Raw genomic sequence first — 56,084 nt, 5'->3', positions numbered from 1 at the left:
CCCAACCCCCCCCCCCGCCCCCCCCGGGGGCCCCACCCCGGTGGGGGGCCCGCCCCACGGTGTGGAACGACTCAGACGCCGATCAGGTCGACGACGAAGATCAGGGTCGAGCCCGCCGGGATGAGCGGGGTCGGCGACTGGTTGCCGTAGGCCAGGTGCGACGGGATGGTCAGCTCGCGGCGGCCGCCGACCTTCATGCCGGCGACACCGCGGTCCCAGCCCTTGATGACGCGGCCGGCGCCCAGCGGGAACGAGAACGGGGCGGTGCCCCGGTTCCAGCTGGAGTCGAACTCCTCACCGGTCTCGAAGGTCACGCCGACGTAGCGGACCTTGACGACCTGGCCCGACTTGGCCTCATCGCCGTCACCGACGACGATGTCGCGGATCTGCAGGTCCGCCGGGGCGTCGCCGATCGGGAAGTCGATCTCGGGCTTCTCGTTGAGGTTGACGCTCACAGTCCCTCTTCTCACGTTTCGCATTGCAGTCACGACCAAGCGGCGGGCGCCCGCACCCCCGGTCCGTTCCCGGACCACGGTACGGGCGCCCACCGCCCGGGGTGGTCCGGCCACGCGGCCGGACCTGAAGGTCACACGCACACCATTGTCACCCGAAAGTGGATCAGCCCTGACCGGCGTCCAGGATGTCCACCACGAAGACCAGCGGCGCGCCCGGCGGGATGTCGCCCTGGCCCTTGTCGCCGTACGCCAGCGCGGCCGGGATCACCAGCTCCACCCGGCTGCCGACGGTCTGGCCCACCAGGCCCTGGTCCCAGCCCTGGATGACCTGGCCACCGCCTACCGGGAACGAGAACGCCTGGCCCTTGCTGAGCGAGGAGTCGAACATCTTGCCGTCCTTGAACAGCGCGCCGGTGTACTGGACGACGACCTTCTCGCCCTTCTCCACCGCCGGCCCGGTGCCCTTGATCAGGACGTGCGACTTCAGCTCGGTCGGGTCCTTCGCGCCGGCCACCGGGGTGATCTCGGCCGGCTTCTTGCCGTTGTCCTTGACCTGCGGGAAGTCCGCGGGCGGCGGCGTGACGGTGCCGCTCACCACGGAGTCGGGCGCGTTGGCGTTGCGGATGTCGATCACGAAGACCAGGTCGTCCTTCGCCCCGATCGACATGTCGGCCTTGCCCTGGGAGCCGAACGCGGCGGCCGGCGGGGCCACCACGAGGACCCGGCTGCCGGCCTTCTTCCCGACCACGGCCTGGTCCAGCGCCGGGATCAGCGCGTCGGTGCCGGCCTGGAAGATCTGCGGCTTGCCGTTGTTGTCGTACGAGCTCGGGATGTCCTTGCCGGTGGTCCAGTCCTTGGCGGTGTAGTCCACCGAGGTCCAGGAGTTCTTGTCCACCTTGGGGCCGGTGCCCTCGGTCAGCACCTTCACCACGAAGGAGCCGTCGGAGGCCTCGCCCGGCACCTGGATCTCGGCCTTCTTGCCGAAGTCACCGGTGACGGTGGGCAGCACCTTGGCGCTGTCCTTGATCGGCGGCACCGGGTCGGCGGTCGGCGTGGGCGGCGCGCTCTTGGCGGCGTCCGGCTTGGCGGCGGTGTCCGACTTGCCGTCCTTGTTCACCAGGTACAGCGTCACGGCGCTGCCGGCCAGCAGCACGGCCAGCACCGTGCCGAGGATCACGCCCAGCCGGCCCACCCCGGGCGGGTTCTCGTCGTACCCGGCCTCCGAGGTGTCGCCCCGACGCACGGTGGAGGCGAAGATCTGCGGGGTGTCGTCCGTCTTGGTCCCGCCCGAGGCCCGCGGCTGCTCGCCGGGCTGCGCCCAGCCGGCCTGCTGCTTCAGGATCGACGGCGGGACGACGATCGACTCACCGTCCCCCGGGAGCGGGCCGCCGGGACGCGAGGCGGCCGGGTCACCCGCGGAGCTGTCGTTCGCCGCGGTGTCGGCCCCGCCCGGGCTCGGCGTCTTCTCAGTCATGACTCCCCATCCATCTCGCCACGAGGTCTTCCAGGTCTGCGACCGGCGTGCTGACTGCCGGTCTGCCGTCGCACCGTCCGCCCCGGACCTCGACGCCGGGCGGCGCCTGCCACAGTGCGAGGGCAGTATGACAGCTCAGGATGAGGGCGGACGCTTCGTTGTACGAGCGTCCGCCCAAGCGTACGGAATCCCCGGGGGGACTTCCTAGAGCGTGTCCGCCCTAAACCGCTTCCCTGGCTTCCCTAAACAGCTTCCAGGATGTCGATCACGAAGACCAGCGTCGAGTTGGGCGGCACCGAGCCCTGCGCCTGGTCCTTGTAACCGAGCGCGGGCGGCACCACGAGCAGGATCCGGCTGCCGACGGTCTGGCCGACCAGCGCCTTGTCCCAGCCCTCGATCACGCTGCCGGTGCCGATCTGCACCGCCTGCGCGCCCCCGTGCGTCCAGGAGGAGTCGAACTGCTGGCCGTTGTTCCAGAGCACCCCGGTGTACTGCACCACCAGGGTCTGCCCGCTCTTGACCTGCTTGCCCTCGCCCTTGATCAGCACCGCCTGCTCCAGGTCGGTGGGCGCGGCCTGCCCGGCCGGCACGGTGATCGTCACCGGGGCCTTGCCGTTGTCCTTGACCTGCGGCATCGTCGCCGGCGGCGGGGTCATGGCGCCGGTCAGCGTGGAGTCCTGCGGCAGGCTCTCCATGATGTCCAGGACGAACACCACGGTGTCGCCCTTGTTGACGCCGAGCTGGGTGCTGCCCTGCTCGCCGAAGGCCGCCGCCGGCGGGGCAACCACCAGCAGCCGGCTGCCGATCTTCTTGCCGATCACGCTCTGGTCCAGCGCCGGCACGAGCTGTCCGCTGCCGGCCTGGTAGAGCTGCGGCTTCCCGCTCGGGTCGTACGAGCTGGGCAGGTCCTTGCCGGTGGTCCAGTCCTTCGCCGTGTAGTTGACCGTCACCCAGTCGCCCTTGTTGACCGTCGACCGCTCGCCCTCGCTGACGGTGTTCACCACGAACTGGCCGCCGGGCTGGCCCTCCGGGAGGGTGATGGTGGCCTTGCTGCCGAAACCGCCCTCCGAGAGCGTGGGCATCGGCGACGCCTCGCCGACCGGCGCGGGCACCGTCGGAGGCGCGCTCGCCGCGGACGGAGTCGCCGGGCCGGCCGCCTTGGGCGAACTGCTGCAGGCGACCGCCAGCAGCAGGGGCAGGGTGAGTAGCAAACCGGCGGTGCGGCGCACGGTGGTCCTAACTGTCGATCGAGGTCGGCTCTCCTGACTTCGACGGACAGCGTATGCCCGGACGGTGTCCGGCCCCGGTAGACACCACCGGGGCCGGACACCGCCTTGATCACAAACCTGGGATCCCCTTCGGGGGTCACATCCCGGCGATCAGCTTCTCCACCCGCTCGTCCACCGAGCGGAACGGGTCCTTGCAGAGCACCGTGCGCTGTGCCTGGTCGTTCAGCTTCAGGTGCACCCAGTCCACCGTGAAGTCCCGGCGCTGCTCCTGCGCCCGGCGGATGAAGTCCCCGCGCAGCCGGGCCCGGGTGGTCTGCGGCGGGATGGACTTGGCCTCGAAGGTCTTGAGGTCGGTGGTCACCCGCTTCGCCTGGCCCTTGCCCTGGAGCAGGTAGAACAGGCCGCGCCGGCGGTGGATGTCGTGGTACGCCAGGTCGATCTGGGCCACCCGCGGGTTGGACATGCTCATCTGGTGCTTCTCGCGGTAGCGCTCGATGAGCTTGTACTTCATGATCCAGTCGATCTCGGTGGCCACCTGGTCCAGGTTCTCGGTGCGGACGGCCTCCAGGGTCCGGCCCCACAGTTCGAGCACCTGGCCGATGGTGCCGGTGTTGATGCCCTTGCGGTCGGCGAACTCCAGCGCCTTGGTGTAGTACTCCTCCTGGATGTCCAGCGCGCTGGCCTCGCGCCCGTTGGCGAGCCGCACCTGGTGGGTGCCGGTGAGGTCGTGGCTGACCTCGCGGATCGCCCGGATCGGGTTCTCCAGGGTGAGGTCGCGCATCACCACGCCGGCCTCGATCAGCCGCAGCACCAGGTCGGTGGCGCCGACCTTGAGCAGCGTCGTGGTCTCCGACATGTTGGAGTCGCCGACGATCACGTGCAGCCGGCGGTAGCGCTCGGCGTCCGCGTGCGGCTCGTCGCGGGTGTTGATGATCGGGCGGGAGCGGGTGGTGGCGGAGCTGACGCCCTCCCAGATGTGCTCGGCGCGCTGGCTGACGCAGTAGACCGCGCCGCGCGGGGTCTGCAGCACCTTGCCGGCGCCGCAGATCAGCTGGCGGGTCACCAGGAAGGGGATCAGCACGTCGGCCAGCCGGGAGAACTCGCCGTGCCGGGCCACCAGGTAGTTCTCGTGGCAGCCGTAGGAGTTGCCGGCCGAGTCGGTGTTGTTCTTGAACAGGTAGACGTCCCCCGCGATGCCCTCCTCGTGCAGCCGCCGCTCGGCGTCGACCAGGAGCCCTTCGAGGATCCGCTCACCCGCCTTGTCGTGCGTCACCAGCTCGGTCACGTCGTCGCACTCGGGGGTGGCGTACTCGGGGTGGGAGCCGACGTCGAGGTACAGCCGGGCGCCGTTGCGCAGGAAGACGTTGCTGCTGCGGCCCCAGGAGACGACCCGGCGGAACAGGTACCGCGCCACCTCGTCCGGCGACAGCCTGCGCTGCCCGCGGAACGTGCAGGTCACGCCGTACTCGTTCTCCAGCCCGAAAATCCGGCGGTCCATGAGCACTCCATTCTGTGTCGGAGCTGTCCGAAACCGCCTCCACGACGACTGGGCCGCCGCAGGGGCACCGGAGTCCCGTACGGCCTCCTTCCGGCCGCCGTACGGGACTCCGCAGGCACTGCTACTCCGGCGCGGTGTCCGCCGGGTTGTCCTCGTCGTCCGACTCGGCGGACTGGTCGCCGTCGAGCAGCCGGGCGAGCTGGTTGCCCAGGATGCGCTTGAACTTGCGCTGCTGGAACCGCTGGCGGTCGAGGACGGCCACCTCCAGCTGCTCCGGGGTGAGGGCGCGCGGGCTGCCGCCGTTGGGGTCGCGGGCGAGCGAGTCCACGGCGGCCCGGACCACCTCGGTGAGGCCCATCCCTGCCCGGTGGCGCTGGCCCAGGTAGTTGCCGATCGAGTCGGCGTTGCCGCCGACCACGACGTAGTTCTTCTCGTCGACGATCGAGCCGTCCGGGGTGAGGCGGTAGATCTGGTCCTCGTCCGCGGTGCGGCCGACCTCGGCCACGATCAGCTCGACCTCGTAGGGCTTCTCGCCGACCGAGGAGAAGATGGTGCCGAGCGTCTGGGCGTAGACGTTGGCCAGGCCCCGGGCGGTGACGTCGGCCCGGTCGTAGGAGTAGCCGCGCAGGTCGGCGTAGCGGACGCCGCCGATGCGCAGGTTCTCGAACTCGTTGTAGCGGCCGACCGCCGCGAAGGCGATCTTGTCGTAGATCTCGGAGACCTTGTGAAGCGCTCTGGAGGTGTTCTCCGCGACGAAGACGATGCCGTCGGCGTAGGTGAGCACGACCACGCTGCGGCCGCGCGCGATGCCCTTGCGGGCGTACTCCGCGCGGTCCGCCATGGCCTGCTGGGGCGAGACGTAGAACGGTGTCGACACCGGCGGTCGTCCCTTTCCTGAGAGGTGATGGCTAGAGCAGCGGGGCCTGCGGGCCGTTGGGGTGCGAGCGGCGCTCGTCGGTGATCGCGACCGCGATCTCGGTGACCTCCGCGTCGGTGAGCCGGCGGAAGCCTTCTTCGGTGATCAGCGAGACGATCGGGAAGATCTTGCGGGCGAGGTCGGGGCCGCCGGTGGCGGAGTCGTCGTCGGCCGCGTCGTACAGCGCCTGGACGACCAGCGTGGCGGCCTGGTCGGCCGTCAGGCCGTCGCGGTAGAGCTTCTTCATCGAGCCGCGGGCGAAGACCGAGCCCGAGCCGGTGGCGGCGAAGCCGCGCTCCTCGGAACGCCCGCCGGTGACGTCGTAGTTGAAGATCCGGCCGCGGCCGAGGTCCAGGTCGTAGCCGGCGAACAGCGGGACGACCGCCAGGCCCTGCATCGCCATGCCCAGGTTGCCCCGGATCATGGCGGTGAGCCGGTTGGCCTTGCCCTCCAGCGAGAGCACCGCGCCCTCGATCTTCTCGTAGTGCTCCAGCTCCAGTTGGAACAGCCGGACCATCTCGATGGCGAGGCCGGCGGTGCCGGCGATGCCGACCGCGCTGTACTCGTCGGCCGGGAACACCTTCTCCATGTCGCGCTGGGCGATCACGTTGCCCATCGTCGCCCGGCGGTCACCGGCGATCACCACGCCGCCGTCGAACACCGCGGCCACGATGGTGGTCCCGTGCGGGGCCTCGATCACGGCCCCCGCGGGGAGCCCGCGGTGGCCGGGGATCAGCTCCGGCCGGTGCTCGGCGAGGAAGTCCACGAAGGAGGAGGACCCCGGGGTCAGGAAGGCAGCCGGTAGACGCCCGGTGCCACGAGTGTTGGCTTCCACACGATTCCTTCCAGGTAGCTTGAAGCTCGCGTTGCCCGCACCCTACCCGCCCGGAGATCACTGTCCACGCGCGCAGGGGGCCGGTGCCGGACGGCCGGGCGGCCCTCGCCGCCCGACCGCCCTCGACGGTCACGACCGTGAATTCCCGAATGCCGGGGACGAGCTATTGCCCGCCCTTCTGCACGAATCCGCGGACGAAATCCTCCGCATTCGACTCGAGGACCTCGTCGATTTCGTCCAGCACCGCGTCGACGTCGTCGCTCAGCTTTTCCTGGCGCTCCTTGAGGTCGTCGGAATTCTGGGTTTCCGCGGCCTGCTCCTCGACCTCCTCGGAGGAGCGGTTCGCCCGCTGCTGGCCGCCGCCGGTGTCCTTGCTCGCCATTTCCCTCACCCCGCTCGATTCTTCTGGCACGGTTTGGTCGTTGCTTGCTGCACCGACCCTATACACAAGGTGCGACTGCTGCTCCCGGTTTGCCGGTGGCGCTTCCTGTCCAACACCCGCTGCCACCCCGGATGATTCCCATTCGGCGGACGTTCACCCATGGTGATCGAAAAGTTACCCGCCGGAGAGGACCCGCAGCAGGTCCTCCGCGGTGCGACAGCGGTCCAGCAGCTCCTTGACGTGGTTGCGGGTGCCCCGCAGCGGCTCCAGCGTGGGCACCCGCTGCAACGAGTCCCGGCCCGGCAGGTCGAAGATCACCGAGTCCCAGGAGGCCGCGGCGACGTGGTCGGCGTACTGCTCGAGGCAGCGCCCGCGGAAGTACGCCCGGGTGTCCTCCGGGGGCTTGGAGACGGCCCGCTCGACCTCCGCCTCGGTCACCAGCCGCTCGAACCGGCCACGGGCCACCAGCCGGTTGTAGAGGCCCTTGTCGGGCCGTACGTCGCTGTACTGGAGGTCGACCAGGTGCAGCCGCGGGTTCTCCCACCCCAGGGCGTCCCGGCTGCGGTAGCCCTCCAGGATCTCCCGCTTGGCGATCCAGTCCAGTTGCCGGGAGAGCGACATCGGATCGCGCTCCAGCCGGCCGAGGACGTCCTCCCAGCGGGCCAGCACGTCCAGTGTCTGCTCGTCCGCGTCGGTGCCGAAGCGGTCCTCGACGTACTTACGGGCCAGCTCGAAGTACTCCAGCTGGAGCTGGACGGCGGTGAGTTTGCGCCCGTTGCGCAGGGTGATCAGGTGCTTGAGCGTGGGGTCGTGGGAGACCCGGTGCAGGGTGCGCACCGGCTGGTCGACGGCGAGGTCGGAGGCGATGAAGGAGTCCTCGATCATCGACAGGACCAGTGAGGTGGTGCCCAGTTTGAGGTAGGTGGAGATCTCGGAGAGGTTGGCGTCCCCGATGATCACGTGCAGCCGGCGGTACTTCTCCGCGTCGGCGTGCGGTTCGTCCCGGGTGTTGATGATCGGGCGTTTGAGCGTGGTCTCCAGGCCGACCTCGACCTCGAAGTAGTCGGCCCGCTGGCTGATCTGGAAGCCGTGCGTCGAACCGTCCTGGCCGATGCCGACCCGGCCGGCGCCGGTGACCACCTGGCGGGAGACGAAGAACGGGGTGAGGTGGCGGACGATGTCGGCGAACGGCGTCGCCCGCTTCATCAGGTAGTTCTCGTGGGTGCCGTAGGAGGCGCCCTTGTTGTCGGTGTTGTTCTTGTACAGGTGGATGTTCTGCCCGTTGGGCAGTTCCAGCGCGCGCTGCGCGGCGGCCGCCATGATCCGCTCGCCGGCCTTGTCCCAGAGCACGGCGTCGCGCGGGTTGGTGACCTCTGGCGAGCTGTACTCGGGGTGCGCGTGGTCCACGTAGAACCGGGCCCCGTTGGTGAGGATGACGTTGGCCAGGCCGATGTCCTCGTCGGTCAGCTGGCTGGCGTCCGCCACCTCGCGCGCCAGGTCGAAGCCCCGGGCGTCACGCAGCGGGTTCTCCTCCTCGAAGTCCCAGCGGGCCCGCCGCGCCCGGTGCATCGCCGCCGCGTACGCGTTGACGATCTGGGACGAGGTGAGCATGGCGTTGGCGTTGGGGTGCCCGGGCACGGAGATCCCGTACTCGGTCTCGATGCCCATCACGCGCCGTACGGTCATGCGGCCCTCCTTGCCCGGTGCGCCGCCCCCCACGGGCGGAGCACGCCGACGTACCGCTGAACAACACCGGCGCCGGCGTTCTGCCCGCGATCGGTGGGTCGAGCCTAGAACCCGGTACCGACGGGCGGACCCCGAGACGCGCCGTCCGGCTGCGGGGCCGCGAGGCGCCACAGCCGGACGGGGTGCGTGCTGTTCCGGGGACCGCCGGGCGGCCCGGTCTCACCGTGTGCTTACAGGTACTGCCCCGTGTTGGCGACAGTGTCGATCGAGCGGCCGGACTCGGCGCCCTGCTTGCCGGTGACCAGCGTGCGGATGAAGACGATCCGCTCGCCCTTCTTGCCGGAGATGCGGGCCCAGTCGTCCGGGTTGGTGGTGTTCGGGAGGTCCTCGTTCTCCTTGAACTCGTCCACGCAGGCGGCGAGCAGGTGGGAGACGCGCAGACCGCGCTGACCGTGGTCGAGGAAGTCCTTGATGGCCATCTTCTTCGCGCGGTCGACGATGTTCTGGATCATCGCGCCGGAGTTGAAGTCCTTGAAGTACAGGACCTCCTTGTCACCGTTGGCGTAGGTGACCTCCAGGAAGCGGTTCTCCTCGGTCTCGGAGTACATCCGCTCCACGACCGACTGGATCATCGCGGCCACCGTGGTGCCCAGGGAGCCGTCGTGCTCCTTGAGGTCGTCCGGGTGGAACGGCAGCGACTCCTTGAGGTACTTGGAGAAGATGTCCCTCGCGGCCTCGGCGTCCGGGCGCTCGATCTTGATCTTGACGTCCAGGCGGCCGGGCCGCAGGATCGCCGGGTCGATCATGTCCTCGCGGTTCGAGGCGCCGATGACGATGACGTTCTCCAGGCCCTCCACACCGTCGATCTCGGCGAGCAGCTGCGGGACGATGGTGTTCTCCACGTCCGAGCTGACGCCGGAACCGCGGGTGCGGAACAGCGACTCCATCTCGTCGAAGAAGACGATGACGGGCGTGCCCTCGCTCGCCTTCTCCCGGGCCCGCTGGAAGACCAGGCGGATCTGCCGCTCGGTCTCGCCCACGTACTTGTTGAGCAGTTCGGGGCCCTTGATGTTGAGGAAGTAGCTCTTCCCCTGGGGGCGTCCGGTGACCTCGGCGACCTTCTTGGCCAGCGAGTTGGCGACCGCCTTGGCGATCAGCGTCTTGCCGCAGCCGGGCGGGCCGTAGAGCAGCACGCCCTTGGGCGGGCGCAGCTCGTACTCCTTGAAGAGGTCGGCGTGCAGGTAGGGCAGCTCGACCGCGTCCCGGATCAGCTCGATCTGGTTGCTCAGTCCGCCGATCTGGCGGTAGTCGATGTCCGGGACCTCTTCGAGGACCAGCTCCTCGACCTCGGACTTCGGCACGACCTCGTACACGTAGCCGGAGCGGGGCTCCAGCAGCAGGGCGTCCCCCGCCCGGATGGTGAGCTCGCGCAGCGGTTCGGCGAGGCGCACCACCCGCTCCTCGTCGGTGTGGCCGACGACCAGGGCGCGTTCGCCGTCCTCGAGGATCTCCTTGAGGGTGACGATCTCGCCGATGCGCTCGAAGGCCATCGCGTCCACGATGTTGAGGGCCTCGTTGAGCATCACCTCCTGGCCGCGCCGCAGTTCGTCGAGGGCGACGTTGGGGCTGACGTTCACGCGGAGCTTGCGCCCCCCGGTGAAGATGTCGGCGGTGCCGTCCTCGTTGGCCTCGAGGAAGGTGCCGAACCCGGCCGGGGGCTGTGCCAGCCGGTCCACTTCCTCCTTGAGGGCCACGATCTGGTCGCGGGCCTCTCGCAGGGTGGAGGCGAGCCGTTCGTTCTGGGCGGACACTCCGGCCAGGTTGGTCTGGAGCTCGACGATCCGCTCTTCGAGGATCCTCGAATTGCGCGGCGAGTCGGCGAGCTTGCGGCGCAGCACAGCGATTTCCTGCTCAAGGAACGAGACCTGAGCGGCCTCGTCGGAACCACGAGCGGGCCTGCCGGTGCTGCGGTTGTAGTCGTCATCGTGGGCTGCCACGGTCCTCACCTCCTCCGGGGAGCTGGACGCTTCCAGACCCTACCTGGGACCAGGGGTCCGTAAACCCCTAGATCAAGAAAGATGGAACGGGCGTGTCCGATCTTCGCCCCAGCGTGCTTCCCCTCTGCTAAGGGGATACCCACCGCTCACCACCCAAAGCGGGCCAGATGTATCGTCGAGCGAAGTGATATCCGATCGCGACCGGGCACCTGGGTCCGATCGTTGTACGAATGGCGGGATTGCCCCCGGAAAAGGGGCGACCCGGGACAGAAACGGCAGGGGACCATGTCGGTAACCGAGCAGACGGCCACGGCGGCCGAACAGCTGGAGGTGTGGATCGACCAGGATCTGTGCACCGGCGACGGCATCTGCGTGCAGTACGCACCCGAGGTCTTCGAGCTGGACATCGACGGCCTCGCCTACGTGAAGGGGCCGGACGACGAGCTGCGCCAGCAGCCCGGGCAGACCGCCCCGGTGCCGCTGACGATCCTTCAGGACGTGGTGGACTCGGCGAAGGAGTGCCCCGGCGACTGCATCCACGTGCGCCGGGTCACCGACCGGGTCGAGGTGTACGGGCCGGACGCGGACTGACGCGTCCTCCCCCTCAGGTCTGGCTGACCGGGGCGGCGGTCTGGGAGCGTTCCCAGCCGCCGCCCTTGCGCATCCAGGTGAGGTCGAGTGAGATGTCAGGGCGGAAGCGCGGCACCTCGTCGCTCGAATACCCCTGCGCGTGACCGGTGATGGCGCCGTCGGAGCGCAGCGCGAGCCGGCCGAGGGTGAGGTTCTCGCGCTCGGAGAGGAGCGTGGCCAGCACCACCGGGCGCTCGCCCGGGCCGAAGCCGAGCAGGTAGACGGCGTCCGGCGGCGTGCCGTTCTCGGCCGCGCAGTGCGCGGCGACGACCGTGCCGGGCCGCCCGTCGCCCAGGTCGGCCGGCATGCTGATGGCCGTCGCGACCGGGAACGGGCCGCAGTCGAGCGGAAGTTGGGCCTTGGCCGGGTCGGGGGCGGCGCTCGCCCCGAGGGCCTTGGGAGTGCCGTGCAGGGGCACCGGGGTGCCGGTGGCGGGGCCGGCGGCGAGGGCCGAGACCACCACCGCGCCGCAGCCGGCCAGGGCCAGGGCCCAGTGCCAGGGGGCGGTGCGCGCGTGCCCGGGCCCGGTGCGGCCCCGCGGTGTCTGCTGTCCAGCCGTCGTCCCGACCGCGGTCTCCACCAGGCGTCCCCTCCAGTGCTCCCAGGAGCTGGTCTGCGTGCGCGAGCATCGTCCCACACGCCGGCGGCCGAAGTGCCGAGGGGTGGCACGAGCAGGCTCGTACCACCCCTGGGAAGCGATCCCGGTCAGCCCAGGTCGGGCTGCTCGGTCTCGACGGCGCGGGCGGCGGCACGGGCCGCGGCGCGCTCCCGCAGAGTCGACTCCGAGCCCCCGTTGTCGTAGTCCTCGCCGTACGCGCCCTTGGCCGGGCGGCGGCGGCGCAGCGGCGGCTCGACGCCGTCGGCGAGGCGGCGGGCGGTGAGCAGGAAGCCGGTGTGGCCGATCATCCGGTGGTCCGGGCGGACGGCCAGGCCCTCCAGGTGCCAGGTGCGGACCATGGTCTCCCAGGCCTGCGGCTCGGTGAAGGTGCCGTGGTCGCGCAGTGCCTCGACGGTCTTGGACATCTGCGTGGTGGTGGCCACGTAGCAGCAGATCAGGCCGCCGGGGACGAGCGCCTTGGAGGCGACGTCCAGGCACTCCCAGGGGGCGAGCATGTCGAGGATGACGCGGTCGACGTCGGCCTCGACCAGGTTGTCCTGGAGGTCGCCGACGGTGAGCTTCCACGCCGGGTGCGGCCCGCCGAAGTAGCGCTCGACGTTGCCCTTGGCGATGTCGGCGAAGTCCTGCCGGCGCTCGTACGAGGCCAGCATGCCGGTGTCGCCGACGGCGCGCAGCAGGTAGGTGGAGAGCGCGCCCGAGCCGACACCGGCCTCGACGACGCGGGCGCCGGCGAAGATGTCGGCCATGGCCAGGATCTGCCCCGCGTCCTTGGGGTAGATCACGGCGGCGCCGCGCGGCATGGACAGGACGTAGTCGGGGAGCAGGGGGCGCAGCGCGAGGTACGGGACGTTCCCCGTGGTGCGCACGACCGTGCCCTCGGGGGCGCCGATCAGCTCGTCGTGCGGGAACGCACCCTTGTGGGTGTGGAACTGGTTCCCGGCCTGGAGCGTGAACGTGTAGTGGCGGCCCTTGGGGTCGGTCAGCTGGACCTGGTCCCCGACCTGGAAGGGCCCGCGTCGGCGGGTGGCACCGGTCGGTTCGGACATGCGGTCAATCCTAAGGGAAGCGGACGGTCCGCCCGACCAGAGTGATCACCGGCCGGCGACGGCGGCGGTGAGGCGCTGCTCGATGTCGGTGAGCGCGGCGACGCCGAACACCCGGCCGTCCGCCTCGACCACCAGGTACTCCCCGGCCGGGGTGGCCTGGACGGCGCGCAGCAGGTCCTCGCCGCCGAGGTCGGCGTCCAGCCGCAGGCCGGGTTCGAGGTCGCGGGCGAGCGGGCCGACGGCGACCCACGGGCGGCGGTGCTCGGGCACCGCGCGGACGGCGGACTCGCGGACGATGCCGATCGGGTCGCCCCGGCCGTCCACCACCACGACCGCGCCGGCCTGGGCCTCGCGGGCCCGGCGCAGCGCCTCGCCGAGCGGGGTGTCGGCGGTGACCTCGACGGTCCGGCGGGCGAGCTCGCGCAGCCGCAGGCCGGGCAGCACCTCCTTGAGCCGGGCGTTGCGCAGGCTCCCGGTGGCGCCGTTCCAGATGATCGCGGCGAGGACGGCGGCCAGCACCGCGTCCACCAGGGTGTCGGTCGTGGTGCGCTCGATCCCGCGGGCGGCGCTGAACAGCGGCAGGCCGATCAGCACCACGACGGCCAGCGCCCGGCCGACCCAGGCGGCGGCGACCGTACCGGTCATCGCCTTGCCGCTGATCGCCCAGACGACCGCGCGCAGCATCCGGCCGCCGTCCAGCGGCAGGCCGGGCAGCAGGTTGAACGCGGCGACCACCAGGTTGGAGACCATCAGCCCGGTGAGCAGCACCCCGGGCACCGTGGAGAGCTCCACGGCCTGCATCGCGAGGTAGAACACGCCGCCGAGCACCAGCGAGAGCAGCGGGCCGACGAAGGCCAGCCAGAACTCGCGCCACGGGCTCTCGGCCTCGTTCTCGATCTCGGAGACGCCGCCGAAGAACTGCAGCTGGATCCGCCGTACACCGAGCCTGTAGCGCAGCGCGACCAGGGTGTGAGCGAGCTCGTGCACCAGGACGGAGGCGTAGAAGGCGACCGCGAAGAAGAACGCGAGCAGGTAGCGGGCGGCGCCGAGGTCCGGCAGGACGTCGCCGAGCTGGCCGCCGAACACCCAGGTGATCAGCGCGGCGATGACGAACCAGGAGGGGGTCACGTAGATGGGCACGCCGAAGGGGCGGCCCACCAGGAGGCCGCTGCCGCGCTCGGGCGGCCTCGGCGGTCGCCCTGCCGGGCGGCCGCCGTCGTCCTGCGGTGGCTGGTCGGAGGTCTGCTGCCCCCTGCTGTCGCTCACCGTGATCCCTTCGGTCGTCTGCCCCGTCGTGCCCCGGTGCGCCCACGCTACGTGATCGCGGCCCTCCGGTGGCGTGCGGCCCTCTGTCAGGCTTCATACCCACTGTGCCGCGCGGTGTGGCAGCACCGTGGCAGCAGGATGACAGCGAAGGGCAATAGGGTCGGAGGCATGCAGCAGACCGACACCACCAGCGCCGCCGGGGCCCCGGCGCGCCCGGCGGCGCCCCCGACCGGCCTGTCCCCGTCCCGGGCGGGGGACTTCCTGACCTGTCCCCTGCTGTACCGGCTGCGGGTGATCGACCGGCTGCCCGAGCCGCCGAGCGCGGCGGCGACCAGGGGCACGCTGGTGCACGCGGTGCTGGAGCGGCTCTTCGACAGCCCCGCGACCGAGCGGACGCCGGAGCGGGCGCTGGGCCTGCTGCGCCCGCAGTGGGAGCGGCTGCTGGGCGAGCGCCCGGAGCTGGGCTCGCTGTTCCCGGACGATCCGGACGGCGCGGCGCTCGCCCGCTGGCTGGCGGACGCCGAGAAGCTGGTCGGCCAGTGGTTCCGGCTGGAGGACCCGACCCGGCTGCACCCGGTGGAGCGCGAGCTGTACGTGGAGACGGCCCTGGAGTCGGGGCTGCTGCTGCGCGGCTACATCGACCGGGTGGACGTCGCCCCGAGCGGCGAGGTCCGGCTGGTGGACTACAAGACCGGCCGGGCGCCCTCGCGGGACTTCGAGGGCAAGGCGATGTTCCAGATGAAGTTCTACGCGCTCGTGGTGTGGCGCTGGAAGGGTGTCGTCCCCAAGCGGCTCCAGCTGGTCTACCTCGGCGGGGGCGGGGACGTGGTCAGCTACGACCCGGACGAGGCCGACCTGCTCGCGGTGGAGCGCAAGCTGCGGGCGCTCTGGGAGCGGATCACCCACGCGGTGGCCACCGGGGAGTTCCCGGCGACCCGCAACCGCCTCTGCGACTGGTGCGACCACCAGGCCAGTTGCCCGGAGTTCGGCGGCACTCCCCCGCCGTACCCGCTGCCGCTGTCGCGTACGTCTGACGAAGACGATCCCACGGGGGATCAGATGAGCAAGGAGTCCTAGTGACGATCCGAGTGCTGCTGGTCGACGACCAGCCGCTGCTGCGCACCGGTTTCCGGATGATCCTGGAGGCCGAGTCCGACCTGGTGGTGGTCGGTGAGGCCGGCGACGGTCAGCAGGCGCTGGACCAGGTGCGGGCGCTGCAGCCCGACGTGGTGCTGATGGACATCCGGATGCCCAGGATGGACGGCGTCGAGGCGACCCGCAGGATCGCCGGCCCCGGGCGGGACGGCCCGGCCAAGGTGCTGGTGCTGACCACCTTCGACCTGGACGAGTACGTGGTGGAGGCGCTGCGCGCGGGCGCCAGCGGCTTCCTGCTGAAGGACGTCCCGGCGGAGGAACTGGTGCAGGCGATCCGGGTGGTGGCGGACGGCGCGGCGATGCTGGCGCCGAGCATCACCCGCCGGCTGCTGGACATGTACGCCACCAAGCTGCCCTCGGGCGAGGAGGCGCCGCCGCAGGCGCTGAGCGCGCTGACCGAGCGTGAGCTGGAGGTGCTGAAGCTGGTGGCGCGCGGGCTCTCGAACGCGGAGATCGCGGCCGAACTGTTCGTCAGCGAGACCACCGTGAAGACGCACGTCGGCCATGTGCTGACCAAGCTCCAGCTGCGCGACCGGGTGCAGGCGGCGGTGTACGCGTACGAGAGCGGGCTGGTGCGCCCGGGCGCCCTGTAGGGCGTGTAGGCCCTGTCCGGCCGAACGTGCCGACGGCCCGCCCGCCTTCCCCGTGCACCCAGGGGGAAGGCGGGCGGGCCGCCGTGTCGAGGGGTGTCGTCCGGTCGCCTACTTGCCGGCGCTGCGGCTGATCTCCCAGAAGCGGAACACGCCGGTGGTGTCGATGGTCGACTCGACGCCGGTGATGTACGAACGCGACGCGAAGAAGCCCTTGTTCTGGTACAGCGGGATGAGCGGCGCGTTCTCGGCGACGATCTGCTGGATCTGGGCGTAGCCGGCCACCGCGGCGCTGCGGTCGGCCTGCTTGAGGCCGTCCGGCACCAGCTTCTGGCTGATCCGCGGGTCGTCCCAGCCGTGGTGGTAGGCGCCGCCGTCGATGAGCAGCGGGGCGATGTAGTTGTCCGGGTCCGGGTAGTCGGCGAACCAGCCGATGAGGTACGCCTGGTAGCGGCCCTCGGACCAGCCGGACCGGTACTTGTCCCAGTCCGGCTCCGTCTGGACGGTCACCTGGAACAGGCCGCCGGCCTCCAGCTGCTTCTTCAGGGTCTCGGGCTCGGCGCTGCCGGCCCGCGAGCGCGACCAGGTGAGGGTGAGCTTGACCGGGAGCTGGACCTTGGCGTCGGTGAGGATCTTCTTGGCCTTGCCGCTGTCCTGGTCGCCGTAGCGGTCGAAGAAGGCCGTGGTGTGGCCGGTGACGCCGGCCGGGACCATCGCGTACAGCGGCTGGACGGTCCGGGCGAAGACGTCGCGGGCGAGCGACTTGCGGTCGAGCAGCTGGGCGGCGGCCTGGCGGACGGCGACGTTGCCGGCGACCGGGTCCTTGGTGTTGAAGACCAGCGAGCGGGTGTCGTTGCTGTCGCCCTCGACGACCTGGAGGTCGGTCTTGCCGCCCTGCTGGTCGGAGTGCATCTGGGCGGCGGTGTTCGGGTCCAGGCTGTTGTCGGTGAGGTCGACGTCGCCCTTGTCCAGCGCGGCCTTCAGGTCGGCGGGCTTGTCGAAGTACCGGACGGTGAACTTGCTGTTCCGGAGCTTGGCCTCGCCGTTGTACTTGTCGTTGGGCACCAGGACGACCTTGCCCAGCTGCTTGGCGGTGTCGCCGTTGCCGCCCATGACCTCGACCGTCTCGAAGCGGTACGGGCCGGAGCCGATCAGCTTGTCGTTGGGGACGACCTTGTCGGCCGGGTAGGCCTGGTGGTCGAGGATGGCGCCGGCCGGGCCGGCCAGCTTGGCCGGCAGGGTGGCGTCGGGCGTGGAGAGGTGGAAGACCACCTCGGTGTCGCCCTTGGCCTCGACGCTCCTGATCGAGGAGAGCAGGGGGGCCGCGCCGTTCTGGTCGTTGATCTTCTTGGTGCGCTCGATCGAGAACACCACGTCGGCGGCGGTCAGCGGGTGGCCGTTGGAGAACTTCAGGCCGGTCCGCATGGTGCAGTGGTACTGGGTGGCGTCGCCCGCGGTGAACTCGCAGGACTGCGCGGCGTCCGGGGAGGGGGCGCTGGAGGCGGCCGGGAAGGTGAGCAGCGACTGGAAGGTGTTGCGCAGCAGCAGCCAGGAGCCGGAGTCGTAGGCGGCGGCCGGGTCCAGCACGCCGGTGAGCTGGGTGGTGCCCATGACGATCGGCTTGCCGCCGTCCCCCTTGACGGCGTCGGTGACCGATCCGCAGCCTGCCGCCGTCACGGCGACAAGACCGGCGCAGCCGAGTACTGCCAGGCGTTCAGCTGAAGTCTTCACGGGGCGCGTCCTTCTGGGTGCGGTCCGACCGGGGCCGGCGGCCCGCGTCGAGGGCGCTCCGGGTGCGGAAGGCGTGCGCGGGCCTGGCGCCCGTACGACCGCGGGCGGGACGGGGTTGCCCGTCGTCGGCGGTGGCAGGGCGCGAGGGAGGGGAACGAACTGGAGTAGCGTGCCATATCGAACACGCACGACCGATACCCGTGCAGATGACGTTTGGGACACGGTGGTTGAGGGCATCGCGAAACACCCGACGAGTTGTCAGGCAATGCCCTTTTTCTCCCCGGGCGGGCGTCGGTGGCGGCCGGATCCGGCCGCTTACCGGCGAGTAGACCACCCTCGCAATGAGATGACAATCACACCCGCGAAGTGACCAGCGAGCGCAGCAGTTCAAGATCGACCCGCTCCAGCGAGGAGCGCACCAGCCGCCCCGGGGCCGGCTCGATCGGCGCCACCGAGGGCACGGCGATGACCGGGCAGCCCGCCGCCTCGGCCGCCCGCACCCCGGTCGGCGCGTCCTCGACCACCACGCAGCGGGCCGGGTCCGCGCCCAGCCGCCGGGCCGCCTCCAGGTACGGGTCCGGGTGCGGCTTGGTGCGCGGCACCTCGTCCCCGGCGACCGTGAAGGCGAAGTGGTGGGAGCCCAGCGAGCGCAGCACGATGTCCACCACGTGCCGGTGCGAGGCGGTCACCAGGACGGCCGGAATCCCGTGTGCGGCCAGGGTGTTGAGGAGGCGTTCGGCGCCCGGCATGAGCGGCACGCCGCCCGCCAGCAGGTCGACGAAGCGCTGGTTGATCAGCACCGTCAGGTCCGCCGGAGCGAGGTCCACCCCGGTGGTGCCGACCAGGTAGTCGATCACCCGCGTCATCGGACCGCCGACCACCTGGGCCCGGTCCTCGTCGGTCAGCGCGTGGCCCAGCTCGGCGAACAGGGTGACCTCGGCCTGCCACCAGAAGTCCTCGGTGTCCACCAGCGTCCCGTCCATGTCCAGCAGCACCGCCTGCAGGCCGCGGCCGTCCCCGTGGTCGAGGATCCGTGCGGCGGTGGAGGTGGTCATGGCGGGAGTCCTTCCGTCGGTACCCCCCGGGCGCGTTCGAGCGCCCCCCGGGGATGGCGCGGGCCGGCCCGCTGGTGAGCGGACCGGCCCGTTCAGGATCATCCAGGATACGCCCGGTTCGCCCGAAAAGAGCGAACGGAACGAGGCGCCCGGGTTACCGGGCGTTGAAGTACTTCGCCTCCGGGTGGTGGATGACGATCGCGTCGGTGGACTGCTCCGGGTGCAGCTGGAACTCCTCGGAGAGCACCACGCCGATCCGCTCGGGCTTCAGCAGCTCGGCGATCTTGGCGCGGTCCTCCAGCTCCGGGCAGGCCCCGTAGCCGAGGGAGAAGCGGGCGCCCCGGTACTTGAGCGCGAACATGTCCTTGACGTCCTGCGGGTCCTCGCCGGAGAAGCCCAGCTCGTAGCGGACCCGGGCGTGCCAGAACTCGGCCAGCGCCTCGGCCAGTTGCACCGACAGGCCGTGCAGCTCCAGGTAGTCGCGGTAGGAGTTGTCGGCGAACAGCTCGTTCGCCGCCTCCGAGATCCGGTTGCCCATGGTGACCACCTGGAGGCCGACCACGTCCCGCACGCCGGTCTCCTCCGGGCGGAAGAAGTCGGCCAGGCAGAGCCGGCGCCCGCGCCGCTGGCGGGGGAAGGTGAAGCGGGTGCGCTCGGTGCCGTCCTCGTGGAAGACGATCAGGTCGTCGCCCTTGGAGTTGGCCGGGTAGTAGCCGTAGACCACGGCCGCCTCCAGCCAGCCCTCGGTCTGCAGCCGGTCCAGCCACATCCGCAGCCGCGGCCGGCCCTCGGTCTCCAGCAGCTCCTCGTACGAGGGCCCCTCGCCGCTGCGGGCCGCCTTCAGGCCCCACTGGCCCTTGAACAGCGCGTCCTCGTCCAGCCAGGAGGCGTAGTCGGCGAACGGGATGCCCTTGACGATCCGGTCGCCCCAGAACGGCGGGGTCGGCACGGTGTTGTCGACGGTGACGTCCGAGCGGATCTGGCCGAGGTTGACCTCCGGCTCCTCCACCACCTCGACCCGGGCGTGCCGGCGCTGCTTGAGCTCCGGCAGGCTCGCGCCGGGCACGCCGCGCTTGACCGCGATCAGCGCGTCCATCAGCCGCAGGCCCTCGAAGGCGTCCCGGGCGTAGCGGACCTCGCCCTCGTAGATCTCGTGCAGGTCCTGCTCGACGTAGGCCCGGGTGAGCGCGGCGCCGCCCAGGATCACCGGGTAACTCGCGGCCAGCTTGCGCTGGTTGAGCTCCTCCAGGTTCTCCTTCATGATCACGGTGGACTTCACCAGCAGGCCGGACATCCCGATGACGTCCGCCTTGTGCTCCTGCGCGGCGTCCAGGATCGCCGAGACCGGCTGCTTGATGCCCAGGTTGACCACGTTGTAGCCGTTGTTGGACAGGATGATGTCCACCAGGTTCTTGCCGATGTCGTGGACGTCGCCCTTGACGGTGGCCAGCACGATGGTGCCCTTGCCCTCGCTGTCGGACTTCTCCATGTACGGCTCCAGGTGGGCCACCGCGGTCTTCATCACCTCGGCGGACTGGAGCACGAAGGGCAGCTGCATCTGGCCGGAGCCGAACAGCTCGCCGACCACCTTCATGCCGGACAGCAGGGTGTCGTTGATGATCTCCAGCGCGGGCCGACCGGCCAGCGCCTCGTCCAGGTCGGCCTCCAGGCCCTTGCGCTCGCCGTCGATGATCCGGCGCTGCAGGCGCTCGTCCAGCGGCAGCGCGGCCAGCTCCTCCGCCTTGGACGCCTTGACCGAGGCCGAGGAGACGCCGTCGAACAGCTCCAGCAGGTGCTGCAGCGGGTCGTAGCCGTCCCGGCGGCGGTCGTAGACCAGGTCGAGGGCGGCCTCGCGCTGGTCCTCGGGGATCCGGGAGATCGGCAGGATCTTGGAGGCGTGCACGATCGCCGAGTCCAGGCCGGCCTCCACGCACTCGTGCAGGAAGACCGAGTTCAGCACCACCCGGGCGGCCGGGTTGAGGCCGAAGGAGATGTTGGACAGGCCCAGCGTGGTCTGCACGGCCGGGCGGCGGCGCTTGAGCTCGCGGATCGCCTCGATGGTCTCGATGCCGTCCCGGCGGGACTCCTCCTGGCCGGTGGCCAGGGTGAAGGTGAGGCAGTCCACCAGGATCGAGCCCTCGTCGACGCCGTAGTCGGCGGTCAGCTCGGTGATCAGCCGCTCGGCGATCTCGACCTTCTTGTCGGCGGTGCGGGCCTGGCCCTCCTCGTCGATGGTCAGCGCGATCAGGCCGGCGCCGTGCTCGCGGGCCAGCGAGGCGATCCGGCCGAAGCGCGAGTCCGGGGCGTTGCCGTCCTCGTAGTTGACCGAGTTGAGCACCGCGCGGCCGCCGAGCGCCTCCAGGCCGGCCCGCAGCACCTGCGGCTCGGTGGAGTCCAGCACGATCGGCAGGGTGGAGGCGGTGGCCAGCCGGCCGGCGATCTCCTTCATGTCGGCGACGCCGTCGCGGCCGACGTAGTCCACGCAGAGGTCCAGCAGGTGCGAGCCGTCCCGGATCTGGTCGCGGGCGATCTCCACGCAGGCCTGCCAGTCGCCGGCCAGCATCGACTCGCGGAACTTCTTCGAGCCGTTGGCGTTGGTGCGCTCGCCGATCGCCAGGTACGAGGTGTCCTGGCGGAACGGCACCGCCTGGTACAGCGAGGACGCCGAGGACTCCGGCTGCGGGGTGCGCGGGGTGACCGGCCGGCCCTGCACCCGCTCGACCACCTGGCGCAGGTGCTCGGGCGTGGTGCCGCAGCAGCCGCCGACCAGCGAGAGGCCGTACTCGCGGGTGAACACGTCGTGCGCGTCGGCCAGTTCGGCCGGGGAGAGCGGGTAGTGGGCGCCGTCCTTGCCGAGCACCGGCAGGCCCGCGTTCGGCATGCAGGACAGGCCGATCCGCGCGTTCTTGGCCAGGTAGCGCAGGTGCTCGCTCATCTCGGCCGGGCCGGTGGCGCAGTTGAGGCCGATGTAGTCGACGCCGAGCGGCTCCAGGGCCGTCAGTGCGGCGCCGATCTCGGATCCGAGCAGCATGGTGCCGGTGGTCTCCACGGTCACCTGCACCAGCACCGGCAGGTCCAGCCCGGCCTCGGCGAGGGCGCGCTTGGAGCCCAGGATGGCGGCCTTGGTCTGCAGCAGGTCCTGGCTGGTCTCGACCAGCAGCGCGTCGGCGCCGCCCGCGATCAGGCCGGCCGCGTTCTGCTGGAAGCCGTCGCGCAGCGTCTCGTACGGGGCGTGGCCGAGGGTGGGCAGCTTGGTGCCGGGGCCGATCGAGCCGAGCACCCAGCGGGTGCGGCCGTCGGCGGCGTGGGCGTCGGCCACCTCGCGGGCGATCCGGGCGCCCGACTCGGACAGCTCGAAGATGCGCTCCGCGATCTCGTACTCGCCGAGTGCGGAGAAGTTGGCGCCGAAGGTGTTGGTCTCGACGCAGTCCACGCCGACCCCGAAGTAGGCCTCGTGGACGGAGCGCACGATGTCCGGCCGGGTGGCGTTGAGGACCTCGTTGCAGCCCTCCAGGTTCTGGAAGTCCTCCAGCGTCGGATCCTGTGCCTGGAGCATGGTGCCCATCGCACCGTCGGCGACCACCACCCGGGTGGCGAGCGCTTCACGCAACGCGTTCGCGCGGCTCTGCTGAGTGATGGACGGATTGGCTGCAGTGGCCATGGGGCTTCTCCCTGGTGCGACGGCTGTCGGCTTTGCGGGCCCGCTTACTCGGGCCCGCACGTGGCCAGGGTATCCGGCCCGCGCCCCGGCCTGCGGTCGCATTCCGTATCCTGAGCGTTCGACCGCAAGGGGGGAGCAACCGCGTGGGCCGATTCCCGACCGTCGCGCGACGCGTCACGGGGGCCCTGGCGGCCCCGTTCCGGGCGTTGCGCGAGCGCTGGCGGAGCTGGTCCTGGTGGCGCCGGGCGCTGCTGGCACTGGGCCTCGCGGCGGCCGTACCGGCGGCCGCGCTCGGCTCCGCCTTCGTCGCGATCCGCTTGCACTACACCGGCGACCCGTCCGCCGAGGCCCGCACCCGCGGCCGGGACGCGCTCTGGCTCGGCCACGCCTGGGTGGACGGCCGCAAGGGCGAGGCCGACGTCGCCGCGCTGGTGCGACAGCTGGCCGGCACCGGCGTCCGCGACCTGTACGTGCACACCGGCCCGCTGGAACACGACGGCTCGCTGCCGCCCGCCGTCCACCCCCGGGGCCGCTGGTTCACCGACGCGGTGCACCGGGCGCTGCCGGACGTCCGGGTGCAGAGCTGGCTGGGCGACGAGGTCAAGCCGGAGAAGGACGCCCTGGACCTGGAGGACGCCCCCACCCGGGACCGGGTCACCGCCTCCGCCCGGCAGGTCCTGGACCTCGGCTTCGACGGCGTGCACTTCGACATGGAGCCGATCCGGCCCGGCAGCGCCGGCTGGCTGGCCCTGCTCGACCAGGTCCGCCCGGTCACGGCCGGGCGCGGCGCGGCGCTCTCGGTGGCGGTCCCCCAGCTCGACCCGGTGCCCGGCCTGCACACCGCCGGGATCCTGCTCACCGACCACGGCAAGTGGTGGGACCAGGCGTACTTCACCGAGACCGCCCGCCGGGTCGACCAGGTCGCCGTGATGGCGTACGACACCAGCATGCCGACCGAGCCGCTGTTCGGCGGCTACGTCGCCCTGCAGACCGAACTGGCGCTGGAGGCCACCCCGGCCGGGGTGGACCTGCTGATCGGCCTGCCGTTCTTCTGGGACGACCGGCACGGCCATCGGGGTGACGCCGAGACCGTGCCGGCCGCCGTCCGGGGCGTCCGGCTGGGCCTGGGCCGCCAGGATCCGGGGCGGCGGAACTTCGGCGTCGCGCTGTACGTGGACTTCGCCGCCACCCCGGAGCACTGGGCGGCGTACCGGCGCGGGTGGGTGGACGCCTGAGGGGTTCCGGCGGCGAGCGCGGGAGGGGCGCCCTCGGGAAGGGTGCGTGCGGGAAGGGTGTGCGCAGAGAGGGCGTGCCGTCGCGCCGCGTCGCCGCTCGGACACCGTCCGCACCCACCCCGGAGGAGCTGACGGATCGTCAGCTCGGACGGTCCGGATATCCGCTGGATCGGGGCGGCACGCTCCCCCAGACTGTCCCGGTGCCCGGCCGCGGTGCGCATCAAAGCCCGTAGGCTGGGCAGGTAGGGACCATGGGGCGAGGCGTTCCATGGGTGACGAGAGGTTCGACAGTCGGCAGCCGACCCGTCGGCGCCCCGGCAGGCCAGCCGAGGCGGCGCAGGTTCGACCGCCGACCGGAGGGAGACGCTGGGTGATCGAGCTGGAAGATGTTCCCGAGTTGATCGACCCGGTGATGGTCTGCGCTTTCGAGGGCTGGAACGACGCGGGCGACGCCGCCTCCGCGGCTCTGGCACATCTGGACGACACCTGGGGCGGCAAGGTGATCGCCGCCCTGGACGCGGAGGACTACTACGACTTCCAGGTCAACCGGCCCACGGTCTGGCTGGACGGCGGCATCCGCCGGATCACCTGGCCGACCACCAGGCTCTCGGTGATCCGGGTGACCGAGCCGACCACCCGGGACGTCGTCCTGGTGCGCGGCATCGAGCCGAGCATGCGCTGGCGCTCGTTCTGCAACGAGCTGCTCGGCTTCGCGCACGAGCTCGGCATCGAGCTGGTGGTGATCCTGGGCGCGCTGCTCGGCGACACCCCGCACAGCCGCCCGGTGCCGGTCAGCGGCGTCACCTCCGACCCGGAGCTGGCCCGCCGGCTGGACCTGGAGGAGAGCCGCTACGAGGGCCCGACCGGCATCGTCGGGGTGCTCCAGGAGGCCTGCACGCACGCCGGGGTCCCGGCCGTGACGCTCTGGGCGGCCGTGCCGCACTACGTCGCGCAGCCGCCGAACCCCAAGGCGACGCTGGCCCTGGTCAACAAGCTGGAGGACCTGCTGGACCTGCGCATCCCGCCGGGCGAGCTCGGCGAGGACGCCCGGGCCTGGCAGCTGGGCGTGGACCAGCTGGCCGCCGAGGACAGCGAGGTGGCCGAGTACGTCCAGCAGCTGGAGGAGGCGCAGGACACCGCGGAGCTGCCGGAGGCCTCCGGCGACGCGATCGCCCGCGAGTTCGAGCGCTACCTGCGCCGCCGGGAGAACGTCGGGCCGACCGGCGAGAAGCCGGTGGCCGGGCACGCCACGGCGGAGCGGCCGGCCGAGCCGGAGGCCCCGGGCGCGGCCCGGGAGAGCCAGGACGGCGACGAGGAGTAGCCGCCGCCCCGGGGCCCGCCCCGGACAACGCCGAAGGGGCGTCAGGACACCTGGTCCGGACGCCCCTTCGGCGTGTTGAGGGAGGGCTCTAGAGTGCGACGCCCAGCAGGGCGTCCACGGTGCGGCTGACCAGGCCGGGCGCACCCATGTCGGTGCCGCCCCCGGCCTCCTGCCGCTCGGCCCAGCGGTCGACGGCGGCCAGCGCGGCGGGCGCGTCCAGGTCGTCCGCGAGCGCCGTACGGACCTCGTCGAGCAGCTGCTCGGCGGCCGGGCCGTCCGGCCGGGAGACCGCGGCCCGCCAGCGGGCGAGGCGCTCGACGGCCTCGTCCAGGGTCGCCTTGGTCCACTCCCAGTCCTCGCGGTAGTGGCGCGAGAGCAGCGCCAGGCGGATCGCCGCCGGGTCGACGCCCTCACGGCGCAGCGCCGAGACGAAGACCAGGTTGCCGCGGGACTTGGACATCTTGTGGCCGTCCAGGCCGACCATGCCGGCGTGCACGTACGCCTTGGCGTACGGGTGGGCGCCGGTGGCGACCTGGGCGTGCGAGGCGCCCATCTCGTGGTGCGGGAAGGAGAGGTCGCTGCCGCCGCCCTGGATGTCGAAGGACATGCCGAGGTACTGCAGCGCGATGGCGACGCACTCGATGTGCCAGCCGGGGCGGCCGTGGCCGAGTTCGGTCTCCCAGGCGGGCTCGCCCGGGCGGGCGGCGAGCCAGAGCAGGGCGTCCAGCGGGTGGCGCTTGCCCGGGCGGTCCGGGTCTCCGCCGCGCTCGGCGAAGACCGGGCGCATGGCCTCCTGGTCGAGGCCGGAGACCTGGCCGAAGCGGGGGTCGGACTCGACCGAGAAGTAGATGTCGCCGTCCACCTGGTAGGCGGCGCCGCCGGCGAGCAGCTTCTGGACCAGCGGGACGATCCACGGGATCGACTCGACGGCGCCGATGTAGTGGGCCGGCGGGAGCAGCCGCAGGGCGGTCATGTCCTCGCGGAACAGGGCCGTCTCGCGCTCGGCGAGGGCCACCCAGTCCTGACCGGTCTCGACCGCCCGGGCCAGCAGCGGGTCGTCCACGTCGGTGACGTTCTGGACGTACAGGACGTCGTGGCCGGCGTCCTTCCACACGCGCTGCACCAGGTCGAAGGCGTTGTAGGTGGCGGCGTGGCCCATGTGGGTCGCGTCGTAGGGGGTGATGCCGCAGACGTAGATCCGGGCAGTGCCGTCCTGCGGCACGACCTCGCGGACCGTGCCCGCTGCGGTGTCGAAGATACGGAGGGGGAGCCCCTGACCAGGCAGGGCGGGAACCTCGGAGGCGGGCCAGGCATGCATGGAACCGACTTTAACCTTGCGAACATTTGAAAGCCTAACCAGTACACAAGATCGACTGGATTCGCTTCCTGTCGTTGCCGGACCGCTTCCCGACTGATAAGGAGCGGACCTTGACGGGCCCGGCGTTGTTTCGGGCAGGAATGCGGCAGGCTTCGGGCGGGCGTCGAGCAGGCGTTGGGCAGGCGTTGGACAGGCTTTCGGACACGGTTGAGCGCCCGGTCGACCCTGCCGCCGACCGGGCGCCCGGCACCCCGGGGAACGCGGCCGGAGCCGCTACGACCGCTGCCAGAGGGCCGGCACGTTCGGCGGCTCCCAGCCCACCATGGCGGTGTGCGCCTGGAGGCAGAGGTAGGAGGCGCCGGAGTAGGTGACGCGGTCGCCCGCGTTGTAGGAGGCTCCCGGCTTCCAACTGCCGCTCGGCGGCGTGGGCGTTCCGGTGGGGGTTCCGGTCGGGGTGGCGGTGGGGGTCGGGCTCGGCGTGCCCGGGGTCTGCGGCACGTCCAGGACGAAGTCGTAACTGCCCTCACGGCCCGGGCCGTTCTGGCGGACGTTCATCAGCAGCCGGGCGTCGTAGATGGTGTCCGTGCTGTTGCGCGGCTCGCCGGGGAAGTAGAGCTGGGTGGTGAGCACCGGGCGGCCGGGCGCCTGGAGCTTGACGTGGAGGTGCCGGGTGCGGCCCGGGTAGAGGCCGGGGACGATCGTGTCCAGCTTGAAGGCGCCGTTCGCGTCGGTGAACTGGTGGCCGCGGAAGGTGAAGCCGGCGTTGTCGTAGGCGCCGTTGTCGTCGGCCTGCCAGAAGTCCAGCAGGACGCCGGAGATCGGTCGGCAGGCGCGGCCGAAGACGTAGCCGCTGACGGTCAGCCGGGTGCCGGGGCCGTCGTTGACCATGGAGCTGCGCAGTGGGGAGTTGGGCTTGAAGTAGGGGCCCTCGGTCTGCTCGATGGTGGGGTCGTCGCCGTCGTGGCACTCGGGGGTGAGGCCGAGGGGCCGGCCGGTGCCGGCCTGCTCACGGGCCAGCGCGACGCCGCCGCCGACCAGCAGCGGGGCGGCGCCGAGCGCGGCAGCGGCCTTCAGGACGGTCTTGCGGCTGATCATGCCGTCGGGCGTGGGCATGCGCCCTCTCCTTCGGGTGGGGGGTGGATGTGGGGGGGGCGGCCCTTGCCATGGTGGGGGCATGACAAGGGCCGAACCGGCCGCCCGTCCGCGCGCGCCGGACCGGCCACCGGTGGCCACCAGCAAAGTTACGGGCCGTCCGGGGCCGCCGCGATGGACGCGATCCGGGGATCGTGGTGATTTCCGTCGACCCGGGCCCGGAACTCCCCCGGCGTCATCCCGGTCTCCCGCCGGAAGAAGCGGCAGAAGTAGGCCGGGTCGGCGAAGCCCGCCTCCTTCGCGACCTGACGAATCGTCAAATCCGTGCACGCCAGCAACCGTTTGGCCTCCAGGGTCTGCTGGCGGCGGATCAGCCCGCCCGGGGTGCGGCCGGTGGCCTGCTTGACCAGGGTCTGCAAGTGGCCCGGCGAGACGCCGAGTTCCTGCGCACTGGACGCCACCGAGTACCGCACCCCGCCCGGACCGGCGATCAACCGGGTGAAGGCGGAGGCCACTTCGGTCGGGCGGCCGGGCGGCGACGGCCGCTCCCCCGGCCGGGCGGCGCGCAGCGCCCGGACGATCAGGATGTGCAGACTGGCCCGCAGCACGCCCTGGTAGCCGGGCTGCCTGGAGCGGTACTCGTGTTCCATGTCGGCGAGCAACGCGCCGACCGGCCCGGCCTGTTCGCCGAGTCCGAGCGCGGGGCGGGTGGCCAGGGTGCGCAGCGCGGCGAGGTCCTGCGGGTTCCGGAGCAGGAAGTCCTCGTTGAACAGGACGACCTGGCCGGTGAGTTCGTCCGCGTCCGACCAGTAGTGCACCTGGCCGGGTGTGATCACGCACAACTGCGGTGGCGCCAGCGGCCGGTGGACCAGGTCCAGGACGTGGGCACCGCGGCCGCCGGTGACGTGGACGATCTCGTAGAACGAGTGCCGGTGCGGGAAGCCCGCCCGGGACAGCGGGCCGATCGTGTCGAAGCTCCCGATGGCGAACGGGAGCAGGTGCGGCAGCGGGACCTGGAGCCGGTGCAGCGGCAGGTCCGGCGTGGTACGGGGGGTGGGGGTGGTCCGTAACGCGTCCATCGGAGCAGTGTGCTGCCGGTTCGCGGACAGGTCCAGACCATCAGCCGGCCCGAACCGGTCCGCGGGATACGTCCTAGACCGGGGGCCAGGGGATCGAGGGCCAGTCCTCGGAGGGCAGCGGGTGCCGACCAGTGCGGCGCAGCCCGGCCACCCGGGCGCGGGTCGCCTCCAGTTCGGCGGCGGTCAGGTGCGGGGCGAGGCGCGCGGCCAGCTCGCCGTCCAGCCGCTCGGCGAGCCGGGTCAGCACCTCCAGCGCCTCGGCGGGCAGCGGCTCGCCGGCCCAGCCCCAGAGCAGGGTGCGCAGCTTGCCCTCGGTGTTGAAGGTGACGCCGTGGTCGATGCCGTAGACGCGGCCGTCGGCGGCCGGGATCAGGTGGCCGCCCTTGCGGTCGGCGTTGTTGAGCACCGCGTCCAGCACGGCGAGCCGGCGCAGCCGCTGGTCGTCGTGGTGCACCAGCAGCGCGGTGCGTCCCCCGCCGACCTCGGCCCGCACGATCGGCAGCCAGCCGTGCTCCGGGCCGCGCGGGTCCTGGAGGGCCAGCAGCGGCTCGGCCTGCGGATCCGGCTCGACCCACAGCTGCACCATCCCGGGCCCGTGCGGCCCGTCGCGCAGCACGGTCGGCGGCACCAGCGCCCAGCCGGTCGCGGCCGACACCTCGTACGCGGCGACCTCGCGGCCGGCCAGCGTGCCGTCCGGGAAGTCCCACAGCGGGCGCTCCCCGGCGACCGGCTTGTAAACGGCCTGAGCGCTCAGCGAACCGTGCGTGGCGGTGCAGTACAGCGCGGCGTTGGACGCCTCGGTGAGGCGCCCGTGCACCGTCAACTCGCCCTCGCGCAGCAGCTCCAACGCGGTGGGCACGTCGGCGGCGAGGGCGGCGGCGGCCGCCGGGTCCGCCTGCGGCGGGGTCTCGGTGTTCAGCGCCGGTAGCCGTTCGCGCGCGGGCACAGGTGGCCCTCCGGGTCGAGCGGCAGGTTGCAGAACGGGCAGGGCTTGCGGCCGGCCGAGACCAGGTCCAGCGCCCGCTTGGCGAACACCCGGGCCATCGCGCCGGACAGCCGCACCCGCAGCATGTCCGGACCGTTGTCGTCGTCCTCGAAGACCGCCGCGGCGCTGTCCTCGTCCTCGCCGTCCTCCTCCGCCTCGATCAGCGCCTGCGCCTCGACCACCAGGCAGCCGTCCACGCTGTCCCAGGCCAGGGCCATGGTGCCGACCCGGAACTCCTGCTCCAGCGGCAGGTCCAGCGGCGCGGTGTCGAGCAGGTCCTGCGGGGCGGCGGCCGGGATGGAGACGTCGCCGCCGCTGCGCCGCAGCGCCTCGTCCAGGACCTCCTCGATCCGCTCGGCGAGCGCCGCCACCTGGGTCTTCTCCAACAGGACGCTGGTGATCCGGCCCCGGGCACTGGCCTGGAGGTAGAACGCCCGGGCGCCGGGCTGGCCGACGGTGCCGGCCACGAACCGTTCGGGCTGGTCGTAGAAGAAGACCTGACGGGGCACGCTCTCGCTCCGGATCGTGTCGGTCGTGGGGATCACAGGGATCGTTCGGACGTCATGGCTCGGGCTGCCGTACGGCGGCCCGCGCGCGGGCTCGCCACGCGGCGGGGCTCGTTAGTCACCCTACGACCTCCGGGCCCCCGCAGGGGAGCCGAGCCGCAGTGGCACCGGCCAGCTCAGGCGGTGCCGCCGGTCCCTGCGGGGCGGGGTGCGACGGCTCTCCCGCCCACGTCATGCGGCTCCGGGCCGGGTGGCGCCGGTCAGGTCGGGTGGCGCCGGTCGGTCCAGGGTCGTACCAGGCGGGTCAGGCGGAGCGACCGCCTCAGGTGGTGCCGCCGACCACCGCGTCGCCCGCCGGGGCGGCCGGGGCCGCGCCGGGCCTGGGCGCGAGCGAGGCGAGGTCGCCGGTGTCGCCCATCCTCAGGACGAAGGGCCGCTGCGGGGTGTAGCGGATCGCGGTGACCGAGCAGGGCTCGACGCTGATCCGCTGGAAGTGGTCCAGGTGCAGGCCGAGGGCGTCGGCCACCACCGCCTTGATCACGTCCCCGTGCGAGCAGGCCAGCCAGACCGCGTCCGCGCCGTGCTCGGCGGCGATCTTCTCGTTCCACTCCCGGACCGCGCCGACCGTCCGGTGGCTCAGCTCGCGCAACGACTCCCCGCCGGGGAAGGCCGCGGCGGCCGCGTGGTCCTGCACGGTGCGCCAGAGCGGCTCCTTGGCCAGCTCGGCCAGCGGCCGGCCGGTCCACTCGCCGTAGTGGCACTCGCCCAGCCGCTCGTCCTCGGCGGGCAGGCCCAGCTCGGGCCGAGCCGTCAACAGCGGCTCCAGGGTCTGCCGACAGCGCTCCAGCGGGCTGCTGACGGCCTGCACCAGCGGGATCCCCGCGAGCCGGCCGGCCAGCGCGGCGGCCTGCCCGCGCCCGGTGTCGTCGAGGTCCACGCCGGGCGTCCAACCGGCCAGGATTCCGGCGGTGTTCGCGGTCGAGCGGCCGTGGCGGACGAGCAGCAGGGTGGGCATGGGGCTCAGCCTACGGCCTCCGGGCGCGGGCGTGGAGTGTCGGTGCGAGGTGCGGGCGCGGGGTGCGCGGCCGTGGGGTGCGGGCGCGCAACGCGCGGTGGGCTGCGGGCCCTCCTGGGCCGCCGCCTGCACCGGCCCGCGACGCCGTCCTGGCCCGGCTCCGCCCCGGGCACCCCGCCCCGGGCCACAATGGCCCGATGATCGTCCACTGCGCCAGCTACCACGACGGCCACCGGATCGAGGCCCCCGACGACCTCGCCGGCGCGCTCGCCGCCGCCCGCGCCGCCGGGCCCGGCGGCTTCGTCTGGATAGGCCTGTTCGAGCCCACCGCCGAGGAACTCAACCACGTCGGACGGGAGTTCGCCCTGCACCCGCTGGCCGTCGAGGACGCCGTCAGCGCCCACCAGCGCCCCAAGATCGAGCCGTACCAGGGCTCCCTGTTCGTCGCCCTCAAGACGCTCGGCTACCACCCCGGCGCCCACGCGGTGACCATCGGCGAGGTGATGGTCTTCCTCGGCGCGGACTTCGTGATGACCGTCCGACACGGCGCCGACGCCCCGCTCTCCGGCCTGCGGGCCCGGCTGGAGAAGCAGCCCGAACTGCTGCGCTACGGGCCCAGCTCGGTGCTGCACTCGGTCTGCGACACCATCGTCGACGGCTACATGGACGTGGCCACCGGGCTCCAGACCGACCTGGACGAACTGGAGGCGGACGTCTTCGCCCCCGGACGGGTCGGCCGCGACACCGCCGGCCGGATCTACGGCTACAAGCGCCAGGTGATGACCGTCCGCCGCGCCACCGGCCCGCTGCTGGAACCGACGCTGCGCCTGGCCCGCGGCGGCGAGCCGTACATCCGCTCGGAGACCCTGCCCTACCTGCGGGACGTCGCCGACCACCTGGCCCGGGTGACCGACCAGGTCGAGGGCATGGACCGGCTGCTGTCCGACATCCTCAACGCCAACCTGGCGCAGGTCAGCGTGCAGCAGAACAACGACATGCGGAAGATCTCGGCCTGGGCGGCGCTGGCCGCCGTGCCGACGATGATCGCGGGCGTCTACGGGATGAACTTCGAGGACATGCCCGAACTGCGCCAGCCCTGGGGGTACCCGGCGGTGCTGTCGCTGATGGTCGCGGTCTGCATAGTGCTGCACCGGGTGTTCAAGCGGCACGACTGGCTGTAGTGCCGCTCGACGGCCCCGGGTGGCTACGCCAGGCCGGCGCGCTCCAAGGCCTCGACGCCGGTGCGCAGCGCCTGGATCCGCTCGTCCAGGGTGAAGCCGGACGGGGCCGGATTCGTTTATCACCTGGAAGGATAGCGCCCTCGTTGCGGCCGGACTCCGGCCGTGCCCAACCGTGCGCCCGCCCGTGCGCCACGGGGGAACGGCGCACGGACGGGCGGCTACTGGCCGGGGTCCGGCCCGGTGTAGGCCGATGAGCGGAAGATGCGCGGGAACGCCCGGGAACCGTGCCGCTGGTCGAGCCACCCGGTCAGGCCGGACAGGTCCCCGCCGATCGTCGCGGCCACTATCAGGCCGTGCAGCGCGCCAGCATCGGTCCCGCCCATCTCGGTCAGGAAGCGCTGATACCGCGCCCCGACCCCGTGTTCGTATCCGGCCATCGCCAGGTGGAAGCGGGTCGCGATGCCGGGCTCCGCCTGGTCGAAGTCGGACGGCTCCAGGCGGCCAGTGGTGTCACGGAAGGCCAGCCGATCGGGCAGTGCGATCCGCTCGGCCAGGTCGAGCCGATCGGCCACCGTGGCGGCGATCGTCCGGGCCTCCCGATCGGTCGCCCCCTCCATCACGATCCCGAGGTTCCGAGTCGAGACGGCGTCCTCCTGGTCCCGCGCCGAGTAGGTGCGCCCCTGCGGGTCACGCCGGTTGATCCCGTACCGGCTCCGGACCACGTGCCCGTCCTGGAACCGGTACTCCCGGAACGACCCCCAGTGGAGGCAGTCATGCGCGTAGGACCGGAGCAGGTCCAGCGCCACCAGTTCGGGCGAGGTCAGCCGGGGGTCGCTCAGCCGCCCGTACCTCGTGATCACGGAGGCCATCTGCTCGTGCCGGTAGCCCTGGTTCGGGTGATGGAACCCGCCGAACGCGTCGGGCTGCGTCGAGCGCACCCCGACCCACACCCGATCGATAGGCAGGAGCTGGTTCAACCCCAACTCCCGGTAGCGGTCGGCCAGGAGCGCCGCCCCCTGCCGGAACACCTCCCGCGCCGACTCGTCCGCCCAGGTGTCCAGCACCCAGTGGAGCAGCGAGAACGTCACGTGCGGGTGCGCCTGGTCCAGCGCCGCCGTCGCCCGGCGCGAGGCCAGCAGGTGCGCCAACTCGGCGCGCTCGGTCACGTCTCCGGCCAGGTGCTCGTTCGGCCCCAGACACGAGGGGGTGAGCGAGCGACCGAGGGTCAGAAGCGCTGACGGCTGATCAGCTGTCGGTGCGACTCCTGCACTCCCTCGGGGAGCTTGTCCGGTGAGAACCATCGGGCCTCCAAGATCTCGAACGAAGCGACCTTGATCCGTCCGCTGACGTACAGCGCCTCGTAGGCGACTTCGACGCGCAGCTTGTATCCGCTCTTCAGGTGCGCCAGCTCGCACACCTTCACCGTGAGTCCGGTCTCCTCCTTGACCTCACGGATGATCGTCTCTTCGAAGCTCTCGCCCTTGTTCGCGTAGCCGGTCGGTAGCCCCCACTGCCGACCCTCCGGCCACATCCGGTGCTTGAGGAGCAACACCCGGCCTTCGTCGTCGCGAACGATGCCCGTGACCCCGACCATGAACTTCGAGTGCCACAGCCACAGAACGCGCCACTGCATCGGGCCCCGGATGATCCGCCAGAGCTTCGCAGCGATCTTCTTCATGGGTTCGCCCCTTCATTGGTCGGGCCACCGCGCGCCGCTCGCGCGGTCGGCCCACGATCCCGCACCCCACCCCACCGACATCAAATCCCGTGATGATCAGACCAATTGGGGTGCGTCAGTGCTGGTGCCGGTACCGCAGGCGATCCGAATGCAGGGTTGCCCGTCCGGCCACCTCGGCAGCCACCGGATCGGCCCCGCCCGAGGCGTTGGACGGGTCGGCCGGCGCGGGGGCATAGAGGTCGAACCGCAGCCATCCGGCGTGCTCCTGCAACGGCTTCTTGCCCTGCTCGGCGCGGATGCGGGTGGCGTTCACCGCGTACTGCTTACGGGTGTCGGCCGTCATCAGCCACAGACGCGCGTGGTAGGCGTCGGGGAAGGCGAGCAACACGGGCTTGCCGGAGAGGTCCGGGAGGGTGCAGAACTCGCCCAGGAGCACATCCCGCAGGACATGGGAGCCCGCCGCCGCCACCACCTCATAGCGCATGACCATGCCCGGCTTCGGCTCTCCGGGCGCCGCCACCAGTTCAAGCGGCGGCATTGCGGCCCAACCTCAACTCCGTGCACCTCGGGCACGGGCACTCCGGGTCGAGCGGGTAGGTCAGCGCACGACCGGTCGGGTTCGCCGCCCGGTACTGCTCCCTCAACGCGGCCATCGCCTGCGGACTGGCCTTCTCCCTACTCCGGTGCGAACCGGCGGACCTCACGGCAACGGACACACCTGGCTCCTTTTCGCTCGGCTTCGTGGAATGAGATGCCAGGCTAGGGGAATTCCAGATAGGGACTCAACGATATTCCCGCTATCGACTAAAGATCTTGAGATGTCCCTCGATAGTGGCCGGCCCACTCCGCCAGTTTGACCCGAGCATCCTCACCCCACAGCGAATAGCCCTCGAAGGTCCGGAACTCGTCCAGGTACTCCTGAATGTCTCGGGGGTCACGGAACACAAGCGCGCCCGTGGAGACCTCGACAGTTGCTAGGGCCTCGTCGTAGACGGTGAATACGTTCAATGGCGCCCACGGCATGTGACCAGCCATCGGGATAATCCCGAGGCGTACATTGGGCAACCGGGACACAGAGACCAACCGGTCAATCTGCATCGCCATGGCCTGCGCGGGAACAAGAGGCCAGCGGCAAGCCTGTTCAGTCAGAATGAAGTCGAAGCGCTTAGCCGGCTCGTAGAGGACGGCCTGCCGTTCAAGTTTTTTGGCAATAGCCTTCGAGTGATCGCCGGGGAACGGAGCGAGACTGGCCCGGATGTACTCAGGAGTCGCAAGAAGACCGGTGATCATGGTTGGCAGAAAGTATCGAAACTCGCCGGTGGTACGTTCAAGCGTCGCCAACTCGACTTGCTTCTTTTCGAGCCCCTTCCTGCGCAGGGCCCTCGCATCCTGCCACTCCGTGTTGGCAATGCGGGCAAGCGCCGTGACGTGGGCGATGAGATCGGGCGGCGCGTCCAACGCCCGCAGGATCAGTTCGACGTCAACCAGCGACGGCGTGACCTTGCCGGTCTCGATCTTGGAAATTTTGGACTGCGACATGTTGACACGCCGAGCGAGCTGGACCCCGGAGAGTCCAGCTCGCTTGCGAAGCTCTTGAAGGATTGCTGCCAGGTCCGAATTCGATTGACCTAGCTCTTGTGGATCAAGCGCCAATGCCCTTCACGTACTCCTCAAAAGGCACCGATTCAGCGATTGCAATCCGCTGATACTCGACGAAGGGGCTCATGTCGCCCTCGAACACGGTGCGGTCGATCTGCGTTCCGTCGGGCAGGTAGTTCATCAGCACCACCTCCCTTTTGTCGAACATCCAGTAGTCCGAAACGCCGGCCAGCGGGTTAGGGCGATCCGTGACGTCCATGATCCGAATTTCTTCCCCCGCCCAGGCATGCGGCAGATAGTACATGAACTCGTAGCGCAGGTACTCGGAGAGCGGTCGCGTGACAATGCGAACGCGCCCCTTGGACTTCCCTTCTCGACGCACCCGCTTGAGGTCGTCCGTGTAATCGTTGGAGTGCGCACGCGGGTCGATTCGCTCGCCCGCCCGGAACGCTCGCAGCTCCTCGATCTCCTGCGGCACGTTGTAGGCCGGAAGAGTTTCCAGGCGCCATGCCTCCGTCTTGAAATCCCGGAACCTGGCCTGCCAAGCATCACCATCCAAGCGCACGGACGGCCTCCCGAAGCACGCTCTCGGGGATCTCCACGAGCCCTTCGCCGTTGGGCGGCATGAAGGCGTTGGACACATCCCCCTGAACCACGAAGGTCCCTCGCTCGGTGCGGTACACGTTGGGGCAGTCGTTCTGGTTGCACTCCCCCGAGCCGCTGCCGTTGCCCGTGTTGGTCAGCCGCGTGAGACCCGACCTGTCGTCCATCTCAACCCCCTGGAACTGCAGCCCCGCTTGGACCGCCCGGCAATGACGCTAGAGAACCCTTCGACACGCGTCTATGACAGGACAGAAATATTCCCGTGTTGGACTAAGGATCATGATGGAGCGGCCCAGAACGCACGAAAGGCCCCGGCTGCCCAGTTCGTTGGGCAGCCGGGGCCAGTGTGCTCGGGCGGTCAGATGCGGTTGCCCCAGCGGTACGCGGCAAGGCTGCGGGCGGCGTTGGAGCGGCCCGCCGGGGGCTCGTCGCCGGGGAGGCGGACGCGTGCTATCAGGCGGCCCGCTTCGGCGCGGAGCTGGCGGGACTCGGCGATCAGCGGGTGAGCGACCATGACGCCGTGGCGGGTGCCCCCAGCGATCAGGCGGCCGTCCGTCCGAACCTGCTCGTCGCAGTGCGCGGCGTCGCGCAGGTGGTGTTCGGCGAGGCGGAGCGCGGCGTCCCCTTGGGGGTCCAACTCGATCTCCAGGGCGGCGAATCCGGTGCGCAGGTCGGTGATGATCTCGTTCAGCGGGGAGGCCCCCTTTCACTACTCTCGGTGCATGAATGTGACGCTGTGTGCGTGAGGGTTGATTCGTGCCTATGCGCATCGGTGCTGGGCTGTTATGACGCCCCGGAGAAGAAAGAGGCGCAAAGGGGAGTCACCCCCCGGGGTCCAGCGATCGGCGTCACGCGGTGAGACCGTCGTCGCCGTGAGCCTGGCCCTGATGCGCTCGAACTCCGTGCTCGGCGAGTGCGTGATGCGCGACGCCGAGGCCGCGTTCACCGGCGGCCGGGGCGACAGCGTGCGTGTGCGGACCCCGAAGCGCAGTGTGGCCCAGAACTTCAACGGCACCACCGTCTACACCAAGGTGGAGGAGGGCCACGTCCAGGTGAAGCTCACCCAGGGGACGGGGCGGCTCGCGCCGCTGAACGGGCGAACCCGGGCCCCCAGGGATGCCCGCTGCTAGGCGAGCCCTGCCAGCTCCAGCGCCTCCACACCGACGCGGAGAGCGTGGATCCTGCCTTCCAGCGAATAGTCGACACTGGCGGGGGCCAGGGTGAGCGTGGTGACGCCCTCGTCGGCGTAGGCCTGCATCCGGTCGGCGATCCGGGCGGTGTCGCCGATCAGCGAGGTGGCGTCGATCAGGTCGTGCGGGACGGCGGCCGCGGCGCCCGCGTAGTCCTTGGCCAGGTACTTCTCCTGGATCTCGTCGGCGGCCTGCTCGTAGCCCATCCGCCGGGCGAGCTGGTTGTAGAAGTTCTTCTCCTTGCTGCCCATGCCGCCGATGTACAGCGCGGCGTAGGAGCGCTGGGAGTCGACGCCGGCCTTGATGTCCTCGCCGACCGCGATGGTGACGGTCGGGCACAGGTCGAAGCCGTCCAGGCTCTGCCCCGCCTTGGCGCGGCCGGCCTTCAGCGGGTCGAGGGAGAGCGCGGCGTGCTCGGGCGAGAAGAAGATGCCGAGCCAGCCGTCGGCGATCTCGCCGGTCTGCTCCAGGTTCTTCGGGCCGATCGCGGCGATGTACAGCGGGATGTGCTCGCGCACCGGGTGCACGGTGAGCTTGATCGGCTTGCCGGGGCCGCCGGGCAGCGGCAGCGTCCAGTGCGCGCCCTCGTGGACCAGCCGCTCGCGGGACATCGCCTTGCGGATGATCTCCACGTACTCGCGGGTGCGGGCGAGCGGCTTGTCGAACTTCACCCCGTACCAGCCCTCGGAGACCTGCGGGCCGGAGACGCCGAGGCCGAGCCGGAAGCGGCCGCCGGACAGGGTGTCCAGGGTCGCCGCGGTCATCGCGGTCATCGCCGGGGTGCGGGCGGGGATCTGGAAGATGGCCGAACCGACGTCGATCCGCTCGGTCTTCGCGGCGACGAAGCTCAGCACCGTCGCGGCGTCCGAGCCGTACGCCTCGGCCGCCCAGCACACCGAGTAGCCGAGCCGGTCCGCCTCCTGGGCCACGGCGATGTTGTCGGCGTCCATTCCGAGACCCCAGTAGCCGAGGTTGATTCCGAGTCGCATGTGCCGAACCTTCCAGTCGGTGAGGGTTGGTGGCGAGGGTAGCCGCGCACTCGCCGGTCATGCTACTGACCGGTAGTGGTGGTCTGGGTCACACCCGCCGCCGACCGGGCCAGGTGATCGTTCTGCGGGTCGCCACCCCTGCCCGGACACCGGCCGCTACGCTCAGCCGACGTGGGGAGCGCTCTCCCCACCTGCGCGTTCTCAGGGCTACCGGGGCGCCCGGTGCCACCGGCCAGTGGAGGACCCGTCCGATGGAAAAGCGTCACCTCGGCCGTACCGGTCTCCAGGTCTCCCGGCTCGGCCTCGGCACCATGACCTGGGGCCGCGACACCGACGAACACGAGGCCGCCGAGCAGCTCAAGGAATTCGTCGACGCCGGCGGAACCCTGCTCGACACCGCCGACGTGTACGCCGACGGCGGCGCCGAATACCTGATCTCCCGGCTCACCGACAACCTCGTCCCCCGCTCCGAACTCGTCATCGCCACCAAGGCCGGCAGCGTGCCGGAGTCCGCCCGCCGCTTCGACGGCTCCCGCGGCCACCTCCTCGCCGCCCTCGACGCCTCGCTGCGCCGACTCGGCACCGACTACGTCGACCTGTGGCAGGTGCACTCCTTCGACCCCGTGACGCCCGTCGAGGAGACGCTCAGCGCCCTCGACATCGCCGTCTCCTCCGGACGCGCCCGGTACGTCGGGGTCTGCGACTTCAGCGGCTGGCAGCTCGCCAAGGCCGCCACCTGGCAGCGCGTCCACCACGGGCGGACCCCGCTGGCCGGGGCCCAGCTGGAGTACTCGCTGCTCCAGCGCGGCATCGAGCGCGAGGCGCTGCCCGCCGCGGCGGACGCCGGGGTCGGGCTGCTCGCCTCCTCGCCGCTCGGGCGCGGGGTGCTCACCGGCAAGTACCGGCACGGCGTCCCGCAGGACTCGCGCGGCGCCTCGCCGTACCTGTCCGGGTTCGTCCAGCCGTACCTCGGGGAGCGCTCGCGGCGGATCGTCGACGCCGTCGCCACGGCCGCCGACGGCCTCGCCAGCAGCCCGCTCGCGGTCGCCCTCGCCTGGGTCCGGGACCGGCCCGGAGTGGCGAGCGCGCTGGTCGGGGCCCGTACGGTGGCACAGCTGCAGGCGGCGCTGTCAGTGGAGGCGCTTACGCTACCGGGTGAGATCCGTGGTGCGCTGGACGACATCTCGTCGCCGGTGCACCGCTACCCGGACCAGGGGTGGAGCGAGCTGTAGCCCCCCTCGTTCAGCTGAACACGCAGTGGAGTGACCCTTGGAGCGGACGATGAGTGACACGGAGAACGGCGCTCCGGAGGAGACCTCGGCAGTCTCGGTGAGCCCGACGGAGAAGGCGAGCCCCGCGGAGACGGCGAGCCCGGCGGAGAAGGCGGCGGCGATCGCCGAGCTGGCGCAGCGGATCCGCAGCGTCGGCCCGCAGGCCGCACCGCCGGAGGGCGAGGGCCGCGCCGCGGCTCCCGAGCACGCCAAAGACGTCAAGGACGGCCAGGGCGCCAAGGCCCCGACCCCGTCCCCGGCTTCCGCGCAGCCCGACCAGCAGCGCGCGCAGGCGCTCAAGGACACCGCCGAGGTACTGACCTCCGGGGGCGCCCCGGCCGATCTCGCGGCCGCCGCGGTGGCCGAGTTCGGCGACGGCGCCGCCGAACAGCTGCGCTCCGACCCGTGGGCCGTACTGTCCCTGCCCGGCGTCCGCCCCGAGCACGCGGACGGCTTCGCCCGCGGCCTGCTCGGCCCCGCCGCCGGCCCCGGTGACCCGCGCCGCGCCCAGGCTCTGGTGCCGTGGCTGCTTGAGCAGGCGGCGCTGCGCGGCCACTCCGCCGTCGAGGTCGCCGAGATCGCGGCCGGGCTCGACCGCCACGGGCTGCCGGACTCGGCCGCGGCGATCCAGGCCGCCGTCCTGGACGGGCGCGCGATGCCGTTCCAGGAGGAGCTGACCGGCCCCGAGGCGCACGCGGCGGGCGGCGACGAGGACGAGGAGCCGCCGACCCGGACGCTGCTCGCCCTGGAGCGACTCGCGCTGGCCGAGGAGAGCCTCGCGGACGGGCTGGTCCGGCTGATGTCGACCTTCGTGCCGGGCGAGGACCCTGAGCCGGGCGACGAGGACGCGGCGGCGGAGGAGGATCCGGAGGAGGAGGACACGGCGGAGGACGCCGAGTCCGCGGCCGACTCCTCGCCGGCCTCCGGCTCCGAGGCGGCCTCCGGCTCGGGCGCGGCCCCCACGGAGGACACGGTGGAGGCCACAGCAGAGGCCACGGCGGAGGAATCTCCGCAGGCCCCCGCCGCGCCCGGCCCGACCGCGTGGGCGGCTGCCGGCGAGGCCGCGCCGTCCTCCTCCGCGACCGCCCTGATCCAGGCCGTCGCCGACAGCGCCCTGGTGCTGCACACCGGCGGCGAGGCCGCCCGCGCCGAACCCGCCGCGCTGCTGGCCGCTGCCGGCGGCCTCGGACTGCGGGTCTGGGCCGCCACCTGGACCGACCAGGGCCGGGAGTCCTTCGCCGCGCTCACCGACACCCCGGCCGCCGTGATCACCCTGGCCGACCTGCTCTCCGGCGCCGCCGGGCCGGGCCGCGCCGCTGACGGCACGCTCGCCCTGGACGTCCTGGTCGTCCTCGACGCCCCGCTGCTGGACGTCGAACTGGCCGCCACCGTCCTGGAGTCGCTCGCCGACGGCACCCGGCTGGTGCTCAGCGGCGACCCCGGCCAGCTCTGGTCGGCCGGCCCCGGCCGGTTCTTCGCCGACCTGCTGGCCGCCAGGGTCTGCCCGGCGGTCGCCTCCCGCACCCCGGACTTCGGCCCGATCGGCGAGCTGGTCTCCGGCGTCGGCATCGGCGAGCTCCAGCCCGTCGAGGCGCCGGACAAGGAGGTGGTCATCCTGACCGCGAAGGACGGCGGCGAAGCCGTCCACCGCGCCCTCCAGCTGCTCACCGACTCCATTCCCCGCGCCCTCGGCATCCCCGCCGAGCAGGTGGTGCTGCTCACCCCCGGCCACGGCGGCCCGGCGGGCACCCGGGCGCTGAACGCCGCCGCGAAGGCCCGGCTCAACCCGGGGCCCGGCCGGTTCGGCGGCTTCGACCCGGGCGACCGGGTGGTCGACTCCCCGGCCCCCGGCGTCACCCGCCCGGCCCGGGTGCTGGACGGCGACGCCACCGGCCTGCACCTGGCGTACGCGGACGGCTCGCGCCGGACCGTCCCGCCCGCCCAGGCCGGCCGGCTGCGGCACGGCTGGGCGCTGACCGTCCACCAGGCACTCGGCCGCCGCTGGCCGGGCGCGGTCGTGGTGCTCCCGGAGGACGCCGGCCCGGCGCTCACCCGGCAGTGGGTCTACACCGCCTTCGGCCGCGGCGAGCGGCACCTGTCCGTGGTGCACGCGGCGGGCCCGGCGCTCGCCCAGGCCGTCACCGAGCGCCCGGCGCAGCCGCGCACCACCCGGCTGCGGGCGATCCTCGCCGAGAACGCCGCCTCGGCGTACTAGCCCTGTCCGGCGGTTGGCGGAACGCGCGGAGGGCGGGCCCCCTACAGGTGGGGCCCGCCCTCCGGGTGTCTGCACGACGAACGGTTCAGTCGTCGGGGTCCTCGTCGTCGTAGACCTCGCTCACGTCGAACCGGCAGATCAGCATCTGCGGGTCGGCGTGCTCGAAGGGCTCCGGCAGCCACTCCCCCGGCTCGGTCGGCTCCGCCGCCGCGACCCAGAGCGTCGAGTCCGCCTCCTCCAGGCCGAACTCCTCGCTGCGGGCGGCGATCTCGTCCGGCTCGTACTCGCCGAACAGCACGCCGATCGCGGCGTTCACCCCGCTGGTGCCGCCCCCGCCGGGGGTCAGCGACTCGTCGAGCCGCTCGGCCTGGGCGCGCAGCCGCTTGGGGTCGGCGACGTGGTAGTCGCGGCGGATCAGCACGCTGATCGCCTCCGGCTGTTCGGGGCCGTGGTAGCCGCCCGGACCCTCGTCCCCGGGGATCTCGAAGGGGGTGACCTCGTCGTAGACCTCGTAGAGGATCTGGTCGTAGGCGATGGCCGCCGTCGCGAGCTGCTCGTAGGCGGCGGACACAGCGGGATCATCCGCTGCGCTGGGGCTTGACACCGCTTCCAGATGACGGTCGATGGCGGCCTTGACCGCCTCGGCGGCGGCGCGTACCTCGGCAATGGTTGGCTGCGCGGCATCAGACATGGTGCAGACGCTATCTCCCCGCGGTGTCGGTACGCACAGCGGTTGTCACCTACACCCGCGATTTCACCGCAACTTCCCCCCTGATGTCCGATCCGCGTGGTTCTGTCCCCGCGCATGCCCGGCGCGAAGGGCGTGCAGCCGGGCCGCGCGGGGCCGATCGGGTGCCGCTTCGCGCGCCGGGATCGGGGTATCCCGTCCGGAGGAACAACGGGACTGATGCACTGTCAGGCGAGCCGGCGCGCCCCGGCCGGTCCGGGGCGTCCTGCCGGGTCGGACGGACGTCCGGGAGGACATCCGGAAATACCCGGGCCGACTGTCCGAGGCAGGTCGTAGGCTTGCGCGCAGGTGATTCTCAGGAGGAGCGTTTTGACCCCACCGAAGCCGGTCCGGCAACCGGAGTACGAGTACCAGTCGCTGCGCATGCCGCGCGGCACCACGCGCAACGCGGCACGCCAACTGCTCACCGAGCACGCCGAGTACGGGCACTGGGAGCTCGACCGGCTGCGGCTGTTCCCCGACGGGAGCCGGACGGTCCGGCTGAAGCGGCGGATCATCCGGCAGGTCCGGAGCTGGTGACGGGCGAGCGCGTCTGAGCCCGCCCGCCGCGGCGGGGGTGGACGGGCGGGGCGCCTGGGCGGGGAAGGCCCGGGCGGGAGGCGGCCGGGTCGGGGAGCTCCGGGCCCGGGAGCGCGCCCGTCGCGGTGGGGATTTCACGCCGGGCTTTCGGGCCGGGGCTTCACGTCACCGTCAGGCCTTCGTACGGGCTTTCACGCCGGGCCTCCGCTTGCCCGCGGCCGCCCGTACCTCCAGGCGGCCGCGGGCGCGTCACGCTCCGGCGTCGTGCTCCGGCAGCGCCGCTGGGGTGCGGCGCCGCGGGGTGTGGCCTAGCGGCCGCTCAGCGGGCACCGGCGCGGGCGCGGCGGTAGAGCACGCCGCCACCGAGCAGCAGGGCGAGGCCGGCGGCTCCGAGCAGTTCGACGTCACCGGCGCCGGTGGAGGCCAGCTGGCTGCCGACGGCGCCGCTCGGCGAGGAGGCGACGGCCGGGGCGGCGGCGCGGGCCGCGACCGGGGCGACCTGGCCGCTCGCGACCGGCGCGACGGCGGGGGCCGAGTGTGCGCCGGCCTCGGGGGTGGTGGACGGGCCGCCGTTGCGCGGGTTGCCCGGGACCTCGCCGCCGGCCTGCGGCGGGATGGACGGGCTGTGCTTCTCGGGGCAGTCGTCGGCCGGCTTCGGCGCCGGGGCGGGCTGCGCGACGTTGGCGCAGTCGTTGCCGAAGGCGGGGTTCCCGACGCCGACCACGTCGACGGAGTTGCCGCAGGCGTTGACCGGGACGTGCACGGGGGCCTGGATGCTGTTGCCGGAGACCACGCCGGGCGAGTTGGCGGCGACGCCGGAGGCGGACGCACCCGAGGCGGAGGAGCCCCGGCCGGTGCCGCCGTTGGCCCCGGAGCCTGCGTGGGAACCGGAGCCGGTGTGGGAGCCGGAGCCCACGTGGGAGCCGCCCGGCTTCGCGGCCTCGGGGTGGCCGCTGACGTTGGCGCAGCGGTTGCCGTAGGACGGGTTCAGCACGCCGATCACGTCGACGGTGTTGCCGCAGGCGTTGATCGGCACCTCGACCGGCACCTGCACCGAGTTCCCGGAGGCGACGCCCGCCGAGCCGGTGGCACCTCCCTGGGCCTCGGCACCCGCGTAGGCGTAGCCGGCGGTCGAGGCCAGGACACTGCCGGTGGCCACGACCGTGAGGATCCCCTTCTTGGCTACATTCCTCATCTTTTCCCCTGACGTATCGAGAACGACGTGACGACCTTGACGTAAATACCTTCCGAAAGTCGGAATTTCCGCATATCCGGATATCCGGCAAGGTCTTCGACTGCACAGGAGTTAACGAGAGGACGGCGGGCAGGTTGAGCCGAACGAACCAGCTTCACCCGATCGAGCGATTGCCCCCTTGTTCACCTCTCCGCACCCCGCACTCGCACCCCGCATGCAAGCGACCCCCGGGCGGCGCGTCCGCCACCCGGGGGTCGAATGAGTCGGCTCAACGAGCCTCAGCAGCTCGGAGCGTGACTCAGAAGTTGGCGCAGTGGTTGCCGAACGCCGGGTTCAGCACACCGATCACGCTGACGGTGTTGCCGCACAGGTTGACCGGGACGTGCACCGGGATCTGCACCTGGTTGCCGGCCACGACACCCGGGGAGCCGGCGGCCACACCCTCGGCGGCGGCACCGCCGTGAGCGGACGCGACACCGGCGGCGGCGATCACCAGGCCACCGGTGGCGGCGGCAACAGCGGCGATCTTCTTGACCTTCATCATTCCTCCTGTATGGACAACGCAACCCGTTCGGCGGGTTGCACAGGGATGAACGAGGGTGTGGCAAACGGGGTACGGAACAGATTTGCCATTCACTCGCAACGGTGACGTCTCGCACGCACGCTCGATCCGCATTTCCTTGCAGGATCGTTTCTGTTGATCTCCTTCGCCCTGTCCCAAATCATTAGCTCGGACAATGCGGACGGCCCGCCCCCGGCACTCCGGGAACGGGCCGTCCGCCCAAGGTGCCCAGCCCAAGGAGCTCAGCCCAAGCCGCTCGGCAGGCAACGCTCGGCAGGCAACGCTCAGCAGGCGTCGAGGAACCGGTCCAGCACCCGGACGCCGAACTTCAGCCCGTCCACCGGCACCCGCTCGTCCACGCCGTGGAACATCCCGGCGAAGTCCAGCTCCGGCGGCAGCTGCAGCGGCGCGAAGCCGAAGCAGCGGATCCCGAGGTCCTGGAACGACTTGGCGTCCGTCCCGCCCGACAGGCAGTACGGCACCGCGCGGGCGATCGGGTCCTCCGCCCGCAGCGCCGTCTGCATCGCCTCCACCAGCGCGCCGTCGAAGGTGGTCTCGATCGCCTTGTCCGAGTGCAGGCTCTCCCGCTTCACGCGCGGGCCCAGCACGCTGTCCAGCTCCGCCAGGAACTCCTCCTCGTAGCCGGGCAGGAAGCGCCCGTCCACGTGTGCGGTGGCCTGGCCGGGGATCACGTTCACCTTGTACCCGGCGCCGAGCATGGTCGGCTGGGCGGTGTTGCGCAGCGTGGTGCCGATCATCTTGGCGATGCCGCCGAGCACCCGCAGGGTCTCGTCCATGTTCTCCGGGTCGAGCTCGACCCCGAGAGCGTCCGACAGCTCGTTCAGGAACGCCCGTACGGTCTTGGTGATCCGCAGCGGGAACTTGTGCCGGCCGAGCCGGGCGACCGCCTCGCACAGCTCGGTGATCGCGTTGTCGTCGTTCTCCATCGAGCCGTGCCCGGCGCGGCCCTCGACCGTCAGGCGCATCCAGTGCATGCCCTTCTCGGCCGTCTCCACCAGGTACAGCCGCACCTGGTCGTTGACCGTGAAGGAGAAGCCGCCGACCTCGCCGATGCCCTCGGTCACGCCCTCGAACAGCTCCGGGTGCTTGTCCACCAGGAACCGCGCCCCGTACGTGCCGCCGGCCTCCTCGTCCGCGACGAACGCCAGCACCAGGTCGCGCGGGGGCTTGCGGCCGGTGCGCAGCCGGTCGCGGACCACCGCGAGGGTCATCGCGTCCATGTCCTTCATGTCGACCGCGCCGCGCCCCCACACGCAGCCGTCCGCGATCTCGCCCCCGAACGGGTCGTACGTCCAGTCCGCGGCGTTGGCCGGCACCACGTCGGTGTGGCCGTGGATCAGCAGGCCCGGGCGGGAACGGTCCTCGCCCTCGATCCGCACCACCGTCGAGGCCCGCCCCTTGGCCGACTCGAAGATCTGCGGCTCCACCCCGAACTCGGCGAGCTGCTCGGCGACGTACTCCGCCGCCTTGCGCTCCCCCGGGCCGGAGCCGTCCCCGTAGTTGCTGGTGTCGATCCGGATCAGATCGCGACAGATCCCGGCGACCTCCGACTCAGCCGTCGCCCTCGGCCCCGCCGACTCGCTCCGCTCGCTCACGGTCACTCCTCGTCTTTGGCCCGCACCGACGCACCAGCGCGCCACCCCCAGGACCTGCACCCGGGCGTACGAGCACGTACGCCCATCCTCCCCCAGCCCCCGACCCGGATCCACCCCCTGCGCGCCCCCGAAACCCCCTGGTCACGCCCCCGCCACACACTCCCCCTTGCCCCCGCCACCACCCCCGCACCCCCGCCCCGAACCGTTTTGGGACCCCAAGCCGATCTTTGCTACAGTTACATCTGTCAGCGCGGCCGACGAGAGAACGAAAGCCGCAAAGACAACACCCGGTCCGGGTGGCGGAATGGCAGACGCGCTAGCTTGAGGTGCTAGTGCCCTTTATCGGGCGTGGGGGTTCAAGTCCCCCCTCGGACACCAGCAAGACCCCTGTTGATTCAGGGGTCTTTTGCTTTTCCGGTCACGGTGCAGCAGTCACGTGACCCACCGCGTGACCCACCGGCCAGCGGACTCGCCCTTGGACCAGGGCGGACAGGCGGACAGGCCCAGCCGGCCTGCTCCGGAGGCGGCCAGCCGCCGCGCTCCGCCCTTACGTGAGTGCCCGTACCGGGCCATCGTGTAGCCCGGGGAGTGGTGGCGGACGTTCGCCGAGACCTCCACCGGGTTCTCCCCCGCCTCCAGGTCGTCGGTCACCTTCACCGGTCGCCGCGACGGGGGAGGCCTACGGCTTCACGGTCGTCTACTCGCCCTACCTGGCCGACAAGACCGCCGTTGCCTACGTCAGTTCGGCATTCGCCCTGGCCGTCCGCTCCCCGCCCGTGGTGCGGAGCGAGTTTTCCGCTGCGGCAGGACACCAGGGGTACTCCATGCGCTGGTTGACGACCTTTGACGATGACAGCCTGAACCGGCGTTCCATCATGGACGCGTACGTGGGCTCGCGCATTCTTGACGAGCGACGCTCCATCACGGTGGCCACATGAAGCCAGGCGTTGATCAAACGTCTGCTGGCCGCTGGTCCACTGTGAGCACCGACCTCTTCGAGTCCTTGGAGGACCATCGTGCTCAAGCGTGTAGTAGTGGGCGTGGCGACAGCCGCGCTGTTCAGCCTCGGCACCGGCGTGGCGCTCGCAAACGCGGGCGTGGACAGCACCGCACGGCCGGCCCCGGCCCGCTATTCGACCCCGGTGTCGACGCCCACCCCCGTGGCGGAGTCCGCCCCTGCGGGGGAAAGCGGCACTGACAGCACCCAGGCCTGGTGGAACCACAGCACGCACTACTAGCGAGTCTCCCGCAGCCGTGTCGCGCTGCCTGTCCGCCTCGACGGCCGGCACCAGCAGGCCCTCTGTGGCCACGGCAGCGGCTAGGTCCCGTCGGCCGGCCGGGACCCGGGGTCAGCGTGCGTCCGCAAGGAGGAAGTCGAGCAGGATCTGCCGGCTCGTCTGGGAGGTGAGGCTGCCGTACGCGTCGTCGAACGCGTGGTCGGCGAAGGGCAGTTCCTTCACCTCCACGTCGACGCCCTGCTTCCTCAGCGCGTCGCCGAGGCCGGTGACGGTCTCGGGGCGGGCGCTGCGGTCGCGGTCCCCGACGACGAGCAGGGTGCGGGGCAGGCCGGGGCGGACGTCGGACATCGGGGACACCTCGCGGTAGCGGTCCGGGTACTGCTGCGGGGTGCCGCCGGTGTACATCTGCGCCGCCTCGCGGGTCCCGGCCACGTCGTCCTCCCACATCTGCGCGACGTCGGTGCCGGGGTAGAAGCCGATCACGGAGGCCGGGGGCGCAGGGGTGGCGCCCTCGGCGGCCTTGATGGTGCCGTTCTGGAGGCGGTAGGCGGTGTTCATCGCCAGGGTGCCGCCCGCCGACATGCCGCCGAGCGAGATCCGTGCGCCGTCGACGCCGTACACGTCGGCGTTGCGCTGCACCCAGCCCATGGCGGAGACGAGGTCTTGCGGGGCCTTGCCCCAGGTGGGACGGTCGGGACCGGCCAGGCGGTAGTCGACGGCGAAGACGGCGACGCCGTGGTCGGCGAGCCAGCGGCCGGTGCCGCGCAGGTCGTTCTTGTCGAAGGTGTGGAAGCCGCCGGCGTGGGCGAGCACGACAGCCGGGGTCCGCTTGCCCGGGGCCTTCGCGGGCAGGTACGCGTCCACCCGCAGGGGCTCGCCCTCGGGGCTCGCCCTCGGGGCTCGCGAACGTCTCGGTCGCGTCCGGCTTCGCCGCGGGGTAGGAGAGTTCGGTGAACACCTGGCCCAGCGAGATGTCGACGCCGGCCTCCCTGGCGGCCTGGAACTGGATGCCGCCGATGACCAGGGCGCCCACGGTGCACAGCGTCGAGACGCCGGTGACCACGCGTCCCCAGCGCACCAGGCCGGCCCGCCAGGCCAGCGCGGCGAGGCCGGCGGCGACGAGGGCCAGCAGGGCCGTGTGGAACGGGTACTGCCCGCCCAGGGCCGGCCCGATCACGCCCGCCTTGGGTATCGAGGGGACGTACGCGCCGAGCACGATGGCGACGGTCAGGAACGCGAGGAACGACGCCAGGACGGCGGAGGCGGCCCGCAGGATCCGGACGGGCCGGCCAGCCCGTCCGGGCCGGGCGGGCGAGGCGGCGGAGCTTCGGGGTGTGGTCATGGCTGCACTCCTGCGATGGTGCGCGGGGCGGTCGCCGCCGCCCGCGGAACTTGTCGGGAGCCGCGACGTCCTCGGAACCCACACGGGGGCGGCGAGGACCGGCTCGTACAAGAACGCTAGGAATCCGGCACCCGCACGGGCCTCACACCGCGGAGCCATTCTCCGGAGCAGCTCTCAGGTAGGGGGTCGGGGGGAGACGTCCGCGCCAGTGCCGCCGCACTACCGCGGGATCACAGATCGGTGCGGCCGGGAACGACCAGTCCCGTCTCGTAGGCGAGGACTGCGGCCTGGGTGCGGTCCCGCAGCTGCAGCTTCTGCAGGATGCTGCCCATGTGCGTCTTGACGGTCTGCTCGGCGACGACGAGTTCGGCGGCGATCTCCGCGTTGGACAGGCCCCGGGCGACCAGCGTGAGCACCTCGGTCTCGCGGTTGGTGAGGACGTCGATCCGCACCTGGGCGGGCGGTTTCGCCGAGCCGCCCAGCCGGGCGAACTCCGTGATGAGCCGCTTGGTGAGTCCGGGCGACAGCAGCGCGTCCCCGGCAGCCACGACGCGTACCGCCTCGGCCAGTTGGACCCCGGAGGCGTCCTTGAGGAGGAACCCGCCGGCGCCGGCCCGCAGCGCCTCGTACACATACTCGTCGAGGTCGAAGGTGGTCAGGACGAGGATCCTGGTCGACAGGCCGGCCTGCCCGGTGATCCGGCGGGTGGCCTCGATGCCGTTCAGTCCGGGCATCCGGATGTCCATCACGATCACGTCGGGGCGGAGCTCCTCGGCCTTGGCCACCGCGTCCAGGCCGTCCACGGCGGTCGCGATCACCTCGATGCCGGGCTGGGCGCCGAGGAGCACCGAGAAGGCCTCGCGAACCATCGCCTGGTCGTCGGCGATCATCACTCGGATCGTCATGCGGTCTGTTCCCTGTCTGTCCGGACGGCTGGGGCGGCGGGCACCGGCAGCAGCGCGGTGACCTCGTAGCCACCGTCGGGGGTGGTGCCGGCGGAGAACTCCCCGCCGAGCATCACGGCACGTTCGCGCATGCCCAGGAGGCCGTGCCCGGCTCCCGGCGAGAGCTCGGCAGCCGCGGTGCCGGGCCCGTTGCGGATCCGCAGCCGCAGGGCGGCGTCGGTGTACGTCAGCTCGACGCGGGCCGCGGCGCCCGGGGCGTGGCGCAGCGTGTTGCTGAGCGCCTCCTGCACGATGCGGTAGGCCGACAGCTCCACGCCCTCGGGCAGCGGTCGGCGCGTCCCGGAGACCACCGCCCGCACGTCGAGCCCGGCCGCGCGCACCCCGACGAGCAGGTCGTCGAGCCTTTCCAGGGTGGGCTGCGGAGCCTCGGGAGCACGCCCGCCGGGACGGTCCTCGGAGCGCAGCACGCCGAGGAGGCGGCGCAGCTCGGTCAGTCCCTCCAGGGCGCCCGCGCGGATGTCGGCCAGCGCCGCGACCAGTTCCCGGGGCGGGTCCGCGACCCGGTACGGGGCGGCCTCGGCCTGGATGGAGATGACGGACATGTGGTGGGCGACCACGTCGTGCAACTCGCGCGCGATGCGGGCGCGTTCCTCCAGGACGGTGCGGTGCGCCCGCTCCTGCGCGAGGGCCCGCTCCTGCTCCGCGAGCCGGGCGCGGACCTCCCTCGTCCGGCGCACCCCGGTCGCGGCGGCCACGACGAGGGCGAACAACACCAGCACGATCACCGTGAAGTACCAGGGCCCGATCCACCCGCCCGCCAGCTGCAGTCCCAGCAGCAGCGCGGTGCTCAGCGCCACCGTCTCGCCCGTCACCCGCGGCGGGTTGCGCAGCGCGACCAGGAACGACAGCCCAGCCTGCACGGCCCACGCCCATCCCGTGTACGGCGCGAAGGGCGGGTACAACGAGAACACCGGCAGCATCACCAGCGACAGCCACCAGGCCGGCAGCGGCCGGCGCAGCGCCGGTACCAGGAGCGCGGCGTGGAGCATCCCGAGCGGCCGCAACGGGATGTCCTCGGTAGCGGAGACGGCCGCGAAGACCGCCACCGCGACGACCGCGCCGTGCGGCAGCCACCTCAGCAGTCCCGGCCCGCTCATGGGCGGCATGGGCTGCGGGGCCGGGGTGAACAGATCCTTCCTCACGGTGTGCAGCGCTCCGCGCACCGACCACCTCCTAGGGGCTCTCTTTCGGATCACGCCGGGCGCGCGACGCCGGGGTGCATTCGGTCACCACGCTACGGAGCGGACCCACCGGCCGGCCTCCCGCCGCGGAGCCGTCCTCGGCCTGGCTCTCAGGTATGAGGCGTCACGGGCGCCCGCCTCCGGAGGGACCGCCCGACGATGCGTCCGCAGCGGCGGCCGGCCCCTGGTGTGGGGCCGGGGCTATCGGGTGTGGAGGCGGTGGGCGGTGCGCCGGACCCACCAGAGAGCGGCTGCGGTGACGGCCAGGGTCCAGGCGAGTTGTGTCGCGGCGTACGGGTGGCCCTGGGCTGCGGAGCGGGCGAGCGGGAACAGGAGGGTGCCGACCGCCAGCGGGCCGCGCAGGTACCAGAGCGCCACCTGGCCGGGGCCGGTGTTGCCCATGGGGGTGTTGACGCCGATCGTCAGGTGCACGGGCACGACGCCCCGGTAGGAGCTGACCAGCGCGGCCGCGGTGAGTGCGGGTACGGAGGCGAGGAGCGGGAGGAGTCCTGCGGTCTGCCGGCCGGCGAGCGCGCACGCCAGTGCGCCGGCTCCGGTGAGCGCGAGGAGGAGGCCGCCGGGCACCGCCGAGTGCTGGACGGCGAGCGACTTGAACGTCCAGGGCAGGTTGGTGGAGCGCCGCGGGTCGTCGCTCTCCAGCCGTGCCGGCTCGGTGAGTTGAGCGGCCGCCAGGTATTCGGCGACCAGGGACAGCACGACGACGATCTGCTGTGCGGTCGAGGTGAAGGAGGGGGCCGCCGCGGTCAGTCCGACGGCGATTCCGCTCCAGACGACGGCCCACCCCAGGCGGCGGGGGTTGCGCAGCAGGCAGGTGAGGTCGCGCCACGGGACCAGCAGCAGCCGGTGCCGCGGCATGGGGAGGCGGAGCCGGGGGGTGCTGCGCCGCTCCTTGAGCCGCGGCACTCCGGAGCGGGCCTGGCGGAGGTCGAGCATGAGGACGGACGTGCTGATCTGGGCGGCGACCGTCGCGCGCAGTCTGAGGGCGGCTTGCGGGATCGCGGGCAGTTCCCGCCAGGCGAGGGCGAGGGCGAGCACCGGGGTGCCGACGGACAGCACCGTGCCGACGGCGCCCGCCGTACCCACGAGGCCGAGCGCCCACAGGAGCGGTTGGGACGCCCACCCCCACGGGCCCGACCAGAGCAGGAGGCCTTGCAGCCAGCCCGTCCGCCCCTGCGTCCATGCCGTCCACACGCCGGCGGCGGCGACCGCGGCGAGGAGCCACCCCGCGGCGAAGACCCTGCGGCCGTACCGGGACATCCACTGGTCGTGCCGCTCGACCAGGACGCCGACCGCGCTCGTGGTGAGCGCCACCGAGACGCCCGTCCAGGAGCCCGCGAGGGTCAGCAGGATCCACGACTGCGGGGCCAGGCCCTGCAGCAGGAAGCCCGCGACCGCGCCGGCGACGCCGCTCACCACGGAGGCCAGCGCCACCGAGGACCGCAGCCCCGGCGCGAGCAGGGCTCGCCGGTCGACGGCCGAGGGCAGCAGGAAGCCGGTGGTGGCCCGGTCCAGCAGGACCGGGCCGCGCCACATCGCTCCCCGGGCGGTGAGCAGCAGGGCGAGGATCAGCACCGCCGGGATCAGCGCCAGGAGCGTCGCGGACGCCTGTTCCCCGATCTGCACGGGCGGCCGGTCGGCCGCCCGGGTCGAACTCGTCCACTGGAGCAGGGCGGGGACGCCCCAGCAGCCGCCCACCAGGAGGACCGTGTAGGCGATGAACCACGCGCTCCTGCGCTTCTCCTGGCGCGTGCCGCTCCGGGCTTCGCGCAGGAACAGCAGGGTGTCCGCGGTGCAGTCCCCCGACCTGTCGGGCACCCGCGCCCTCGTCCCGGTCGCGGGTGCCACGCTGTCGCTCAAACCGTTCATCCTTCCCCCTGCACCGCCCCGGACGGGCCCGAGTGCCCCGAACGCGAGCCGACTTCGACGATCTGGTCCGCGACCTCGTTCAGGGCCCGGTGGTGGGTGGCCATGAGGACGGCCGCTCCGCGGTCGCGGTGCTCCGCGATCAGGCGGGCGAGGGCGGTCCGGGCGTGGGAGTCGAGCCGCTGTTCGGGCTCGTCGAGGATGAGGAGGTCGTGCGGCCGGATGAAGGCGGCGGCGAGGAGCAGCGCCTGGGTCTGTCCGGAGGACAGGGCCGAGGGGAACTGTTCGGACTGCGCCGTGAGGCGGTGCGACTCCAGCGCCCCGTCGACCGCGGCATCGGCTCCGGCGCCCATGCCGTGCGACAGCGCCACGAGCCGCAGGTGCTCCCGCACGGTGAGGTCCGGGTAGAACGCACCGGGATCCATCACCGACGCGACCCGCTTGCGCACGTCCAGGGAATCCTCGTGGATCTCTTCCCCGTCGAAGACGACCGATCCTCCGGACGGTCTCTCCCGTCCGGCCGCCACGCGGAGCAGGGTGCTCTTGCCGGATCCGTTCTCCCCGACCAGGGAAACGCACTCACCACGGTGGATGCGGAGGGAGACCCGGTCGAGCACGGTGCTGTCACCGTACGCGTGTGTGACGTCGACGAGTTGCAGCAGCGGTGCGCCCGCCGCCTTGCCGGTTTTGTTTTTCAATCGACGAGCCGTCTTCTCTCGGATGATCGAAACGTTCATTTTCACACTTTTCTGAACATTGGGCCGATCATAGCAAGGCGTCCCAATCCTGCAAAGCCGACCCAAATACACCCTCCGGGCGGCCCGACATGCGCCCTCCGGCCGAACCGGAACCCGAACCCGAGGCCGTCAAGTCAAATGGGGTGATTCGAGGCCATACGGACTGTTCGGCGGAATCCGCCACCCGCCCGGATTCTCGATCAAGGCCTGACCTGCGATATCAATGATCGAATACAGGAACACCCGGGGACTCCGCAACAAAAGGGGCATTGCACAGAATTCGAGGAATGTCCACCTACAATGGAATTGGTCAATTTCTTCGAAATTATCCGCCACCGATTCGCATTGTGCACACCATGAACACATCAAGGGTCTTCCCGTGGTTACCGAAACGACATATGGTCGAACGGCAGCGGCCGGCAGCGGACGTCGGTCCTCTGTGGGTTGGCCGCTGTCTCCACCATCAAAAGGAGAAAGAGTGAACGCCACCGAATCGCGTGTCGAGTTCGTGACCGATGCCGTCAACGCTTCGTTCGCGGAGGCGCAGGAGGGTTTCGTGAACGCACACAACGCTCCCGCGATGACCACCCCCACCATCATCGCCGTGTGCGAGGTCGTCGTGACGGGCAGCACGATCTGCCTCGGCTGCTGAACCAACTGACCCACCGGTGACACCACCCATGTGAGCAGACGGGCCGGAAAGGGGTACGAGCGGTTCCCCTTTCCGGCCCCGCTCGACCGGAGCACGAGGACGCGTGAATGCCATTCACTAAGATCGTCAACGAGCCTTCCCACCCCATATCGCGCGAGGACGCGCATTACTGGACGCTGGCCCCGGCCGCGGTGGGCGAGATCATCAGCGGCCTCGAAGCCTTGACCCGGACAGCCGCCTACGGACCCAACGGCCTTTTGCAGGGCCTGAGTTCGAAACGCGATCGCAGCGTCGTCCCGCAGGCTCTCCGCAAGGCGATCGACAGCCGCGGCGGCGCCGTCGCCATCAAGGCCATGGGCGTCGTCGGCGGAGCGCTGACCCTGACCGGCCGCAGGAGCCGGACGCAGCAGATCACCGGAGCCGGCCTGATGCTGGCCTCCAGCGGCCTGAGCAAGTACCGCACCTCGTTCGGCAGGGACGGGGCGGACCACATGGCCGCCCTGATCTGCGGCTACCGCGTGCTCACCGCCTTGGTCTCCGAGGCCGAGAAGTCCGACGACCTCTTCCTGCGCGCGGTCAACGCCCAGACCTTCATCGCCTACGTGACCGCCGGCGCGGCGAAGGCGATCTCCAGTACCTGGCGGTCGGGCGAGGCGCTGGAACAGGTCCTGCAGACCCAGCAGTACGGGGACAGCGCGGTCGCCAAGTGGCTGAAGAAGAGCCCGCTGCTGTGCAGTTCGATGACGTGGTTCACCATCGTCTGGGAGACGGGGTTCCCGGTCGTCTACCTGCTGGCACCGGCGGACGCCCGCAGGGCCCTGGCCGGCGTCAAGCTCTTCCACCTGGGCATCGCCGTGACGATGGGCCTGCCGCGGTTCTTCTGGGGATTCAGCTCGGCCCACGCGGCGGTCCTCTACGCCGTGGACCGCCTCCCCAGGAACGGGGGCCGGGGATGAGGTTCGAACGCCAGGTGGTCGCCACCTTCGGGGCCGCCGCCGTGGTCAGCGCCTACCTCTCGTACATCCGCCTGGAGGAGGAGTACACCCGGCGCGGCGGACTCAAGGGGACCTCCCTGATCCAGGGCCCGGACGGCCTCGCGATCGAGTACGCGCTCGACGGCGGGGAGCTCGGCCCCACCGCCCCCGTCGCGGTCCTCGAAAGCGGCCTGGGCGCGCCGCTGGAGTCCTGGGACTGGGTGGCCGGGCTGCTCAGCCGGCGCTTCCGGGTCCTGCGCTACCACCGCAGCGGGTACTGGCGCTCGAAGAGCAGGCTGCGGCCGGCCCAGTTGGTCGAGTTCCTCCTGCAACAGCTCGCGCCGCAGGGCGACGTCGTCCTGTGCGGCCACTCGATCGGCGCCCTCACCGCCATGAACGTCGCGGCGGAGTCCGCGTACGTGCGCGAGCGCGCCACCGTCCTGCACATCGTCGACGGGACGGACGCCGTCCTCCTCGGTGAGGACCGCGGGTCGAAGCGGCGGGTGGCGCGCTACAACCAGGACACCGCGCGACGGCTGCTCGGCTCGGCCCTGGGCACCACCCGCTGGCTGACGAGCCCCACCGAGCGGGAACTCGAATACCGCCCGGACATCCAACGGGCGTACCTGGCCTCGATCTCCAGCCCCCAGGTACTGCTGGCGGCGCGCCAGGAGTACCTGCACGAGCCCCTCACCGGCCAGGACTTCGTGGCCGCCGGGCCGCTGCGGCGCGTCGTCATCTCGGCCGCCAACAACACCGAGCAGCAGCGCAAGCTCAGCGAGCGGGTCGCCGCGGACTTCCACGTCGTGCCGGCGAGCAGCCACCGGTCCATCATCGCCAAGCCCGCCCTGGCGCAGCAGACGGCGGCGATCATCCTGGAGTCTCAATGATGAAGTCAAGATGCCTGCGCGACCGGTGGGGCGGAGGTGAAGATCCGGTTGTCGCGCAGGAGCGCCCACAGCACGTTCG

At 71.6% G+C, this 56,084-nt stretch carries 52 protein-coding genes, 1 tRNA gene and 1 pseudogene; 15 read left to right on the top strand and 39 right to left on the bottom strand.

Annotation, left to right across the window (positions count from 1 at the left end):
* Nucleotides 1-71: 71 nt before the first annotated feature.
* The 9 genes from ACFWPI_RS19405 to arc all read right to left on the bottom strand — a co-directional run bounded on the left by ACFWPI_RS19405 (nucleotide 72) and on the right by arc (nucleotide 10,472).
* Complete coding sequence (locus ACFWPI_RS19405) at nucleotides 72-455, bottom strand: FKBP-type peptidyl-prolyl cis-trans isomerase (protein ID WP_063346909.1); 384 nt, start codon at nucleotides 453-455, stop codon at nucleotides 72-74.
* Nucleotides 456-618: 163 nt separating this feature from the next.
* The gene (locus ACFWPI_RS19400; protein ID WP_380342778.1) at nucleotides 619-1,929 is read right to left on the bottom strand and encodes an FKBP-type peptidyl-prolyl cis-trans isomerase; all 1,311 of its coding nucleotides are present in this window, start codon (nucleotides 1,927-1,929) and stop codon (nucleotides 619-621) included.
* Nucleotides 1,930-2,171: 242 nt separating this feature from the next.
* Nucleotides 2,172-3,158: an FKBP-type peptidyl-prolyl cis-trans isomerase gene (locus ACFWPI_RS19395; protein ID WP_380380043.1), complete on the bottom strand. Its 987-nt coding sequence runs from the start codon at nucleotides 3,156-3,158 to the stop codon at nucleotides 2,172-2,174.
* Nucleotides 3,159-3,294: 136 nt separating this feature from the next.
* Entirely contained in the window at nucleotides 3,295-4,656 is a 1,362-nt protein-coding gene (pafA, locus tag ACFWPI_RS19390; protein ID WP_063346911.1) for a Pup--protein ligase, read from the bottom strand.
* A 121-nt stretch (nucleotides 4,657-4,777) separates the two neighbouring features.
* A complete protein-coding gene (prcA, locus tag ACFWPI_RS19385) occupies nucleotides 4,778-5,533 on the bottom strand; it encodes a proteasome subunit alpha (RefSeq protein WP_380380040.1) in 756 nt (251 codons plus the stop codon).
* A 31-nt stretch (nucleotides 5,534-5,564) separates the two neighbouring features.
* Nucleotides 5,565-6,407, bottom strand: coding sequence for a proteasome subunit beta (gene prcB, locus ACFWPI_RS19380; RefSeq protein ID WP_380342771.1), 843 nt, complete (start codon nucleotides 6,405-6,407; stop codon nucleotides 5,565-5,567).
* Between the two features lie 163 nt (nucleotides 6,408-6,570).
* The gene (locus ACFWPI_RS19375) at nucleotides 6,571-6,789 is read right to left on the bottom strand and encodes a ubiquitin-like protein Pup (protein ID WP_031069167.1); all 219 of its coding nucleotides are present in this window, start codon (nucleotides 6,787-6,789) and stop codon (nucleotides 6,571-6,573) included.
* Between the two features lie 174 nt (nucleotides 6,790-6,963).
* Nucleotides 6,964-8,475 carry a depupylase/deamidase Dop gene (dop, locus tag ACFWPI_RS19370; protein WP_208869055.1) on the bottom strand — a complete coding sequence of 504 codons (1,512 nt, stop codon included), beginning with the start codon at nucleotides 8,473-8,475 and terminating at the stop codon, nucleotides 6,964-6,966.
* Nucleotides 8,476-8,705: 230 nt separating this feature from the next.
* Nucleotides 8,706-10,472 (bottom strand): proteasome ATPase, encoded by a 1,767-nt coding sequence (gene arc, locus ACFWPI_RS19365; RefSeq protein WP_063346914.1) that lies wholly within the window; start codon nucleotides 10,470-10,472, stop codon nucleotides 8,706-8,708.
* 285 nt (nucleotides 10,473-10,757) lie between these two features.
* Between arc and ACFWPI_RS19360 the strand changes: the two genes are divergently transcribed.
* Entirely contained in the window at nucleotides 10,758-11,063 is a 306-nt protein-coding gene (locus ACFWPI_RS19360; RefSeq protein WP_063346915.1) for a ferredoxin, read from the top strand.
* A 13-nt stretch (nucleotides 11,064-11,076) separates the two neighbouring features.
* On the opposite strand, the gene ACFWPI_RS19355 is transcribed toward ACFWPI_RS19360, so the two are convergent.
* The 3 genes from ACFWPI_RS19355 to ACFWPI_RS19345 form a co-directional block, all read right to left on the bottom strand.
* A complete protein-coding gene (locus tag ACFWPI_RS19355; protein WP_380380033.1) occupies nucleotides 11,077-11,682 on the bottom strand; it encodes a hypothetical protein in 606 nt (201 codons plus the stop codon).
* 125 nt (nucleotides 11,683-11,807) lie between these two features.
* On the bottom strand, nucleotides 11,808-12,767 hold the full coding sequence (locus ACFWPI_RS19350; RefSeq protein ID WP_063346916.1) for a tRNA (adenine-N1)-methyltransferase: 960 nt from the start codon (nucleotides 12,765-12,767) through the stop codon (nucleotides 11,808-11,810).
* 45 nt (nucleotides 12,768-12,812) lie between these two features.
* Entirely contained in the window at nucleotides 12,813-14,033 is a 1,221-nt protein-coding gene (locus tag ACFWPI_RS19345; protein WP_063346917.1) for a site-2 protease family protein, read from the bottom strand.
* Between the two features lie 168 nt (nucleotides 14,034-14,201).
* On the opposite strand from ACFWPI_RS19345, the gene ACFWPI_RS19340 reads away from it, so the two are divergent.
* Together ACFWPI_RS19340 and ACFWPI_RS19335 are read left to right on the top strand one after the other, a co-directional pair.
* Nucleotides 14,202-15,110 carry a RecB family exonuclease gene (locus tag ACFWPI_RS19340; RefSeq protein WP_063346918.1) on the top strand — a complete coding sequence of 303 codons (909 nt, stop codon included), beginning with the start codon at nucleotides 14,202-14,204 and terminating at the stop codon, nucleotides 15,108-15,110.
* On the top strand, nucleotides 15,110-15,781 hold the full coding sequence (locus ACFWPI_RS19335; protein ID WP_063346919.1) for a response regulator transcription factor: 672 nt from the start codon (nucleotides 15,110-15,112) through the stop codon (nucleotides 15,779-15,781). The genes ACFWPI_RS19340 and ACFWPI_RS19335 overlap by 1 nt, the downstream gene beginning before the upstream one ends.
* Nucleotides 15,782-15,889: 108 nt before the next feature.
* On the opposite strand, the gene ACFWPI_RS19330 is transcribed toward ACFWPI_RS19335, so the two are convergent.
* From ACFWPI_RS19330 to metH, 3 genes are all read right to left on the bottom strand, one after another.
* Nucleotides 15,890-17,509: an ABC transporter substrate-binding protein gene (locus ACFWPI_RS19330; protein WP_380377642.1), complete on the bottom strand. Its 1,620-nt coding sequence runs from the start codon at nucleotides 17,507-17,509 to the stop codon at nucleotides 15,890-15,892.
* 353 nt (nucleotides 17,510-17,862) lie between these two features.
* On the bottom strand, nucleotides 17,863-18,564 hold the full coding sequence (locus ACFWPI_RS19325; RefSeq protein WP_380377644.1) for an HAD family hydrolase: 702 nt from the start codon (nucleotides 18,562-18,564) through the stop codon (nucleotides 17,863-17,865).
* 154 nt (nucleotides 18,565-18,718) lie between these two features.
* Nucleotides 18,719-22,225 (bottom strand): methionine synthase, encoded by a 3,507-nt coding sequence (gene metH, locus ACFWPI_RS19320; protein WP_380377646.1) that lies wholly within the window; start codon nucleotides 22,223-22,225, stop codon nucleotides 18,719-18,721.
* Nucleotides 22,226-22,368: 143 nt separating this feature from the next.
* Here metH and ACFWPI_RS19315 point away from each other — a divergent pair, with 143 nt between their 5' ends.
* Complete coding sequence (locus ACFWPI_RS19315; protein ID WP_380377648.1) at nucleotides 22,369-23,460, top strand: hypothetical protein; 1,092 nt, start codon at nucleotides 22,369-22,371, stop codon at nucleotides 23,458-23,460.
* A gap of 370 nt (nucleotides 23,461-23,830) precedes the next feature.
* On the top strand, nucleotides 23,831-24,781 hold the full coding sequence (locus ACFWPI_RS19310) for a PAC2 family protein (RefSeq protein ID WP_063346923.1): 951 nt from the start codon (nucleotides 23,831-23,833) through the stop codon (nucleotides 24,779-24,781).
* An 88-nt stretch (nucleotides 24,782-24,869) separates the two neighbouring features.
* Here the strand turns inward: ACFWPI_RS19310 and mshC are convergent, their stop codons facing one another.
* The 6 genes from mshC to ACFWPI_RS19280 form a co-directional block, all read right to left on the bottom strand.
* Entirely contained in the window at nucleotides 24,870-26,099 is a 1,230-nt protein-coding gene (gene mshC, locus ACFWPI_RS19305; RefSeq protein WP_380377650.1) for a cysteine--1-D-myo-inosityl 2-amino-2-deoxy-alpha-D-glucopyranoside ligase, read from the bottom strand.
* Nucleotides 26,100-26,372: 273 nt separating this feature from the next.
* Nucleotides 26,373-27,212 (bottom strand): carbohydrate-binding protein, encoded by an 840-nt coding sequence (locus ACFWPI_RS19300; protein WP_063346925.1) that lies wholly within the window; start codon nucleotides 27,210-27,212, stop codon nucleotides 26,373-26,375.
* Nucleotides 27,213-27,340: 128 nt separating this feature from the next.
* Nucleotides 27,341-28,270 (bottom strand): AraC family transcriptional regulator, encoded by a 930-nt coding sequence (locus ACFWPI_RS19295; RefSeq protein ID WP_380377653.1) that lies wholly within the window; start codon nucleotides 28,268-28,270, stop codon nucleotides 27,341-27,343.
* 73 nt (nucleotides 28,271-28,343) lie between these two features.
* Nucleotides 28,344-29,129: an SCO1664 family protein gene (locus ACFWPI_RS19290; RefSeq protein ID WP_063350993.1), complete on the bottom strand. Its 786-nt coding sequence runs from the start codon at nucleotides 29,127-29,129 to the stop codon at nucleotides 28,344-28,346.
* Between the two features lie 56 nt (nucleotides 29,130-29,185).
* A complete protein-coding gene (locus ACFWPI_RS19285) occupies nucleotides 29,186-29,764 on the bottom strand; it encodes a DUF3090 domain-containing protein (RefSeq protein WP_063350992.1) in 579 nt (192 codons plus the stop codon).
* A gap of 319 nt (nucleotides 29,765-30,083) precedes the next feature.
* A complete protein-coding gene (locus ACFWPI_RS19280) occupies nucleotides 30,084-30,776 on the bottom strand; it encodes a histidine phosphatase family protein (RefSeq protein WP_380377655.1) in 693 nt (230 codons plus the stop codon).
* A 197-nt stretch (nucleotides 30,777-30,973) separates the two neighbouring features.
* Here ACFWPI_RS19280 and ACFWPI_RS19275 point away from each other — a divergent pair, with 197 nt between their 5' ends.
* Nucleotides 30,974-31,957 (top strand): magnesium and cobalt transport protein CorA, encoded by a 984-nt coding sequence (locus ACFWPI_RS19275; RefSeq protein ID WP_380377657.1) that lies wholly within the window; start codon nucleotides 30,974-30,976, stop codon nucleotides 31,955-31,957.
* A gap of 218 nt (nucleotides 31,958-32,175) precedes the next feature.
* On the opposite strand, the gene ACFWPI_RS19270 is transcribed toward ACFWPI_RS19275, so the two are convergent.
* From ACFWPI_RS19270 to ACFWPI_RS19240, 7 genes are all read right to left on the bottom strand, one after another.
* Nucleotides 32,176-33,123 (bottom strand): hypothetical protein, encoded by a 948-nt coding sequence (locus ACFWPI_RS19270; RefSeq protein ID WP_380377659.1) that lies wholly within the window; start codon nucleotides 33,121-33,123, stop codon nucleotides 32,176-32,178.
* 59 nt (nucleotides 33,124-33,182) lie between these two features.
* Complete coding sequence (locus tag ACFWPI_RS19265; RefSeq protein WP_380377660.1) at nucleotides 33,183-33,635, bottom strand: NUDIX domain-containing protein; 453 nt, start codon at nucleotides 33,633-33,635, stop codon at nucleotides 33,183-33,185.
* Between the two features lie 115 nt (nucleotides 33,636-33,750).
* Nucleotides 33,751-34,173 (bottom strand): hypothetical protein, encoded by a 423-nt coding sequence (locus ACFWPI_RS19260; protein WP_380377662.1) that lies wholly within the window; start codon nucleotides 34,171-34,173, stop codon nucleotides 33,751-33,753.
* 266 nt (nucleotides 34,174-34,439) lie between these two features.
* Nucleotides 34,440-35,288 carry a Scr1 family TA system antitoxin-like transcriptional regulator gene (locus tag ACFWPI_RS19255; protein ID WP_380377664.1) on the bottom strand — a complete coding sequence of 283 codons (849 nt, stop codon included), beginning with the start codon at nucleotides 35,286-35,288 and terminating at the stop codon, nucleotides 34,440-34,442.
* Nucleotides 35,278-35,799 carry a DUF6879 family protein gene (locus ACFWPI_RS19250; protein WP_380377666.1) on the bottom strand — a complete coding sequence of 174 codons (522 nt, stop codon included), beginning with the start codon at nucleotides 35,797-35,799 and terminating at the stop codon, nucleotides 35,278-35,280. The genes ACFWPI_RS19255 and ACFWPI_RS19250 overlap by 11 nt, the downstream gene beginning before the upstream one ends.
* On the bottom strand, nucleotides 35,783-36,004 hold the full coding sequence (locus tag ACFWPI_RS19245) for a hypothetical protein (RefSeq protein ID WP_380377667.1): 222 nt from the start codon (nucleotides 36,002-36,004) through the stop codon (nucleotides 35,783-35,785). Before ACFWPI_RS19245 ends, ACFWPI_RS19250 begins: the two co-directional genes overlap by 17 nt.
* A 191-nt stretch (nucleotides 36,005-36,195) precedes the next feature.
* Complete coding sequence (locus ACFWPI_RS19240) at nucleotides 36,196-36,474, bottom strand: hypothetical protein (protein ID WP_380377668.1); 279 nt, start codon at nucleotides 36,472-36,474, stop codon at nucleotides 36,196-36,198.
* 250 nt (nucleotides 36,475-36,724) lie between these two features.
* Here ACFWPI_RS19240 and ACFWPI_RS19235 point away from each other — a divergent pair, with 250 nt between their 5' ends.
* Nucleotides 36,725-36,967: a hypothetical protein gene (locus ACFWPI_RS19235; protein WP_380377669.1), complete on the top strand. Its 243-nt coding sequence runs from the start codon at nucleotides 36,725-36,727 to the stop codon at nucleotides 36,965-36,967.
* Here the strand turns inward: ACFWPI_RS19235 and ACFWPI_RS19230 are convergent.
* Nucleotides 36,964-38,016 carry an LLM class F420-dependent oxidoreductase gene (locus ACFWPI_RS19230; RefSeq protein WP_380377671.1) on the bottom strand — a complete coding sequence of 351 codons (1,053 nt, stop codon included), beginning with the start codon at nucleotides 38,014-38,016 and terminating at the stop codon, nucleotides 36,964-36,966. The two genes, ACFWPI_RS19235 and ACFWPI_RS19230, sit on opposite strands and share 4 nt — an antisense overlap.
* Nucleotides 38,017-38,267: 251 nt before the next feature.
* Here ACFWPI_RS19230 and ACFWPI_RS19225 point away from each other — a divergent pair, with 251 nt between their 5' ends.
* Both ACFWPI_RS19225 and ACFWPI_RS19220 read left to right on the top strand, forming a co-directional pair.
* The gene (locus tag ACFWPI_RS19225) at nucleotides 38,268-39,248 is read left to right on the top strand and encodes an aldo/keto reductase (protein ID WP_380377673.1); all 981 of its coding nucleotides are present in this window, start codon (nucleotides 38,268-38,270) and stop codon (nucleotides 39,246-39,248) included.
* A gap of 49 nt (nucleotides 39,249-39,297) precedes the next feature.
* Nucleotides 39,298-41,502, top strand: coding sequence for a helix-hairpin-helix domain-containing protein (locus tag ACFWPI_RS19220; protein WP_380377674.1), 2,205 nt, complete (start codon nucleotides 39,298-39,300; stop codon nucleotides 41,500-41,502).
* Between the two features lie 85 nt (nucleotides 41,503-41,587).
* Here the strand turns inward: ACFWPI_RS19220 and ACFWPI_RS19215 are convergent, their stop codons facing one another.
* Nucleotides 41,588-42,193 carry a hypothetical protein gene (locus ACFWPI_RS19215; protein ID WP_063346931.1) on the bottom strand — a complete coding sequence of 202 codons (606 nt, stop codon included), beginning with the start codon at nucleotides 42,191-42,193 and terminating at the stop codon, nucleotides 41,588-41,590.
* A gap of 366 nt (nucleotides 42,194-42,559) precedes the next feature.
* Between ACFWPI_RS19215 and ACFWPI_RS19210 the strand changes: the two genes are divergently transcribed.
* Nucleotides 42,560-42,769, top strand: a complete 210-nt coding sequence (locus ACFWPI_RS19210) for a DUF5703 family protein (protein ID WP_033350848.1) — start codon at nucleotides 42,560-42,562, stop codon at nucleotides 42,767-42,769.
* A 319-nt stretch (nucleotides 42,770-43,088) separates the two neighbouring features.
* Here the strand turns inward: ACFWPI_RS19210 and ACFWPI_RS19205 are convergent, their stop codons facing one another.
* The 3 genes from ACFWPI_RS19205 to ACFWPI_RS19195 all read right to left on the bottom strand — a co-directional run bounded on the left by ACFWPI_RS19205 (nucleotide 43,089) and on the right by ACFWPI_RS19195 (nucleotide 46,142).
* On the bottom strand, nucleotides 43,089-43,964 hold the full coding sequence (locus tag ACFWPI_RS19205) for a chaplin (RefSeq protein WP_380377677.1): 876 nt from the start codon (nucleotides 43,962-43,964) through the stop codon (nucleotides 43,089-43,091).
* A gap of 298 nt (nucleotides 43,965-44,262) precedes the next feature.
* Nucleotides 44,263-44,505 (bottom strand): chaplin, encoded by a 243-nt coding sequence (locus tag ACFWPI_RS19200; RefSeq protein WP_063346933.1) that lies wholly within the window; start codon nucleotides 44,503-44,505, stop codon nucleotides 44,263-44,265.
* 305 nt (nucleotides 44,506-44,810) lie between these two features.
* Nucleotides 44,811-46,142, bottom strand: a complete 1,332-nt coding sequence (locus ACFWPI_RS19195; protein ID WP_063346934.1) for a M20/M25/M40 family metallo-hydrolase — start codon at nucleotides 46,140-46,142, stop codon at nucleotides 44,811-44,813.
* A 290-nt stretch (nucleotides 46,143-46,432) separates the two neighbouring features.
* Between ACFWPI_RS19195 and ACFWPI_RS19190 the strand changes: the two genes are divergently transcribed.
* Nucleotides 46,433-46,520 (top strand) — tRNA-Leu (locus ACFWPI_RS19190).
* A 54-nt stretch (nucleotides 46,521-46,574) separates the two neighbouring features.
* Here ACFWPI_RS19190 and ACFWPI_RS19185 read toward each other — a convergent pair.
* Nucleotides 46,575-46,793 carry a hypothetical protein gene (locus ACFWPI_RS19185; RefSeq protein ID WP_380377679.1) on the bottom strand — a complete coding sequence of 73 codons (219 nt, stop codon included), beginning with the start codon at nucleotides 46,791-46,793 and terminating at the stop codon, nucleotides 46,575-46,577.
* A gap of 365 nt (nucleotides 46,794-47,158) precedes the next feature.
* Here ACFWPI_RS19185 and ACFWPI_RS19180 point away from each other — a divergent pair, with 365 nt between their 5' ends.
* A complete protein-coding gene (locus tag ACFWPI_RS19180) occupies nucleotides 47,159-47,380 on the top strand; it encodes a hypothetical protein (protein WP_380377681.1) in 222 nt (73 codons plus the stop codon).
* Nucleotides 47,381-47,491: 111 nt separating this feature from the next.
* Here the strand turns inward: ACFWPI_RS19180 and ACFWPI_RS19175 are convergent.
* From ACFWPI_RS19175 to ACFWPI_RS19155, 5 genes and pseudogenes are all read right to left on the bottom strand, one after another.
* Nucleotides 47,492-48,253 (bottom strand): annotated as a pseudogene (locus ACFWPI_RS19175) (alpha/beta hydrolase); the annotation flags it as partial.
* Nucleotides 48,254-48,952: 699 nt separating this feature from the next.
* Nucleotides 48,953-49,627, bottom strand: a complete 675-nt coding sequence (locus ACFWPI_RS19170) for a response regulator transcription factor (RefSeq protein WP_363377203.1) — start codon at nucleotides 49,625-49,627, stop codon at nucleotides 48,953-48,955.
* Entirely contained in the window at nucleotides 49,624-50,829 is a 1,206-nt protein-coding gene (locus tag ACFWPI_RS19165) for a sensor histidine kinase (protein WP_380377683.1), read from the bottom strand. The genes ACFWPI_RS19170 and ACFWPI_RS19165 overlap by 4 nt, the downstream gene beginning before the upstream one ends.
* A 240-nt stretch (nucleotides 50,830-51,069) precedes the next feature.
* The gene (locus ACFWPI_RS19160) at nucleotides 51,070-52,746 is read right to left on the bottom strand and encodes a DUF6297 family protein (RefSeq protein WP_380377685.1); all 1,677 of its coding nucleotides are present in this window, start codon (nucleotides 52,744-52,746) and stop codon (nucleotides 51,070-51,072) included.
* Nucleotides 52,747-52,751: 5 nt separating this feature from the next.
* A complete protein-coding gene (locus ACFWPI_RS19155; RefSeq protein WP_380342717.1) occupies nucleotides 52,752-53,450 on the bottom strand; it encodes an ATP-binding cassette domain-containing protein in 699 nt (232 codons plus the stop codon).
* Nucleotides 53,451-53,967: 517 nt separating this feature from the next.
* Here ACFWPI_RS19155 and ACFWPI_RS19150 point away from each other — a divergent pair.
* The 3 genes from ACFWPI_RS19150 to ACFWPI_RS19140 all read left to right on the top strand — a co-directional run bounded on the left by ACFWPI_RS19150 (nucleotide 53,968) and on the right by ACFWPI_RS19140 (nucleotide 56,005).
* Entirely contained in the window at nucleotides 53,968-54,141 is a 174-nt protein-coding gene (locus ACFWPI_RS19150) for a cypemycin family RiPP (protein ID WP_159398383.1), read from the top strand.
* A 107-nt stretch (nucleotides 54,142-54,248) separates the two neighbouring features.
* The gene (locus ACFWPI_RS19145) at nucleotides 54,249-55,097 is read left to right on the top strand and encodes a hypothetical protein (protein WP_380377687.1); all 849 of its coding nucleotides are present in this window, start codon (nucleotides 54,249-54,251) and stop codon (nucleotides 55,095-55,097) included.
* Nucleotides 55,094-56,005 (top strand): alpha/beta fold hydrolase, encoded by a 912-nt coding sequence (locus tag ACFWPI_RS19140; protein WP_380377689.1) that lies wholly within the window; start codon nucleotides 55,094-55,096, stop codon nucleotides 56,003-56,005. The genes ACFWPI_RS19145 and ACFWPI_RS19140 overlap by 4 nt, the downstream gene beginning before the upstream one ends.
* Nucleotides 56,006-56,084: the final 79 nt, after the last annotated feature.

It is taken from the genome of Kitasatospora sp. NPDC058492 (assembly GCF_042720685.1).
Classification (GTDB): domain Bacteria; phylum Actinomycetota; class Actinomycetes; order Streptomycetales; family Streptomycetaceae; genus Kitasatospora.
Note: the sequence above shows the minus strand (reverse complement) of the source record. Positions and strands in the feature narration are given on the sequence as shown.

Coding starts and splice junctions, on each gene's coding strand:
- ACFWPI_RS19300 (WP_063346925.1), bottom strand. CDS start 27,212: ATGCCCACGCCCGACGGCATGATCAGCCGCAAGACCGTCCTGAAGGCC.
- ACFWPI_RS19350 (WP_063346916.1), bottom strand. CDS start 12,767: ATGTCCGAACCGACCGGTGCCACCCGCCGACGCGGGCCCTTCCAGGTC.
- mshC (WP_380377650.1), bottom strand. CDS start 26,099: ATGCATGCCTGGCCCGCCTCCGAGGTTCCCGCCCTGCCTGGTCAGGGG.
- ACFWPI_RS19260 (WP_380377662.1), bottom strand. CDS start 34,173: ATGCCGCCGCTTGAACTGGTGGCGGCGCCCGGAGAGCCGAAGCCGGGC.
- ACFWPI_RS19325 (WP_380377644.1), bottom strand. CDS start 18,564: ATGACCACCTCCACCGCCGCACGGATCCTCGACCACGGGGACGGCCGC.
- ACFWPI_RS19170 (WP_363377203.1), bottom strand. CDS start 49,627: ATGACGATCCGAGTGATGATCGCCGACGACCAGGCGATGGTTCGCGAG.
- ACFWPI_RS19140 (WP_380377689.1), top strand. CDS start 55,094: ATGAGGTTCGAACGCCAGGTGGTCGCCACCTTCGGGGCCGCCGCCGTG.
- ACFWPI_RS19280 (WP_380377655.1), bottom strand. CDS start 30,776: ATGCCCACCCTGCTGCTCGTCCGCCACGGCCGCTCGACCGCGAACACC.
- ACFWPI_RS19230 (WP_380377671.1), bottom strand. CDS start 38,016: ATGCGACTCGGAATCAACCTCGGCTACTGGGGTCTCGGAATGGACGCC.
- ACFWPI_RS19200 (WP_063346933.1), bottom strand. CDS start 44,505: ATGAAGGTCAAGAAGATCGCCGCTGTTGCCGCCGCCACCGGTGGCCTG.
- ACFWPI_RS19265 (WP_380377660.1), bottom strand. CDS start 33,635: ATGAAGAAGATCGCTGCGAAGCTCTGGCGGATCATCCGGGGCCCGATG.
- ACFWPI_RS19220 (WP_380377674.1), top strand. CDS start 39,298: ATGAGTGACACGGAGAACGGCGCTCCGGAGGAGACCTCGGCAGTCTCG.
- ACFWPI_RS19245 (WP_380377667.1), bottom strand. CDS start 36,004: ATGGACGACAGGTCGGGTCTCACGCGGCTGACCAACACGGGCAACGGC.
- pafA (WP_063346911.1), bottom strand. CDS start 4,656: ATGGACCGCCGGATTTTCGGGCTGGAGAACGAGTACGGCGTGACCTGC.
- ACFWPI_RS19400 (WP_380342778.1), bottom strand. CDS start 1,929: ATGACTGAGAAGACGCCGAGCCCGGGCGGGGCCGACACCGCGGCGAAC.
- ACFWPI_RS19375 (WP_031069167.1), bottom strand. CDS start 6,789: ATGGCGAGCAAGGACACCGGCGGCGGCCAGCAGCGGGCGAACCGCTCC.
- ACFWPI_RS19235 (WP_380377669.1), top strand. CDS start 36,725: ATGCGCTCGAACTCCGTGCTCGGCGAGTGCGTGATGCGCGACGCCGAG.
- ACFWPI_RS19295 (WP_380377653.1), bottom strand. CDS start 28,270: ATGGACGCGTTACGGACCACCCCCACCCCCCGTACCACGCCGGACCTG.
- ACFWPI_RS19215 (WP_063346931.1), bottom strand. CDS start 42,193: ATGTCTGATGCCGCGCAGCCAACCATTGCCGAGGTACGCGCCGCCGCC.
- ACFWPI_RS19205 (WP_380377677.1), bottom strand. CDS start 43,964: ATGAGGAATGTAGCCAAGAAGGGGATCCTCACGGTCGTGGCCACCGGC.
- ACFWPI_RS19225 (WP_380377673.1), top strand. CDS start 38,268: ATGGAAAAGCGTCACCTCGGCCGTACCGGTCTCCAGGTCTCCCGGCTC.
- ACFWPI_RS19275 (WP_380377657.1), top strand. CDS start 30,974: ATGATCGTCCACTGCGCCAGCTACCACGACGGCCACCGGATCGAGGCC.
- metH (WP_380377646.1), bottom strand. CDS start 22,225: ATGGCCACTGCAGCCAATCCGTCCATCACTCAGCAGAGCCGCGCGAAC.
- dop (WP_208869055.1), bottom strand. CDS start 8,475: ATGACCGTACGGCGCGTGATGGGCATCGAGACCGAGTACGGGATCTCC.
- ACFWPI_RS19340 (WP_063346918.1), top strand. CDS start 14,202: ATGCAGCAGACCGACACCACCAGCGCCGCCGGGGCCCCGGCGCGCCCG.
- ACFWPI_RS19360 (WP_063346915.1), top strand. CDS start 10,758: ATGTCGGTAACCGAGCAGACGGCCACGGCGGCCGAACAGCTGGAGGTG.
- ACFWPI_RS19145 (WP_380377687.1), top strand. CDS start 54,249: ATGCCATTCACTAAGATCGTCAACGAGCCTTCCCACCCCATATCGCGC.